At 69.0% G+C, this 57,671-nt stretch carries 47 protein-coding genes and 2 tRNA genes (2 of these 49 only partly in view); 9 read left to right on the plus strand and 40 right to left on the minus strand.

Annotated elements, in window-relative coordinates; translation table 11 throughout:
- The 3 genes from E4J16_RS06675 to E4J16_RS06685 form a co-directional block, all read right to left on the minus strand.
- Window positions 1-245, minus strand: partial view of a helix-turn-helix domain-containing protein gene (locus E4J16_RS06675; protein ID WP_204519966.1) — the start only. Its footprint begins 691 nt before the window's first position; 245 of the gene's 936 nt are visible here — the first part of the coding sequence; its start codon is at window positions 243-245; its stop codon lies off the left edge, out of view.
- A 78-nt stretch (window positions 246-323) separates the two neighbouring features.
- Window positions 324-1,358, minus strand: a complete 1,035-nt coding sequence (locus tag E4J16_RS06680; RefSeq protein WP_136313581.1) for an NAD(P)-dependent alcohol dehydrogenase — start codon at window positions 1,356-1,358, stop codon at window positions 324-326.
- An 81-nt stretch (window positions 1,359-1,439) separates the two neighbouring features.
- Window positions 1,440-2,723, minus strand: coding sequence for an MFS transporter (locus E4J16_RS06685; protein ID WP_136313582.1), 1,284 nt, complete (start codon window positions 2,721-2,723; stop codon window positions 1,440-1,442).
- Between the two features lie 187 nt (window positions 2,724-2,910).
- Between E4J16_RS06685 and E4J16_RS06690 the strand changes: the two genes are divergently transcribed.
- The 3 genes from E4J16_RS06690 to E4J16_RS06700 all read left to right on the plus strand — a co-directional run bounded on the left by E4J16_RS06690 (window position 2,911) and on the right by E4J16_RS06700 (window position 6,342).
- The gene (locus E4J16_RS06690) at window positions 2,911-3,975 is read left to right on the plus strand and encodes a DUF4232 domain-containing protein (RefSeq protein ID WP_168709471.1); all 1,065 of its coding nucleotides are present in this window, start codon (window positions 2,911-2,913) and stop codon (window positions 3,973-3,975) included.
- Between the two features lie 118 nt (window positions 3,976-4,093).
- Entirely contained in the window at window positions 4,094-4,798 is a 705-nt protein-coding gene (locus E4J16_RS06695) for an ABC transporter ATP-binding protein (protein ID WP_240038325.1), read from the plus strand.
- Window positions 4,795-6,342 carry a DUF6297 family protein gene (locus E4J16_RS06700; RefSeq protein ID WP_168709472.1) on the plus strand — a complete coding sequence of 516 codons (1,548 nt, stop codon included), beginning with the start codon at window positions 4,795-4,797 and terminating at the stop codon, window positions 6,340-6,342. Before E4J16_RS06695 ends, E4J16_RS06700 begins: the two co-directional genes overlap by 4 nt.
- 79 nt (window positions 6,343-6,421) lie before the next feature.
- Here E4J16_RS06700 and aspS read toward each other — a convergent pair whose 3' ends face one another.
- From aspS to E4J16_RS06720, 4 genes are all read right to left on the minus strand, one after another.
- Window positions 6,422-8,197, minus strand: coding sequence for an aspartate--tRNA ligase (gene aspS, locus E4J16_RS06705; protein WP_136313586.1), 1,776 nt, complete (start codon window positions 8,195-8,197; stop codon window positions 6,422-6,424).
- Between the two features lie 102 nt (window positions 8,198-8,299).
- On the minus strand, window positions 8,300-9,058 hold the full coding sequence (locus E4J16_RS06710; protein WP_136194367.1) for a hypothetical protein: 759 nt from the start codon (window positions 9,056-9,058) through the stop codon (window positions 8,300-8,302).
- Between the two features lie 64 nt (window positions 9,059-9,122).
- Window positions 9,123-10,814, minus strand: a complete 1,692-nt coding sequence (locus E4J16_RS15690; protein WP_240038327.1) for a hypothetical protein — start codon at window positions 10,812-10,814, stop codon at window positions 9,123-9,125.
- 187 nt (window positions 10,815-11,001) lie between these two features.
- A complete protein-coding gene (locus tag E4J16_RS06720) occupies window positions 11,002-11,250 on the minus strand; it encodes a hypothetical protein (RefSeq protein ID WP_136313587.1) in 249 nt (82 codons plus the stop codon).
- 830 nt (window positions 11,251-12,080) lie between these two features.
- Here E4J16_RS06720 and E4J16_RS06725 point away from each other — a divergent pair.
- The gene (locus E4J16_RS06725; RefSeq protein ID WP_136313588.1) at window positions 12,081-14,462 is read left to right on the plus strand and encodes a DEAD/DEAH box helicase; all 2,382 of its coding nucleotides are present in this window, start codon (window positions 12,081-12,083) and stop codon (window positions 14,460-14,462) included.
- 41 nt (window positions 14,463-14,503) lie between these two features.
- Window positions 14,504-16,099, plus strand: coding sequence for a cation:proton antiporter family protein (locus tag E4J16_RS06730; RefSeq protein ID WP_136313589.1), 1,596 nt, complete (start codon window positions 14,504-14,506; stop codon window positions 16,097-16,099).
- On the opposite strand, the gene E4J16_RS06735 is transcribed toward E4J16_RS06730, so the two are convergent.
- The 4 genes from E4J16_RS06735 to E4J16_RS06750 form a co-directional block, all read right to left on the minus strand.
- Complete coding sequence (locus tag E4J16_RS06735) at window positions 16,070-17,800, minus strand: GTPase (RefSeq protein ID WP_136313590.1); 1,731 nt, start codon at window positions 17,798-17,800, stop codon at window positions 16,070-16,072. The two genes, E4J16_RS06730 and E4J16_RS06735, sit on opposite strands and share 30 nt — an antisense overlap.
- Window positions 17,797-19,560, minus strand: a complete 1,764-nt coding sequence (locus tag E4J16_RS06740; RefSeq protein ID WP_136313591.1) for a dynamin family protein — start codon at window positions 19,558-19,560, stop codon at window positions 17,797-17,799. Before E4J16_RS06740 ends, E4J16_RS06735 begins: the two co-directional genes overlap by 4 nt.
- A gap of 3 nt (window positions 19,561-19,563) precedes the next feature.
- Window positions 19,564-20,985: a histidine--tRNA ligase gene (gene hisS, locus E4J16_RS06745; protein ID WP_136313592.1), complete on the minus strand. Its 1,422-nt coding sequence runs from the start codon at window positions 20,983-20,985 to the stop codon at window positions 19,564-19,566.
- Between the two features lie 156 nt (window positions 20,986-21,141).
- Window positions 21,142-21,966 (minus strand): MBL fold metallo-hydrolase, encoded by an 825-nt coding sequence (locus E4J16_RS06750; protein WP_136194361.1) that lies wholly within the window; start codon window positions 21,964-21,966, stop codon window positions 21,142-21,144.
- Between the two features lie 213 nt (window positions 21,967-22,179).
- Here E4J16_RS06750 and E4J16_RS06755 point away from each other — a divergent pair, with 213 nt between their 5' ends.
- Entirely contained in the window at window positions 22,180-23,712 is a 1,533-nt protein-coding gene (locus E4J16_RS06755) for a DUF349 domain-containing protein (protein ID WP_136313593.1), read from the plus strand.
- A gap of 109 nt (window positions 23,713-23,821) precedes the next feature.
- Here the strand turns inward: E4J16_RS06755 and E4J16_RS06760 are convergent, their stop codons facing one another.
- From E4J16_RS06760 to E4J16_RS06790, 7 genes are all read right to left on the minus strand, one after another.
- Window positions 23,822-24,679, minus strand: a complete 858-nt coding sequence (locus E4J16_RS06760; protein ID WP_240038416.1) for a TrmH family RNA methyltransferase — start codon at window positions 24,677-24,679, stop codon at window positions 23,822-23,824.
- A 93-nt stretch (window positions 24,680-24,772) separates the two neighbouring features.
- A complete protein-coding gene (locus E4J16_RS15695; RefSeq protein ID WP_240038329.1) occupies window positions 24,773-25,606 on the minus strand; it encodes a hypothetical protein in 834 nt (277 codons plus the stop codon).
- A gap of 234 nt (window positions 25,607-25,840) precedes the next feature.
- Window positions 25,841-26,548, minus strand: a complete 708-nt coding sequence (locus tag E4J16_RS06770) for a hypothetical protein (RefSeq protein WP_136313595.1) — start codon at window positions 26,546-26,548, stop codon at window positions 25,841-25,843.
- A gap of 65 nt (window positions 26,549-26,613) precedes the next feature.
- Window positions 26,614-27,075, minus strand: coding sequence for a hypothetical protein (locus tag E4J16_RS06775; RefSeq protein WP_136313596.1), 462 nt, complete (start codon window positions 27,073-27,075; stop codon window positions 26,614-26,616).
- Between the two features lie 176 nt (window positions 27,076-27,251).
- A complete protein-coding gene (locus tag E4J16_RS06780) occupies window positions 27,252-27,593 on the minus strand; it encodes a hypothetical protein (RefSeq protein WP_136313597.1) in 342 nt (113 codons plus the stop codon).
- A gap of 315 nt (window positions 27,594-27,908) precedes the next feature.
- Entirely contained in the window at window positions 27,909-29,390 is a 1,482-nt protein-coding gene (locus E4J16_RS06785) for a DUF6571 family protein (RefSeq protein WP_338028886.1), read from the minus strand.
- A 99-nt stretch (window positions 29,391-29,489) separates the two neighbouring features.
- On the minus strand, window positions 29,490-29,945 hold the full coding sequence (locus E4J16_RS06790) for a hypothetical protein (protein ID WP_136194432.1): 456 nt from the start codon (window positions 29,943-29,945) through the stop codon (window positions 29,490-29,492).
- A 315-nt stretch (window positions 29,946-30,260) separates the two neighbouring features.
- Here E4J16_RS06790 and E4J16_RS06795 point away from each other — a divergent pair, with 315 nt between their 5' ends.
- On the plus strand, window positions 30,261-30,875 hold the full coding sequence (locus E4J16_RS06795) for a hypothetical protein (RefSeq protein ID WP_136313599.1): 615 nt from the start codon (window positions 30,261-30,263) through the stop codon (window positions 30,873-30,875).
- Here the strand turns inward: E4J16_RS06795 and E4J16_RS06800 are convergent.
- The 21 genes from E4J16_RS06800 to E4J16_RS06900 all read right to left on the minus strand — a co-directional run bounded on the left by E4J16_RS06800 (window position 30,839) and on the right by E4J16_RS06900 (window position 51,907).
- Window positions 30,839-33,205 carry a RelA/SpoT family protein gene (locus E4J16_RS06800; protein ID WP_136313600.1) on the minus strand — a complete coding sequence of 789 codons (2,367 nt, stop codon included), beginning with the start codon at window positions 33,203-33,205 and terminating at the stop codon, window positions 30,839-30,841. The genes E4J16_RS06795 and E4J16_RS06800 overlap by 37 nt on opposite strands.
- A gap of 50 nt (window positions 33,206-33,255) precedes the next feature.
- Window positions 33,256-33,810, minus strand: a complete 555-nt coding sequence (locus tag E4J16_RS06805; RefSeq protein WP_136313601.1) for an adenine phosphoribosyltransferase — start codon at window positions 33,808-33,810, stop codon at window positions 33,256-33,258.
- On the minus strand, window positions 33,807-34,910 hold the full coding sequence (gene secF, locus E4J16_RS06810) for a protein translocase subunit SecF (RefSeq protein ID WP_136313602.1): 1,104 nt from the start codon (window positions 34,908-34,910) through the stop codon (window positions 33,807-33,809). Before secF ends, E4J16_RS06805 begins: the two co-directional genes overlap by 4 nt.
- Window positions 34,907-36,925, minus strand: a complete 2,019-nt coding sequence (gene secD / locus E4J16_RS06815; RefSeq protein ID WP_136313603.1) for a protein translocase subunit SecD — start codon at window positions 36,923-36,925, stop codon at window positions 34,907-34,909. Before secD ends, secF begins: the two co-directional genes overlap by 4 nt.
- A gap of 74 nt (window positions 36,926-36,999) precedes the next feature.
- Window positions 37,000-37,422: a preprotein translocase subunit YajC gene (locus E4J16_RS06820; protein ID WP_240038331.1), complete on the minus strand. Its 423-nt coding sequence runs from the start codon at window positions 37,420-37,422 to the stop codon at window positions 37,000-37,002.
- Window positions 37,423-37,563: 141 nt separating this feature from the next.
- Window positions 37,564-38,619 (minus strand): Holliday junction branch migration DNA helicase RuvB, encoded by a 1,056-nt coding sequence (gene ruvB, locus E4J16_RS06825; RefSeq protein ID WP_136313604.1) that lies wholly within the window; start codon window positions 38,617-38,619, stop codon window positions 37,564-37,566.
- Window positions 38,612-39,232, minus strand: coding sequence for a Holliday junction branch migration protein RuvA (ruvA, locus tag E4J16_RS06830; protein ID WP_136313605.1), 621 nt, complete (start codon window positions 39,230-39,232; stop codon window positions 38,612-38,614). Before ruvA ends, ruvB begins: the two co-directional genes overlap by 8 nt.
- Before the next feature lie 56 nt (window positions 39,233-39,288).
- On the minus strand, window positions 39,289-39,894 hold the full coding sequence (locus E4J16_RS06835; RefSeq protein WP_261799105.1) for a crossover junction endodeoxyribonuclease RuvC: 606 nt from the start codon (window positions 39,892-39,894) through the stop codon (window positions 39,289-39,291).
- 111 nt (window positions 39,895-40,005) lie between these two features.
- A complete protein-coding gene (locus E4J16_RS06840) occupies window positions 40,006-40,770 on the minus strand; it encodes a YebC/PmpR family DNA-binding transcriptional regulator (protein ID WP_136194423.1) in 765 nt (254 codons plus the stop codon).
- 271 nt (window positions 40,771-41,041) lie between these two features.
- A complete protein-coding gene (locus tag E4J16_RS06845) occupies window positions 41,042-41,677 on the minus strand; it encodes an NUDIX hydrolase (RefSeq protein WP_136194422.1) in 636 nt (211 codons plus the stop codon).
- Window positions 41,661-42,860 carry a PrsW family intramembrane metalloprotease gene (locus tag E4J16_RS06850; RefSeq protein ID WP_136313606.1) on the minus strand — a complete coding sequence of 400 codons (1,200 nt, stop codon included), beginning with the start codon at window positions 42,858-42,860 and terminating at the stop codon, window positions 41,661-41,663. The genes E4J16_RS06845 and E4J16_RS06850 overlap by 17 nt, the downstream gene beginning before the upstream one ends.
- Window positions 42,857-43,558, minus strand: a complete 702-nt coding sequence (locus E4J16_RS06855) for a hypothetical protein (protein ID WP_240038336.1) — start codon at window positions 43,556-43,558, stop codon at window positions 42,857-42,859. Before E4J16_RS06855 ends, E4J16_RS06850 begins: the two co-directional genes overlap by 4 nt.
- Window positions 43,559-43,569: 11 nt before the next feature.
- Window positions 43,570-44,751, minus strand: coding sequence for a glycosyltransferase family 4 protein (locus E4J16_RS06860; RefSeq protein WP_136313607.1), 1,182 nt, complete (start codon window positions 44,749-44,751; stop codon window positions 43,570-43,572).
- Window positions 44,748-45,752: a phosphatidylinositol mannoside acyltransferase gene (locus E4J16_RS06865; RefSeq protein ID WP_136313608.1), complete on the minus strand. Its 1,005-nt coding sequence runs from the start codon at window positions 45,750-45,752 to the stop codon at window positions 44,748-44,750. Before E4J16_RS06865 ends, E4J16_RS06860 begins: the two co-directional genes overlap by 4 nt.
- Window positions 45,749-46,387 carry a phosphatidylinositol phosphate synthase gene (gene pgsA / locus E4J16_RS06870; protein ID WP_136313609.1) on the minus strand — a complete coding sequence of 213 codons (639 nt, stop codon included), beginning with the start codon at window positions 46,385-46,387 and terminating at the stop codon, window positions 45,749-45,751. Before pgsA ends, E4J16_RS06865 begins: the two co-directional genes overlap by 4 nt.
- A gap of 10 nt (window positions 46,388-46,397) precedes the next feature.
- Complete coding sequence (locus tag E4J16_RS06875) at window positions 46,398-46,976, minus strand: HIT family protein (RefSeq protein WP_240038422.1); 579 nt, start codon at window positions 46,974-46,976, stop codon at window positions 46,398-46,400.
- A gap of 88 nt (window positions 46,977-47,064) precedes the next feature.
- Window positions 47,065-49,107, minus strand: a complete 2,043-nt coding sequence (gene thrS / locus E4J16_RS06880; protein WP_136313611.1) for a threonine--tRNA ligase — start codon at window positions 49,105-49,107, stop codon at window positions 47,065-47,067.
- 91 nt (window positions 49,108-49,198) lie between these two features.
- A complete protein-coding gene (locus E4J16_RS06885) occupies window positions 49,199-50,239 on the minus strand; it encodes a lipid II:glycine glycyltransferase FemX (protein WP_240038338.1) in 1,041 nt (346 codons plus the stop codon).
- Between the two features lie 193 nt (window positions 50,240-50,432).
- Complete coding sequence (locus tag E4J16_RS06890; RefSeq protein ID WP_136194415.1) at window positions 50,433-51,680, minus strand: carboxylate--amine ligase; 1,248 nt, start codon at window positions 51,678-51,680, stop codon at window positions 50,433-50,435.
- An 81-nt stretch (window positions 51,681-51,761) separates the two neighbouring features.
- A tRNA-Val gene (locus E4J16_RS06895) sits at window positions 51,762-51,833 on the minus strand.
- A gap of 1 nt (window position 51,834) precedes the next feature.
- Window positions 51,835-51,907, minus strand: a tRNA-Gly gene (locus E4J16_RS06900).
- A gap of 183 nt (window positions 51,908-52,090) precedes the next feature.
- Between E4J16_RS06900 and glgX the strand changes: the two genes are divergently transcribed.
- Together glgX and treY are read left to right on the plus strand one after the other, a co-directional pair.
- On the plus strand, window positions 52,091-54,628 hold the full coding sequence (gene glgX, locus E4J16_RS06905) for a glycogen debranching protein GlgX (protein ID WP_240038341.1): 2,538 nt from the start codon (window positions 52,091-52,093) through the stop codon (window positions 54,626-54,628).
- Window positions 54,625-57,159 carry a malto-oligosyltrehalose synthase gene (gene treY, locus E4J16_RS06910; protein WP_136313612.1) on the plus strand — a complete coding sequence of 845 codons (2,535 nt, stop codon included), beginning with the start codon at window positions 54,625-54,627 and terminating at the stop codon, window positions 57,157-57,159. The genes glgX and treY overlap by 4 nt, the downstream gene beginning before the upstream one ends.
- A 66-nt stretch (window positions 57,160-57,225) precedes the next feature.
- Here treY and E4J16_RS06915 read toward each other — a convergent pair whose 3' ends face one another.
- On the minus strand, window positions 57,226-57,671 hold the 3' portion of the coding sequence (locus tag E4J16_RS06915) for a lipid II:glycine glycyltransferase FemX (RefSeq protein WP_136194412.1). It continues 691 nt past the right edge of the window; only the last 446 of its 1,137 coding nucleotides appear in the window; its start codon lies off the right edge, out of view; the stop codon is at window positions 57,226-57,228.

Consider the following 57,671-nt stretch of genomic DNA (forward strand, 5'->3'; position numbering starts at 1 on the left):
ATGGTGCGGTCGCCCGCGAGCATCTGCCCGGAGCCGGAGCGGATCAGGTGGAACTCGATCTCGGGGTGGTGGTGCCAGCGGGCGAGCGGGTCGGGGTAACCGTGCGTCCACCAGCGCACCGAGGTGCCGACGTCGGGAACGATGACCTCCAGGTCGCCGACGTCAGCCTTCGCCACCGGCGCGGATTCGACGCCCGGGGTGAGGGGGCGTGGGGGCATGCCGGGGCGGACCGGTGGACAGGACACGCGCTCATTGTGCGTGCCCTGCCCACCGGCCCGTCGCCGGTTGCGGTGGCTGGCCCTTTGCACGGCTGCGGCCCCGGGTCAGCCGACCGTGATCTGGAGCTTGACGTCGCCGGGGCGGCCCTCGGCCACCCGGTCGAAGACCTCCTCGGCGCGGTCCATCGGGAAGGTGTCGGTGATGAAGGGCTTGAGGTTGATCTTGCCGGCGGACACCAGGTCGATGGCGCGCTGGTAGACGTTGGCGTAGCGGAAGACGGTCTCGATGCGGGTCTCGCGGGCCTGTACCTCGGTGACATCGACGGCGATCGGGTCCACGGGGATGCCCACCAGGACGGTGCGGTTGCCGGGGGCGCCCAGCTTCCACAGGTCCTCGTACGCGGACGGGTGGCCGGAGGCCTCGAAGACCACGTCGGCGCCCCAGCCGGCGGTGCGCTCGTTCACGACGTCGAGCAGGCGCTGCTCACGCAGGTCCACGGTGACCACGCCGGGGATCTGGGAGGCGATCTCCAGCTTGACCGGGGAGACGTCGGAGACGATGGCGGTGGAGGCGCCGCCGGCGAGCGCCGCGGCGGCGGTGAGCATGCCGACCGTGCCGCAGCCGGAGACGACGGCGACGGCGCCGGGGTGGATGGCGGCCTTGGTGGCCGCGTGCATGCCGACGGCCAGCGGCTCGAGCAGGGCGCCCTCCCCGTAGGTGACGTTGTCGGGCAGGTGGTAGGTGAAGGCGGCCGGGTGGATGACCTCCTCTACCAGGCAGCCGTCCACCGGCGGGGTGGCCCAGAAGGAGACGGCGGGGTCGACATTGTACATGCCCATGCGGGAGGCCCGCGAACTCATGTCCGGCACCCCCGGCTCCATGGCCACGCGATCGCCGACGGTGAAGTCGGTGGCGCCCTCGCCCACCTCCAGCACGGTTCCGGAGGCCTCGTGACCGAGGATCATCGGCGCCTCGACGACGTAGCGGCCGATGCGGCCGTGCGTGTAGTAGTGGACGTCCGAGCCGCAGATGCCGACGGTGTGCGGGGCGATGCGCAGCTGGCCGGGGCCGCAGACGAGGTCTCCGGGGACCTCACGGACGTTGATCTCATTGCGCTTCTCTAGAACTACAGCCTTCATGTCTTTTCTTCTCCTCGTGGGTTGGTTGCGGTGACTTGGTGGTGGTGAGCGGGTTTAAGGATGGTCGGCGATTCGGTGGGTTCAGGCGGCCACCTCCGCGACGGGTCGGTCGGCGGTCTCCGGCAGGCGCCGCCCATTGCGGTCGAAGCCGGGCTGGTCGGGGTGGATGAACACGGTGATGAGGGAGCCCAGCAGGTACAGGGCGGTGTAGGTCCAGCACACTCCGGCGACGCCGATGTGCGGCAGCAGCAGGGTGACCAGCCCGGGGCCGACGAAGGTGGTCAGGCCGGAGGCGAGGTTGTTGGCGGAGATCGCGGCCCCGCGGTGTTCGGGGGCCAGGGCGGGGAATACGGCGGCCATGGGGACGAAGGCGGTCACGCCCATGCCCAGGAGGACGGCGGCCGCACCGAGGGCGATCATGTTGCCGCCCAGGAACTGGGGCACGTAGTAGAAACCGAGGGTGGCGACGGCGCAGAACCAGCACCCGTACCAGCGCATCTGCCGCATCCATCCGTAGCGGTCGCCGATCCAGCCCCACAAGAGGTTGCCGAAGACGGTGACGGCGAACTGGATGCCCCAGATCGTCATCAACTGCGGCATGGTGAACCACTCCTCGCCGTAGCCGGCTGTGGTCAGGTACAGGGGCATGATCACCGGGAAGCCGTAGAGGCTGAGGTTGCAGATGACGCGGACGATCGCCGTCAGGGCCACCTCCCGGTTGGTGCCGAGGATGGTGACGCCCACCGACAGCTGACGCAGCGTGTCACCCAGGTCCCCGCGCTCGGGCTGAGGTTCTCCGCGGCCCACGAACAGCAGGCAGAGCAGGCCACCGGTGATGGTCCAGGCCAGGGAGAACCACAGCGTGCCCCGCTCGCCGATGAAGTTGATGGTCCGGGCAGGAATCCAGGAGCCGAGGCAGCCGACGCCGATGGAGTAGGCGGTCCAGAACCAGCCCATGGCGGAGGCGCGGGACGCCGGTGCCACCTTCTGGGTGATGTAAACGACGAAGGAGTATATGAACAGGGGGTAGGCCAGGCCGCGGCAGGCGTAGATCACCAGGATCAGTGGGTAGATGCCCGAGGGGATCGCCACGCCGACGAGCAGCAGGTGCAGGCCGACCCACAGCCCGGCGCCGATGAGCATGATCCGGCGTACCCCGAAGGTCTCCGCCAGGACGCCGGAGGCCCAGCCGGCCAGGGCGGCCATCAGGCCGTAGGCGGTGATGACCGTTGACGCCTGGGTCGCGGCGAAGCCCAGGGAGACGAGGTACTTGGACAGGAAGGTCAGCTCGAAGCCGTCGCCGGTCATGAAGATGGCGATGGCGATGAGCCCTGGGATCAGGATCCGTGGGGGTGCAAGGCGCATGGGTTCCACTCCGTCGTGTAGGTGCCGCGGCTCATTCCGCGGTTGCTGGCTAAAGCATCGCCCCGGGCGCGCACGGCGGTCTTCCGGCGTCGATGCCGGGCACCGGTACTTTTTTAGCCGGTGTTGCGGCGCGCGGGCCGACCTGCCCGGTAGCATCGGTCCAGGCTGCTTGAGGGGGGTGCTCGTCTTGTCCTGCACAGAACCCGCCGCGGGTGCGCCACACGCCGCTCCTACCGCCCGCAGGCCCTGGTGGTGGCGGGCGCTCACCTGGCCCTGGCGGAACTGGTTGCCCATCGTGGCGCACCTGGCCGGGATCGCGGCCACGCTGCTGACACCGGTAGCGCTGCTGTGGGCGGGCCTGAGCATGCCCACGACCGCCTTCGACCCCGAGGACGCCGATTACCGGTGCGCCTACGTGCTGGAGCACCCGGCCATTGCCGTCCGGGCCCACGAGGCGTGGTTCTTCTCCTCATGTGACATCGTCACTTCCGGCGGCGAGGTGTTGGCGCGGGTGCCCATGAGTCCGGGCTGGTGGCCCTGGGCGGCCGGGGGCCTCGTCCTGTTGAGTGCGAGTGCCGTGGTCTTGGCGCTGGCGGCTCTTCGTCTTCGGCGCGGCGCGCATCGAGCGTCCGCCCGCGTGCTGGCGCTGTTGGCACTGGTGATCGTGATGGCCACGCCGCATGGCCTGTCATGGTTGTATGAGCACGCCGAGTCCCCTGACCCCGCGGCTCTGGCCCGGGCCCAGGAGATGACCATCCCTGAGCTCACTGGAAACGGCGACGTCGTTCCCATCTCCTCCTCGGTTCAGGACTGCGACCCCGCTGAGCTGAGCTACTGGCGCATATCGGGCCATGCCGCGCTGGGCGGACACGTCACCGCCGTAATCGCCGTGCAGAACGACTCCAGGACCGCCTGCCTGGTATCCGGTTGGCCCGCCGTCGTCGTTCTTGACGAGCAGGACCGGGACGTCGAGGTCGCCGTGGTGCATGTGGATACCCGGGACTCGACCTCGCCGGGCGTTCAGGACCCGCGCGCGGTAGAGATCGGTCCGGGGGTACGGGCGGTTGCCACACTCCGGTGGGACAACGACCACACCCGCGCCGTCGGCACCCACCTGGAGGTGACGACGGCACTCGGCCGCCAGGCGGTCACGAAGGACCCCGACCCCAGGTACGAGGAGTGGGGCACCGCCCACGACCTGACGATCCCCGAGGGCAGTCTCGTCCTGATCTCTCCGTGGGAGCATGAATAGCCGCACCCCGAGGTCGTGTTCTGCGCCGGCGAGGTGGACGGCCCTCTTCTACGACACGGCGTAGGGCCGGTAGCATCGAGGACAACCGCTAGGGTCGAGGAGGACCAAGATGCCCGGGATGCGCGCACCCGCTGTGAGCGGCCAGGCGCTGGTTGTTGCCCGTGACCTGAGCGTCGGCTATGGCGAACACGCGGTGTGTGCTCCGGCGACCTTCACCCTTAGCCCCGGTGAGGTGCTGGCGCTGGCCGGTGTCAATGGCGCCGGCAAGTCCACCCTGCTGCGCACCTGCCTGGGACTGCTGCCACCCGTCGACGGTGAGGTCACACTGCTGGGACGTGTCCCCGATCCACGCTCGGCCGTGCAGCGCCGGGCCGTGGCCCGCGACCTGGGCGAGGAGTCCTTCTTTCCCACCCTGACCGTGGCCGAGCATCTCGCCCTGGTCTGTTACGGGCACTCCTCCCCCGCACCGGAGCGCACCGCCGCCGAGCTTCTGGATGAGTTCGACCTGGCGGAGCTGGCGGATGCTCTGCCCGATGAGCTGTCCTCGGGGCAGCGGCGCCGCTTGGCCCTGGCGGCGGTGTTGGCCCGGCCGCGCCGTCTGCTGGTACTGGATGAGCCGGAGCAGCGCCTGGACCACGTCACCCGCCGGGCCCTCGCCCGCCGCGTGGTGGCCGAGCGTGAAGCGGGAATCGGGGTGCTGCTCGCCTGCCACGACGCCGACTTCGTGCGCACTGCTGCAACCGCGGTGCTGCTGGTGGGTACAGGCACCCGCCTGCTTGGCGTTTCCGAAGGCGTGCGTGCCATCACCGAGGGCGCACTGTGAGCCCGGCCGATCACCACGCCCGCAAACTGCCTGCGGGGCGGGAACTGCGCCGCTGGGTGCGTGCGCATACCGCCCGCACGCGCAGCCCCTGGGCGCTGCTTGGCGACATCTATGACGCCGTCCTGGCGGCCGCAATCCTGGCCGCCCTGGCGGCGCCCTACCTTGGACGACTCGGAACCGGGACGACGCCGATACGCGGGACCATCGGCATGGATCCGACGTGGGCGGTGCTGGTGCTGTTGCTCCTGTTGGCGGGGATGCTCGTTGAGCCGCTGCGGCGACTGGGCCCGCTGTTTCTGCGAACCTACGAGGCCGCTTGGTGGCTGAACATGCCCGGAGACCGGCGCGGCCTGCTGGAACCGGTGGCGTGGGCGGAGGCGGCGGTGGCGGTCGCGGCCGGTGGTGGCGCCGGGCTCTTGCTGGCGGTGATGGCGGGCGCCGGCGCGATCACGGCGACCGGGATGGTCCTGCTCGCAGGCGCCTGCGGGGCACTGCTGCTCGTGGCCCTGGTGCGCGCCCAGGTGGTTGACGCCGGCCTTCCCGCGGTCAGGAGGACACTGCTGGGCGCGGCGGTGATCGCGCTGAGCGCCGGAGCGCTCGGGGCCCCCTCGCCCAGCCGGGTGCCCGGGGGCCTGTTCGTGTCACTCGGCCTCGGGACGGGTCTGGCGGCCGCAGTGTGGTGGTGGAGATTGCGCGTTCGCCTGGTCGAAATCCCGGATGCGCATCTGCTGGAGGTGGCCGCCCGCAATCTGGGGGTACAGGTATCCCTGCTGTCGCTGGACACACGCGCGCTGGGACGTCTGCTGTCCGCCCCGGTGCGCCGTCCGGCCGCATCCTCCCGTCTGCCGCTCGCCCGCCTCGCCCTCCGGCTGCCTCCGGGACTGCGCCCGCTGCTGGGGGTGGCTCAGGCGGACTGCCTCCTGTTGTGGCGTCAGCCGCGGCGGGCACTGCAGTTGCTGGCGGGCGGGATCGTCGCGGTGTTTCCCCTGTTTTCCAGCGGCGTGGGCGCGGTCGGCGCCGTCGTATTTCACCTGGTCGGCGGTTGGCTCGCAGTCCTGGCGCTCGCAGAGCCCGCGCGGCGCGCCTGGTTCGACGGCGGGGCGGACGCCTCCTGGCCGATGGGGCCGGTCCGGGTGCGGTGCGGGCACCTGCTGGTGCCGACCGCGATCATGATCGCCTGGACCGCCGCGGTGGTTGCCGCACAGCTGGTCGCCTCCGGGCGAGCTCCCGAGTCGGCCGGGCAGGCGTGGGCGGCCGTGGGCCTGGTGGTGGCGGCCGGCTGTGGTTGGGCGGGGGCGGCGCTGCGCTCCGGGTTCCGACCCACCCCGGACTTCTCACTGGGGCTGGTCGCCTCCCCGGTCGGCTCCCTGCCGCCGGGTGCGGTGGAGATGCTGGTCTCCGGTCCCGATGCCGCCGCCGTCGCCGGGCTGCCGACCGCGCTGCTGGCCCTGGGAGTGCCGGCGACGCCTCGGCTGCTGGGTGTGCAGCTGGTCGCCAGCGGCGCCGTGGTCACCTGGGGACTGCTGACCGGCCGACGGGCATAGTCCTAGCGGCCGACGGCGGGCGGGGCTCTCCTGTCCCCGCCCGCCGTCTCACTCGAATACCGGCCCGCGGCCGCTCCGGTCAGTCCTCCTGCTCGGGGACGGCGTCGACGCCGGCCTCCTTGCGCTGCTCGGGTGTGATCGGCGCGGGTGCGTCGGTGAGCGGATCGTAGCCGCCACCGGACTTCGGGAAGGCGATGACGTCGCGGATGGAGTCCGCGTGGGTCAGCAGGGACACGATACGGTCCCAGCCGAAGGCGATGCCGCCGTGCGGCGGGGCTCCGAACTTGAAGGCGTCCAGCAGGAAGCCGAACTTGTCCTGCGCCTCCTCCGGCCCGATCCCCATGACCTTGAAGACGCGCTCCTGCACGTCGCGGCGGTGGATACGGATGGAGCCGCCACCGATCTCATTGCCGTTGCACACGATGTCGTAGGCGTAGGCGAGCGCCGAACCGGGGTCGGTGTCGAAGGTGTCCAGGCACTCCGGCTTGGGTGAGGTGAAGGCGTGGTGGACGGCCGTCCAGGCGGACTTGCCCAGGGCCACATCACCTTCGGCCTTGGCCTCGGCCGACGGCTTGAACAGGGGCGCGTCCACCACCCACACGAAGGACCAGGCATCGTCGTCGATCAGGCCGCAGCGCTTGCCGATCTCCAGGCGCGCGGCGCCCAGCAGGGCCCGGGAGGCGTCCACGGTGCCGGCGGCGAAGAAGATGCAGTCACCCGGCTTGGCCCCGGCGGCCTGGGCGAGGCCGGCACGCTCGGCGTCGGTGATGTTCTTGGCGACCGGCCCGCCGAGGGTGCCGTCCTCTCCGACCGTGACGTAGGCCAGGCCGCGGGCTCCGCGCTGGCGGGCCCACTCCTGCCAGGCGTCGAAGGTGCGGCGGGACTGTGAGGCCCCACCAGGCATGACGACGGCACCCACATAGGGGTTCTGGAAGACGCGGAAGGTGGTGTCCTTGAAGAAGTCGGTCAGGTCCACCAGCTCGAGTCCGAAGCGCAGGTCGGGCTTGTCGGTGCCGTAGCGCTCCATGGCGTCGCGATAGGTAATGCGCGGAATCGGGGTGGGCAGCTCGTAGTCGATCAGGGACCACACCTCGCGCAGGATGTCCTCGGCGACGGCGATCACATCCTCCTGGTCCACGAAGCTCATCTCGACGTCCAGCTGGGTGAACTCCGGCTGGCGGTCGGCCCGGAAGTCCTCGTCGCGATAGCAGCGGGCGATCTGGTAGTAGCGCTCCATGCCGGCCACCATGAGCAGCTGCTTGAACAGCTGAGGACTCTGGGGCAGGGCGTACCAGGATCCCGGTGCCAGGCGGGCGGGGACCAGGAAGTCGCGGGCGCCCTCGGGCGTGGAGCGAGTCAGCGTGGGCGTCTCAATCTCCACGAAGTCGTGGGAGTCCAGGACACGCCGAGCCGCCTGGGAGACCTTGGAACGCAGCCGCATGGAGTGCTGCATGGGGCTGCGGCGCAGGTCGAGGTACCGGTACTTCAGGCGGGTCTCCTCCCCCACCTGGCCGGAGTCCTCGGCGTGGTCGGAGACCTGGAACGGCAGCGCCGCGGCCGGGTTCAGGATCTCGACGTCGGAGACGACGACCTCGATCTCCCCGGTGGGCAGGTTGGGGTTGGCGTTGCCCTCCGGGCGTGCCGATACCTCACCGGTCACCTTGAGCACGTACTCCGCGCGCAGGTCGTGGGCGACCTCCTCACGGATCACCACCTGGGCGATGCCCGAGGCGTCGCGCAGGTCGATGAAGGCGACGCCGCCGTGGTCGCGGCGGCGATCGACCCAACCGGCGAGGGTGACGACCTGTCCGATATCGGCGGCGCGCAGTGTGCCTGCATCGCGGGTTCGCATCACGGTGCTGTGTTCCTTCCGTTGGGGGCGCTGAGCCGGCGCCCGGCGGGGCGCACCGCGAGACGGGCGGGCGCCGCGGCGATACTACGCCGGTGGCGTCGCGCCTCAGCGCCTCGTGACGTACTCGAGCTCGCGCTCGTAGGCGGACAAGCGACGACGCTCGATCAGCACCACGACCGCGAGCACCAGCAGCACTGCTCCGAGCGCGAACAGGACAGTGGTTACTACCGGCAATGATGCCGCGGCCCAGCTTCCCTCCGATGATGATCCCGCCGACCCGCCGGCCGCTGCCGCCGCCGGCCCGCCGGCCGCTGCGGGCGCGGTGGCGGTCTGCGTCGCGGAGGCGCTGGCGGACGGGGAGGTGTCCTCGGTGAGCTGCGGCGTCGGCACGGAGGGCGACTCGCCACCGATAATGGTCACATCGGCGACCGTGAAGTACGGGCTCTTGTTGGTGTAGTCGAGAGTGCGGACGGCATTGGTCGGAATGTCCTCGCCCTCCGTCACCCGGAAGCGCAGCCAGTGCACGCCCTTGGTGACATAGCCGGGCAGCTCGACCGACCCGGAGTAGGCGCCGTCATCACCGACGGTGAGTTCACCGATCGCTGTCGGCTCACCTTCCGGCGCGCGGTCGCCGTCGTCGATGAGAATCTCGACCACGGCGCCACCCGGGAAGCCGGAGAGCGTGTATGTGAGCGTCCCCCCAACGGCGATCGTGGAAGGGCCTACGGTGGACGCGGTTCCGGTGGTCGAGCCGCCCATGACCGAGTCGGCGCGCGCGCCCGTTACCGGCAGCACCGCCAGCATCACGGTGAGCAGCGCCGCGGGCACGGCGACCCGGCCGCGCACCCTGAGAATGCGCGACATGACGATCCGCAGCCCTTGTAGCAAGCTCCCTCCTCCCGTTACGCGGCCGTAACCAGCATACACGTTATCGGCGAGTGATTCGCGTTCCGTTGCCGTGCAGACCGGGGAACGCGAGCATGATGAATGACGTGGCCCCCAGTACCAGCAGCAGGCCCGCGGAGACGAGCTTCCAACCGTCAGGGCCCAACCCGCCGTCGTCCGTCAGGTCCTCGCCCGTGATCAGGGTGACACCGGCCCCGTTGTCCGTCTGCACATCGGTAGTGCCCGCGATCTCGAGCTGCGCCCATCCGAGCAGCTCGGAGTCGCGGTCAGCCACGGCGATCTTGTAGCTGCCCGGATCAAGGGCGGAAATGTCTACCGAAACCGAGTTATCGGCGCCGACCTGCACCCAGCCCGCGGTTGTCGCGCCGGGGAAGACGAAGACGGCGACCCAGTCGCCCTCGTGCACCTTGGCTGAGGGGAAGATCAGTGTGATGGTCACTCCCTGCCGAGTCCCGGAAAGGGATCCGGCGTTGTCGGGTCCGAGCTCGTTGGCGTCCTGCACCGGCGACGCCGGTGCCATGCTGGGGCGGGCGCCGCTATCCGAGTCGGCCCCTTCAGCGGGCTGAGACGCCGGCTCCGCCGCGGGCTGATCCGCATGTGCGGCAGGCGTCGTCGGCGAAGTGCCCGACGGCGTGTTGGTCTCCTGCACGATGAGCGGATCGATCTCCACGCCCTCGTTGAGGACCTCGAAGCTCGTCGGCGCAGCCGTGGGCCGGGCGGCCGCGGTCGAGGAGCCGGTGGACGGGACCTGCCCGGTACCACCGCCGGTGGTGCCCGAGCCCGACGGGGTCTGCACGGCCGTCGGCTGCGCCGCGGGGGCCGCGGGCGCGGATGGAGCGGTAGTCGCCTCGCCGGTCGGGGCTGCGGTGTGCCCGGTATCCGTGGTCGCAGTCGCCTCCGACGTGGGTGCGGCGCTGGACTGCGAGGGCTCGCCGGCGGCAGTCGGATGGGGCTGCGCAGAGGGCTCGGCGGACTGCCCCGGCGTGGGTTCGGCCGTCGGGTCCAAGTCGTCGGGCTGTGTCGGCTGCTCAGTCGGCTGCGGTGTCTGGGAGCCCTCGCCGGACTCCCCGATATGCACCGAGATGACGTCACCGCCAGGAACGCCCTGAACGCTTGTGGGCCTGGCCGAGACGGTGTAGCCGACTGCCAGGCGCACTCCGACGGACTCGAGCGCCGCTGCGGAGACCACGAAGTGGTCGCCGAGGAATCTGGCGCGCACGTTCACCGTGCTGGTGTTTCCGGCGGCGTCGGTCACGTCGAGTGCGACCTTGAAGGTGCCGGCGATGTTCACGCTCCGGTCGAATGCCCAGCCGGTTCCGACCAGTGCGCCGTCGACGTAGCTCAAGGTCGCGCCAGCGGTGGCCTCGGGCAGTCGCACATCGATGGTCAAGGTATCGACCGTCTGCCACTCGGGAGCGGACGGCTGGCGCCACTGCATGTTGTAGCGGCCCACATGAGGGTCCATCGCCTGCGTGAACGGCCACAGCGGCAGCCCGTAATTTGAGCGTCCGTTGGTGAAGTACGGGTAGATCGTGGCCGACTGGGAGGAGCCCGACTCGCTGACCAGGCGAATCTGAACCGGGGTGGTCACGGATCCCTGCGATCCGAGCGGCCGCCCCGTCTCATCCTCCCAGCCGAAGAACATCAGCAGTGGCCTGTCGGTGCTGCTGGAGGAGACGTATACCGAGTCCGCATCCTGCACCTGAACGCGCATGCCCGCCGCGTCACCGTCCGGTTCTGCCGCGGCGGCGTCATCGGCTCCCGTGGCGGTCGGCGCCGACTCCTCAGGCGCCGCGGAAGTCGTCGCATCAGCCTCCGTTACGGCCTCTTCCAGGGCACCGGTTTGTGCGGGAACTCCCTGCGGGAGCGTTGCCTGCGTCGACTCGCTGCTCGCCGCGGAGTCATCTGAGACGTCCTCCGGGGGAGCCGGCAGCAGTCCGCGGCTCGGCGGTGGCGGTCGCGGAGGGGGTGGCGGTAGCCCGCTCGTCCGCCATTGCGGTCGGCAGCCAGTGGTCGGCGGAGGCCACGGCGCCCATCCCGACGGACGTCGCCAGGATCAGTCCAAGCACTGCGGGCACGACGGACACGGCTCGCAGCACAGGTCTGCGGGCGATGCGGGTCACCTTGGCGTGGCGCGGAAGTTGGGTCATGGATTCGGAGCTCGTCTGTTGGCCTTGGTCTGTTGGGGAACCGTTGCGGCACAGGCACGGTCACGGTGGCGCTGGACTTAACCCGCATGCGCTCTCAAGCAGCCTCGGGAGCCTCGAACACAGGGCTTTCGGGGAGCTCGGGAGTTATGCGTGTGGGTCGGGCCCAACGCACCTCGATGGTATCGCCCAATTTGCCTAAGCAACACTGAAATGCCGGGAGCGTGCGGGGTGTCACCCGCGCAGAGGACCCCGAATCCCCCGCCCGCACCGACCGAGCCACGCCGGTTTTCTTCCGGGATGGCAAGGAATACCCGGGCGAACAAGACAGGTCGGCGGGGTTTTCACCGCATAAGTCTCACTATCGCATCGAAGGTCTCGAGGATGTGAACCATTGCTGCAGCTGGGGACCGAGCCACACTTCACCGAGGATATGCGGGACCCAGGGGCCACATGCGGTTCCCATCCGGCCCCATCCGCGAACCGCACCACCACAAGCGGTCGGACGCAGCGGCACGAGACCTGATTCACGTGTGAACTGTTGCGCACAGGGGACTTGGCGTCGCATAACCGCGGCCGCATGCCCTAAACTGGTCGGCCGGAGTGATCCGTGCTGTGAGCCCCGTTCACGGCTCGTTCAGCCGCTGACTACCGCGGTGCCGAGCGTGATCCCGTGAGTAAGTGCGTGAAGCCCCTGGGCCCCCGATATTGATTCCAATCGGGGTGCCGGGCAAGTGTGGTGGGTGCGGCGCGGCAAGAGCGGAGACCATCCGGCCCTCCCCCACACTCCGCGACCGGTTCCCTACTACGGAACCAGATACGGGAAGAACACCATGACAGCCACCCCCAACGGGTCCTCTATGCCCTTCGACACCCCGCAGGACGGTCCTCTGGGCATTGATGATCTCTTCAGCGCCGAGATCGAGGGCACCGTCCCGCCTGCTGCTGCGTCCAGCAGTGACTTCAAGAACCAAGATGACCACGAGGACGTCGCCGCGCCTCATGGTCCGGACTTCGTCTCGCCGCCCTCCGCGGAGTCCTTCGACACCCCGGCGTCCTCCGACTCTCCCGAGGACCCCGAGGGCCTGGAGGATGAGGACGAGGCGGACGACGTCGACCTGAACCTGCCGGAGTCCGATCCCGAGGAAGCCGACGCGTACGAGGAGGACGCCGACGACCCCGAGGCAGACCTCTCCGAGGACGAGGTCGACGGGCACACGCCGTTCGTCGACTCCGAGGAGGACGACGTGGACGAGGCGGCTGCACGGGCCCCCGAGGACATCACCTTCGACGACCTGGGCCTGCCCGCCGACCTGCTCAAGGCAGTCAAGGACATGGGCTTCGAAAGTCCGACGCCGATTCAGCGTGAGGCCATTCCCGTGCTGCTGTCCGGCCGCGACGTCGTCGGTATCGCCCAGACCGGCACCGGCAAGACGGCCGCCTTCGGCCTGCCACTGCTGGACGCCGTCGACGCCCGGGACGGCGCGGTACAGGCCCTGGTACTGGCGCCCACGCGCGAGCTGGCGCTGCAAAGCGCCGAGGCCATCACCGACATGGCCTCCCGGTCTCGCGGCCTGGATGTGGTGGCCGTCTACGGCGGCGCCCCCTACGGTCCGCAGATCGGGGCGCTGCGAGACGGCGCCCAGGTTGTCGTCGGCACACCCGGGCGCGTCATCGACCTGATCGAGAAGGGCGCACTGTCCCTGGATGACGTGAAGTACTTCGTGCTCGACGAGGCCGACGAGATGCTGCGCATGGGATTCGCCGAGGACGTGGAGACAATCGCCGCGTCCCTGCCCGAGCAGCGCCGCACAGCACTTTTCTCCGCCACCATGCCGCCCGCCATCCAGGCGGTCGCCCGGCAGCACCTCGATGACCCGGTGCGCGTGGAGGTCTCCCGCCAGGCGTCCACCGTCGACACCGTGCACCAGACGTACGCCGTGGTGCCATTCCGCCACAAGATCGGCGCCGCAGCGCGCGTGCTGGCCGTGACCGACGCCGAGGCCGCCCTGGTCTTCGTGCGGACCAAGTCCACCGCCGAGGACGTGGCCATCGAGCTGGCCGGCCGCGGCATTCAGGCGGCCGCCATCTCCGGCGATGTGCCCCAGCGCGAGCGCGAGCGGCTGGTTGAGCGCCTGCGTGCGGGCACGCTCGACGTGCTGGTGGCCACGGACGTCGCCGCCCGCGGCCTGGACGTGGACCGCATCGGACTCGTCGTCAACTTCGACGTGCCCCGCGAGGCGGAGGCATACGTGCACCGGATCGGACGTACCGGCCGCGCGGGACGCCACGGTGAGGCCGTCACCTTCCTGACCCCCAAGGAGAAGCGCAAGCTCCGCCAGATCGAGAACCTGACCGGTACCCGCCTGGAGGAGGTCACGCTCCCCTCCCCCGCGGACGTGTCCGCGCACCGCGCCGGCAAGCTGCTTGACCGCGCTGCCGCGCGCTACGAGCGCGGCCGCCTGGACATGTACGCCGAACTCGTCGCCGCCAAGAGCGAGGAGCTGGGCGTTGAGTCCGAGGACCTGGCCGCCACGCTGCTCGCCCTCGCCGTCGGCGACGAGGGGCCGCGGCGCCGGGGCGATGGGGAACGTCCCCGTCGTGGTAACCGGGAGGAGCTACTGGACGAGGACGGCTCCTTCGTGTCCGCGTCCTTCGAGGGCGGCCGCGATGACCGCCGCGGACGCCGCGGAGACCGCTTCGACGGCAAGCCCGGTGCCGGACGCGGGGGGCGGCGCCGCCACGAGGAGGGCAGCGGCACCGTCTACCGCATCGAGGTCGGTCACCGGGACCGGGTCCTTCCCGGGGCGATCGTCGGCGCCCTGGCCAATGAGGGTTCCATCTCGGGATCCGACATCGGCAAGATCGACATTCTTCAGTCCTTCTCCCTGGTTGAGATTCACACGCCGTTGAGCGAGGAGCAGCTGGAGAGCATGCGCCGCGCCACCTTCGCCGGCAGGGAGCTGCGCATCCGCGAGGACGAGGGCCCCGGCCATGGCTGGGACGGTCAGCGCGGTGGCCGCTCCGGTGGCGGATTCCGAGGCGGGCGGAACAACGACCGCGGTTCCGGGCGTTACGACCGTGGCGGCTCCAAGCGGCGCTATGACCGTGACGACCGCCGCTATGACAGGAACGACCGGAGCGGTCGCTGGGGCAACCGCGGCTGGGACGGTGGCCGCAAGGGCGGTTTCCGCGGTAGCCGCGACGGGCGGTAACGCCGCGGCCGGGGAGCCTGCCGCACAGTAGAGGAGAGGGAATGATCCCAGCCGCGTACCTGCTTGCCGTGGTGGTGTTCGGCTTCGCCGCCACCCTGCTGCGCCTACCGCCGCTCGTGGGGTTCCTGGCGGCAGGCTTCGTGCTCGGGTCCTCGCCGCTGCCGAACCTCGGCGTCGTGGAGGTTCTGGGCGACCTCGGCGTCGCAGTGCTGCTGTTCACGATCGGGCTGAAGCTCGATCTGCGCGTGCTGCGACGCAAGGAGGTGCTGGGAACCGCGGTGATCGTGATGGCGGTGCTGACCCTCCTGGGCACGGCCGTCGTGGCGGCGCTGCTGGCGGTGGGCCTGAACCTCGGTGCCTCCACGCCCGGTGGCGTCGCCGCAGTCGGCTTCGCGCTGTCCTTCTCCTCAACGGTGGTGGTCGTCAAGCTACTGGAGGAGCGCGACGACTCCGGGTCCCTGTACGGGCGTATCGCCATTGGCGTGCTGGTGCTTCAGGACATCGCCGCGGTCGCCTATATGACCGTCTCCTCAGGGCGGCTGCCCAGCCCCTGGGCAGCCGCCCTGGTGCTGCTGTGGCCGGCATCCCGACTGTTCGGCAAGGTGCTTGACCGCATCGATCACCGGGAGATGCGGGCACTGTTCGGCATGTCCATGGCACTGCTACCCGGTTACCTGCTGTTCGACCTGCTCGGGGTCGACGGCGATCTGGGAGCCCTGATCATGGGGGCGCTGCTGGCGTCCCACCCCGCGGCCAAGGAGCTGGCGAGCGCTCTGTTCACCATAAAGGAGCTCCTGCTGGTCGGGTTCTTCCTCACCATCGGCCTCGACGGCGTTCCCGGCACCGCCGCCTTCGCCCTGGCCGGTGCCCTGCTGCTCCTGCTGCCGGTGCGCTCACTCGTCTACACCATGGTGGTGCGCGCTCTGGGGATGCGCCGACGCACCTCGGTGCTCACTGGCCTGGCCCTGACCGCTTACAGCGAGTTCGCGCTCATTGTTGTGGGCACGGCCACCGACCACGGGCTGCTGGGCGGTGAGTGGCCGGCCGCCGTCTCCTTGGCGCTGGCGCTGTCCTTCGTCGTGTCCGCCATGGTCAACCACAAGCCGGCCGCCCTGGTGCAGTGGATGTCCGCGCTGCTCCCCCACCGGCCAGTCAGCACCCTGCACCCCGATGAGCGGCCAGTCAGCCTCGAGGGCGTGTGCACCGTCGTGTTCGGCATGGGCCGGGCCGGGCGCTCCACGTACATGAGGCTCTACGCCGACGGTGAGACGGGCGTGCTCGGCATCGACAATGACGCCACCAAGGTGGAGGAGCTGACGCGGCAGGGATTCAACGTGATGGAGGCGGACGCGACCGACCAGCAGTTCTGGGAGCGGCTGGAGGCGGTGCACGTATCCACGGTGGTCCTGGCCATGTCAGAGCCGGGGGCGAACGTGCACGTGCTGGAGTGGCTGGACCGTTCGCACTTCGACGGCCGGGTGCTCGCAATCGCCCGCTATGACGACGAGGCCGCCACCATGCGGGCGGCGGGTGTTGACGTCGTGATCAACCTCTACGAGGGCGCCGGCGAGGCGCTGGCGCGCGCGGCTGAGGGGCTCGGGCCCACCTCACCTGGAGCCGACGCCGGCGTCGCCTGAGCCGGGAGCGCTCCGCCCCGACTCGCACAGGGAGTCCAGCAGCGCCTGTACCTCCTCTAAACGAGCCAGCTCCTGCTCCAGGGGCGTGCCCAGCAGTTCATTCAGCGCCTCGGTCACCGCATGTCGTAGGCGCTCGCGTACGCGCCTGGTGCGCCGCACCGCACCGACGCGTGCCATGACCGTGCCCGCCGCCGCCAGCAGCAGGCCCAGCAAGAGGCCGCCCAGCAGCAGGACCGTCGGCCACGGCACGTGCCCCCAACGTGGAGGATTCACCGGCAGCAGCAAGTAGCGGTCCAAGACATGGAGCATCAGGAGCCAGCCGGCACCGATCAGCGCGGTCAGAGCCAGGAGCACCTGCATGGCATTCGCAGCCCCCCACCAGCGGGGGCGACGGCAGGTCTGTTCCAGGTCGGTGCGGGCGACGGCGGCGTCGAGGCTGTCGTAGATCCGCTCGGTCCCGGCTCCCAGACGCCCTGTGACCCGCTCCTGAACCACTGCCGGAAGGCGCCCGATCCGAGCGGTCGTGTACATGTGGACGGCAGCCCGCAGTGCGGCGTCGTCGGCCGCGCTCGGAGCTGGCAGGGACGTGCGCGGCGCCGCGGCGGATGGCACCGCCCCGCGGTCGTTGGAGTCCGGACGCAGGTGCAGTGCCCGCAGCGGGTCCCGGCGCAGGTAGGACAGCCAGCGCAGGGGCAGCCAGCCGACGCGATGCCCGGCTTCCAGCCGCATGGAGGTGCCGACGGCGTCGGCTACAAGGTCTACTCCCACCGCTCGGCAGGCGGCGTCCTCAAGGGCCGCAGGTGTGGTGGCATCGGCGGCGTGGGCCGGCTCGGGCTGCTTTCCGATGCGCTCGCGCGCGAGTGCCGCCAGGGCCCTCGCATCGGCGGCCAGGCGCGCCTCGATCACGTCCTCAGCGGCGGCGACTGCGCGGATGCGGGCGCGCAGCTCCTGCACGCCCTGCCCGGTACGGGCGCTGACGGGGATGACGTCCACGTCGTGCAGGCCCTCGGCGGCGAGCAGCCGCCTCAGGTCCGCGACGGCGGCGGCCCGCTCGTCCTCGTGCAGGCGATCCACCTGGTTGAAGGCGACGACGGATACGGAGGCATGCTCGGCCATGGGCGCGATGAACTCGTTGTGGATCACTGCGTCGGCGTACTTCTCCGGATCCAGGACCCACACCAGCACGTCGACCAGGCCGGCCAGGCGCTCGGCGACGGCCCGGTGGCTGCGGACGTCGGAGTCGATGTCCGGCAGGTCCAGGAGTACTGCGCCGTCCCCCAGGCCGACAGCCGCCGGACCCCACGAGGGGGACTGCGGCAGCCGGACCCGCTCGCGCACCTCCAACCAGTCCAGGAGCCGTCCAGCGGCGCCGTCGGCCTCGGGTGACGGAGAGGCCGGCAGCGCGGCCAAAGGCTGGGTGGTGGTCGGCCGGGTCACCGCCACCTGCGCGAGGTCGGCCCCGCACAGGGCGTTGAACAGGCTCGACTTGCCTGAGCCGGTAGCGCCCAGGAGCGCAACCACCTGGACGCCGGGGGCAACGAGTCGACGTTGCCCGGCACGGTCCAGCAGGGTGTGCGCCGACTCGAGAAGATCTGCGGGCAGCAGGCCCGCACCGGTCTGCGTCAAGCGGGCGAGTACGGCGAGGGGTTCTGCGGCGGCGTCGCGGCGCCTGCCGGGCGGGGTGCGCCGAATAGTTCTCATTGCGCGCCATCCCCCGTCAGCCGCCCGACCGTGACGGTGAGCTCCCGCAGATGCTCCACCAGGTGATCGGATGGTGGGGACGGATCCGGCAGCGCCCGGGTGAAGACGGCCCGCTGCTCGTCGAGGTAGGCGGCGACCCGCTCATCGAGGGCGATGCGGGAGCGCCTGGCCAGCTCACGCATCGCCTGATCGCCGAAGAGCGCCTCGAGCAGCCGCTGCGCCACGACGGCGGTGCCGCCGGCGATCCCCACCTCCACGCCGGTCAGACCGCCGGTGTGGGCGAACACGACGACCATCAGCGCAACCCCAGCACCGTTCACCCCCAGTGACAGCAGCCTTGCCGTCATGCGCTTGTCCGCGCCCTCGGCGCGCACCAGGTTCAGCACGTCGCCCTGCCAGTCCCGCACGATCCGCTCCGCGTGCCGCACGCGCTCGGCCTGCGTCGGCTGAGATGACAGCGCCGCCGCCAACGGGTCCGCGACGGTGCCGGCACGTCTCCAGGTCTGCTCCGTCTCCAGGGCCGCACGCTGCGCCTCGCTCACAAGGAGGCGGGCCAGTGAGGACTCGATCGCCTCCTCGACGCGCTGGGCCGGGGCGGGACGCCCCAGCACCGCCGCCGTCACGCGGTCACGCAGGCGCGAGACCTGCACCTGCAGTCCCCGCAGGAACTCGCCCGTGCCGATCAGCTCCTGCCAGCGGGCGAGTACCTCGCCGCGCAGCAGTGAGCCGTCCTGCGTTGCGGCCGTGATCCTGTCCCGGGCCTCGGCGTGGACCGCATTGGTCACTACGGCTAGTCGCCGGCGCTCCTCCTCCTGTGCACGCACCGAGCTCAGGAGCCCGTCCATGTCCTCAAGGGCGGAGACGAGTGCACCGGACAGCGTGCGGCGGGCTACTCCACGCCGTGCCGCGGCATCGGCCGCCAGTGTGCCGAGCCAGTGGCGCAGCGGTGCGACGTGCTCCTCAGGCAGGAATCCCTCGGGGTCGAATGTGGTCTCAGGTATGACGAACACGGGCGCAGACCGCAGCCCGGCGGCGTCGAGGCGCCGCCGCAGGTCCCGGCCGACGGCCGCGTCGGCCCCGGCAGGCACCCGGTCCAGGACGACGGCGGTGACCACGTCCCGCGCGGCGGCGGACCTCAGGTGCTCCCAGGCGACGGCGTCGGCGTACCGGGAAGCGGTAGTGACGAAGACCCACAGGTCGGCGGCGGCCAGCAGGGTGGCGGCGAGCTCGCGGTTGTCGTCGACGACGGAGTCCACGTCCGGCGCGTCCAGGATCGCGAGCCCCTCCGGGAGGGCGGAGCAGGTCCGGATCTCGAGCTCACGGGGCGTGCGCGTTCCCGCGGCCGTCGGCTCCGAGCCTTCAGCGACGCGCACATGCGCGAGGGAGCCGAGCACGCGCTCGCCGTCGAACCAGGGGCCGTCGCCGGTGGCGTGCAGCAGCAGGGGGCGGCGCGTGGTCGGACGAATCGCGGACGACACCGCCACATGGCGACGCACCAGCGAGGATACGAGCGCGGACTTACCGGCCCCGGTGGAGCCGCCCACGACCGCCAGTAGCGGCGCGTCCATCGCGGTCAGGCGGGGCAGGACGTAGTCACCGAGCTGGTCATGCACGAGCCTGGCCTTGCGCGCGGCCGCGTCTGCGCCCGGCAGCGTGTACGGCAGGGCGAATGCGGTCAGGTCCGCCTGCAGGCGGCTCAGGGCGGCCTGCGCGGTCCCGGCGCCCCCGGGCGTCGGCTCCGCTCCCGCGGGCAGGCTCATAGCTCAGCCCTGCTCGCCCGGGCGGCCAGCCGCGTCGCCGACCGTGTGCAGACGGGGCGCGAGATCCGCCTCGTCACCCGGCATCCAGGTGGCTGCCTCGGCGCTGACCTGCTCACCGGAGCGAATGTCCTTGACCGAATCGGGTTCGCCGTCGACACCGGGGAACCAGACGAAGGGGATGGAGCGCTTGTCCGCGAAGCGGATCTGCTTGCCGTACTTGGCCGCCGTCGGCGACACGTCAGCGGCTATGCCACGGGAGCGCAGCACGTCCGCGACGGCGTCGGAGGCTCCGCGGTGCGCCTCATCGGCTACCGCGACCAGCACCACGGTGGGTACGGCGCGCGTCACCTCCAGCATCCCGCCGCCGATCACCCTGGCGAGCAGCCGTGACAGTCCGATGGAGATTCCCACACCCGGGAAGGTCCGCTTGCCGTCGGAGGCGAGGGAGTCATAGCGGCCGCCGGAGCACACCGAGCCGAGGTCCTCGTGCCCGGCCATGAAGGACTCGTAGACGGTGCCCGTGTAGTAGTCCAGGCCGCGGGCGATCTTCAGGTCCGCGATGATGGCGCCGGGGCGGCGGCGCGCGGCGGAACGCAGCAGCTCCGCCAGCTCATCCAGGCCCTGATCCAGCAGCTCACTGGGGTCGGCGCCGTCCAGGGCGGCCAGGACGCCTTGCCGCACCTGCTCGGCGTCGGCACCCGTGACCTGGGCCAGCCGCAGGGCCGCGTCGGCCTGCTCCGGGGTGATGCCCACGACGTCGACCAGCTCGGTGGCGACCCGGCCGGCGCCGATCTTGTCGAGCTTGTCCACCACGCGCAGCACCTCGGCGAGCAGGTCCTCGGCAATGCCGATGGACTGGTAGAAGCCCTGGGCGACCTTGCGGTTGGACACGTGGATGGTGACGGCGGGGATCGGTAGCGCGCTCAGCGCTTCGTGCATGATCAGCGGCATCTCGACGTCGTGGTACAGCGGCAGGGCGCCATCCCCGACGACGTCGATGTCCGCCTGGATGAACTCGCGGAAGCGGCCCTCCTGCGGGCGCTCGCCGCGCCAGACCTTCTGGATCTGGTAGCGCTTGAACGGGAAGTGCAGCGTGCCGGCGTTGTCCAGCACGTAGCGGGCGAAGGGCACCGTCAGGTCGAAGTGGAGCCCGAGCTGCTTGGCCGGGTCGGTGGTCTCCTCGCCTGGATCCGCCTGCAGTCGGGACAGCAGGTAGACCTCCTTGCTGGTCTCGCCCTTGCGGGTCAGCTCCGACAACGGCTCGACGGCGCGAGTCTCAATCCCGCTGAATCCGTGCAGTTCGAACGTGCGGCGCAGGGTGTCGATGAACTGCTGCTCGACGATGCGGGCTGCGGGAAGCCACTCGGGGAAGCCGGAGAGGGAGGATTGCGCCTGTCGGACCTGTGCTGGAGCCATGGGCCGCATTGTGTCATGCCGCCCAGGGCCGGGAGCACCTGCGCCGTGCCCGCCCCGACCGGCGCTCACGCACCGGTCACCCTGGGTCCTGCGCCGTGCCCGCCCCGACCGGCGCTCACGCACCGGTCACCCTGGGTCCTGCGCCGTGCCCGCCCCGACCGGCGCTCACGCACCGCTCTCGCCGCCGCGGACCTTGGCCTCAGCCAGATAGGGGTTGGCATGGTGCTCATGCGCCATGGTCGTGGCCGCGCCGTGGCCGGGCAGCAGGACCGTGGCCGGATCAACCGCACTGGCCAGCAGCCGCAGCGTCGCCCACATCTGGTACTGGTCTCCCCCGGGCAGATCGGTGCGTCCCACGCTGCCCTTGAAAATGACGTCCCCGTCCAGCGCCACCAGGTAGTCGCGCTCCGGAACATCGCTCGGATCGTCAAGCACCTCCGCCTCGAAGAGGAGCTGGTTGTCACCCAGGCGCGCATTGAGGAAGAACAGCGTGGATCCCTCCGAGTGTCCGGGTGCGGGCACCGCCTGCAGGGCCACGCCGGGCACCAGCTCGACGGCACGTCCGAACCCCTCCTGCGGGAAGGGGCGCACATCCACCGGACGCAACCAGGAACTACCCGCAAGGTCTGCGAATGACCTGCCGTCGACGGTGATCCCGGTTGTGGCCGCGGGGTCGTCGAGCCGATACAGGTCCGGCTGGGGAATGTAGACCGGCACACTCGTGGAATCCGCCATACCCGCCGCACCCATGTGGATACGGCCCTCCGTGACCGCTGCGTCGATCAGGCGCTGGGCGTCCCACACATGATCGGCGTGGCCGTGGGTAAGCAGAATCGCGCCGAGAGTGAGATTGTGGGAGCGCAGGAGCGCCATGGCGCCGCGGGGCGCGCCGACACCCGGGTCGACCACCAGGGCGGGGCCGCCCGCCTCCGCAGCCAGAACGTAGCAGTTGGACCCGAAGACGGCAGCAAGTGTGCGCTCGATGAGCATGACGGCATGCTATCGGACCGTTCCCGCGCCCCTCGCTACGCTGCTGGGTGATTCGCCTGCCGGTACGGCGGTTCCGCCTCACCCTGCCGACGGGTAGGCTCACCCTCAACTGCCGCCCTCCGGCGGCGTGTCGTCGTCCGGCCCGGTGCCGGACGTGAACGGAACGGGGCGGAATCACCTGCCCCAACCCCGTCAGATCCGTGAAGGAGCGCAATGACTGAGCAGACGCAGCCCCAGGCCGAGCCCACCACGCCCGTCGTGGAGCCCCCGGCCGCCACCGGGCAGGCTGCTACCGAGACCATCTCGACGGCGTCGCCCGCCGACGAGCAGTCCGCCACCGAAGCCCCGCAGGCCGCCGCTGCTGAACCGCTGGCGTCGCCCACCAGCGCCGACGCGCCGGACGGTTCCGGCGAGGGCAAGCCGACCGAGGCCGATGAGACCGACGTGCAGGCGACCGACTCCCCCGCGCCGGCAGCGCAGGAACCGGAGATCGACCCTGAGGCCGCCATGGACGCGGCCAAGTGGGGCCGGGTCGACGGCGAGGGCCGGGTGTTCGTGCAGGACGGTGGCTCCGAGCGAGAGGTGGGACAGTTCCCCGGCGTCCCCATCGCCGAGGCCATGGCCTATTACGTGCGCCGATTCCTGGACCTCAGCTCCAGCATTGACCTGTTCGCCGCCCGCCTGCCGCACCTGTCGGTTAGGGAGATCGACTCCACCATCAAGAACCTTGACGAATCCCTCAAGGAGCCGGCCGCCGTCGGCGACCTGGAGGCGCTGCGTGCCCGGTTCGCCGCGCTGAAGTCCGTGGCGCTGGAGCGCCGCCAGGCGGTCGCCGCCGAGCGTGCCGCCGCCAAGGAGCAGGCGCTCAAGGACCGCACCGCGATCGTCGAGCGTGCCGAGGCCGTGGCCGCGCAGGACCCGGCCCGCACCCAGTGGAAGTCCTCTGGTGCGGAACTGCGCACCCTGCTGGAGCAGTGGAAGGAGGCGCAGCGGCGCGGCCCGCGTCTGGACCGCCCCTCCGAGGACGCCCTGTGGAAGCGTTTCAGCCACGCCCGCACCACGTTCGACCGTCACCGGCGCCAGTACTTCAGCGAGCTCGACGCCAAGCAGGCCAAGGTCAAGGCCGCTAAGGAGGCGCTGATCAAGCGCGCGGAGGAGCTGTCCAAGTCCACGGACTGGGCGGCAACCTCTGCCCGCTACCGGGAGCTGATGGCCGAGTGGAAGAAGGCCGGGCGCGCCTCCCGTAAGGAGGACGACGCCCTTTGGGAGCGGTTCCACGCCGCCCAGCAGGTCTTCTACGACGCCCGCCGGGCCAAGGATGAGGCCACCGATGCCGAATACGCCGGCAACCTGAAGGTCAAGGAGGAGCTCGCCGCCAAGGCCGAGGCGCTGCTGCCGATCAAGGACCCCAAGGCGGCCCGCAAGGCGCTGCGCCCCATCCAGGAGGCTTGGGACGAGGCCGGTCGGGTTCCTCGCAACGCGGTACGGCGGCTGGAGGCACGCATGCGCGCCGTCGAGGATGCGCTGCGCCGCGCCGAGCAGGCCGAGTGGCGCCGCACCGACCCGGAGACCCAGGCCCGCGCCCAGGGCCTGGCCAGCCAGCTGGAGGACTCCATCGCCGAGCTGGAAGCTGACCTGGCCGCCGCCAAGGACTCCGGCGACGCCAAGGCGCAGGCGCAGGCAGAGGCTGCGCTCACCGCACGCAGGGCCTGGCTGGACCAGGTGCGCCGCACCACGCGCGCCTGATCCGCACGGAACCTTCGGCCACGACGTCGGCGGGCCCCACCCTCACGCAAGGGTGGGGCCCGCCGTCGCGCTGTGGGCCGCGCATCGCAGGACTGCGGCTCGGTGCCGGCTACTGGGCAGCCGGGGCCAGGTTGCGCCAGGCGCGGCGGTGCAGCAGCACGCCGGCGGCGACGGATACGTTCAGCGACTCCACCGCCGGGTTCATCGGAATGCTCACAGTCGCCTGCGCCAGTGCCCGCGCCTGCGGCGTCAGCCCGGTGGTCTCGGCCCCCAGGATCAGGGCCAGTCGTCCCTCCCAGGCCGACAGCCGGTCCAGGGAGCCCGTCGCCCCGGCGTCGAGCGCGGCCAGGTGCCCGCCGGCGCGGGTGAAGTCCACCGCCAGGGAACGGGCCTCGTCCCAATCCATCAGCGCCACCGGCAGGGAGAAGACATAGCCGCGGCTGGCACGGATCAGTCGGCGGTCCGCAATGGAGGCCAGCCCGGAGTCCACCAACACGATCCCGGCGGCCCCGAAGGCGTAGGCGCTGCGGGCGATCGCGCCGATGTTCCCGACGATCCGCACCCCGTCGAGGATCAGCAGGTCGCCGGAGGCCTGCAGTAAGTCCTCGGGCTGCACCGGTGCGGGTACGCGGGCCACGCCGAATATCTCTGGGCGCTTGTCGGAGCGGAACAGGTCCGTGGCCAGGGCGGCGGCAATGACGGTGACGGGGACGCGTCGGCGCGAGCACTCGTCCAGTAGCTCACGGGGCGGGCGGGAAGAGTCGAGCACGTACACGTCGGAGAAGCGCAGCCCGGCCCGCAGGGCGTTCAGCAGGGGCTCCGAGTCCTCAACGAGTAGGGATTTGCTGGGGCTAGAGGCCGCCTTGGCCAGGTCGGCGATCCGCTGCGCGGCCGGTGCGGCCCTGTCGGACAGCACCTCTCCCCCGAAGGCATCCCCGTGTCCGCACTCGGCCGCCTTCCCGGTCATCTTCACGTCCTCTCCTTGGAGCCAACTCGGTGCGCGGCGAGTCTAGTCGGTCGGTCCTTCATGTACTTGATTACGTAGGGGACGCCACGGGACTCATGGTTCGTCGGTGGGTTGGACGATTATCGTCTGGATCTCTGCCACCGGGATGGTGGTGGTTGTGGAGGTGGTGTGGGTGTCCATGGTTCCGGTGGCGCCGTCGGTGGCGGTGAACTCGATCGCGTAGCTCACCTTCACATCCACCGGGGTCACACTGTCCCTGAAGTGCGCGCTGGACCGGTTGAAGATGATCTTGCAGTTGGTGCCCTTGGCATCATTCTCCTCAGTCCAGGGGATGCCGAAGCCGGTGCACTTGACGGTGCCGTCCTTGGGCTGGAGCGTCAACCACTTCGCGGTGGCGGTGACTGTGGCAGTGGTGGCCCCCGCCGTGGCCGTCACGGTCACTTCCTTCGGGGTGTCGCCGGTGGCCCACACCCAGGTATCCATACCCACAATCGTCGCCCCCACATCCCCAACCATCGGGTTGTAGCCGATCGTGGCGGTAGGGATCGTCACCGCATCCCACGCCGCCTGAGCCAGCGTGGCGCCGTCGATCACCGGCTCCGGAGCCGCCTGGCCCGCAGGCACATACACGGGGGCGTTGTCGGCGTAGTAGTCCGCCATGACCTCCCCGAAATCGCGTTCGTCACCGTCAGCCATGTACCGCGGGTCGCACCACGGGACGTACCAGCGCCCCTCCGTGTCATCCGCATACGACTCATAATCCGGGAACCGGGCCTTGTACTCATCCAAGGTCTGCTGGGAGTGCGTGGTACTTAGGTAACTGGCGGCTTTCCCCGAGTCGATCCACTCCGCCCGCTGCGCCCCGGTGACACTACGCAGATACCAGCACACCGGATGCACGGCCGCGGTCACCGACTGTGACGACACCGCACCACCAGAGCTGCCGCCCGTGCCGTCCGTCGCGGCCGAGGTGAACTGCGCAGACACCGCGATCTGCACCGAACCATCCCCACCCTGTGACACCGAACCAGAAGACGAACCACCTACGATGTTATCGTCCTGCCATGCTGCCCAGGCCGCGGTTGGGGTTACGAGTGGAGTTACCAGCAAAAGTGCCGCGGTCGCCACTGCTATTAGTTGTCGAGTCATCCGCGCCATGGCTCACACCGTGCACTCGTTGGTCGAAAGGGACTCCTCAGAGGCTTCCTTCCAGGTGCCGCCCTCATAGACCATGGTGACCCTGATCTCGCGGCGCACCTGCAGAGTCTCGGGGTTGCTGACGTCATTGCCGTCAGCGTCGTACTTAACTAGGTCTGTCTGGTCGGCGCAGACCTCGACCATCGCTCTTGGCGGCACAGCATCCGGCGCCGTCAAGTGCACCGAGGTCACCGCGACCCTCACCGTACCGTCGGTTCGGCCGGCAGCATTCTTTTCAAAGTAGTCCGTAAAGGCCTGGTACTCGTCTGCGGTCATGAGGGGCTGGGCGTCCTCGATGCCGGTGCGGGTGAACCAGACGTTCCAGGTGACCTGGTCGTAGTGGACGAAGTCCTTCAGCACCTCGGTCTGCAGCTCGTCCAGATCCTCGGGGATAGAGGTAACCACGTACCGGTCGGTGGACAGCGACTCCACGGTCACCACACCAGCCGCTTCCGCCGAGGCCGAAGCAGATGCGGACGCCTCAGCCGCGGCGGCCGACTCCGCGGCCTTGGCCGAGGCCATCGCCTCCGGATCAAAAGTGCCGATACCCAGGGGGTTGTCGTCGGAGCCAGAGGAGCACGCCACCAGCGGCGCACACGCCAGCAGCAGCACGAGCAGGCCCGTCAACGGACGACGCAGACGATCCAAGAATGTGCCGACTAGATATCTCATATGCATGATCTCCTAAACAGTAGACAGGACAGTGGAAGTCAGCGCGACCACGACACCCGGCCGCCTCAAGGCGTCCAGTGCGGATCCGGCGTCGGCGAAGGCGTAGACACGAACCCGATCTCATCCAGAAGCTGCGCACCACGCCTTATCGCAATCCCCTCAAGAAACGAGACCTGAGCCGCCGCGCCAACCTCATCACTCACCGATCTGGCCGAGAAGATCACCGCCGACTTACCCTCGAACCAGGCGGCATAGGCATCCCGACGCCCAACCCACGACACCACAGTCGCATCACCAACAGCCCGAACACGCGCCCCAGGCCTAGCAGACACCGTATCCAACACCGACACGCCTATCGCCTTATAGTTAACAAGGATATCGTCAGCATCCGGTGCGGCTTCAATTTCGATCCGCTGCTTATCGCCGCCACTGACCCGGCAAGTCCAATACTCGCCGCTTGTGCTGTAGTCGCCCTCAAACACTTTAGAAACTTCGCTTACGATCGGCGCAATATCCTCGTCGTTCAACACCAAGCAATATGGTTCGTCAGGACGAGGAGGAGGGAGCTGCTGATACCCCCACCATGCCAGACGACCCGCAAACACCAGCACCACAATCGTCAACGACACCACAAACGGCGCCCCCAAACGATTAACCAAGCCCCACCGGCGATTAGAATCCGCAGACAAGACAGCAATCCACCTCAATCATCATCGTTTCCAAAACCAGCGCGAACACCATCGCTGAACTGGATCTCCAGGTCTGCCGCAGGCACATCGGGGCTCTCCATCCAGTGGTTGAACTGCTTCCTGTAAGTGGAATCGGACAACAACATTGTTAGGTCGATCTGATGGTCCTCGTCCATCCAGTCGTAGAGATCGCCGAGATCCTTCTGGTTATAGTCGATGTAGGCGGCATCAGGCAGCCGCCCCGCGTTCGATATCTGCGCCATTGCCGCCTGGAATGCCTCCTGCTGTGCAGCATCAGACAGGTCCTCGGCATCCTCTACCTGTGTCAGGTCGAACTGGCTTATCTGCTCGGTCAAGCCCGGGGTTTGCAGCGGTAACCACAACCGACGCGGCCTGGGCAGCCGGATGCGGCACAACCGACAATCCTGCACCAAAGGCACCAAGCACCGTAGAAGCAGTAAGCTCATTGGCACGCGCTTCATCATAACCGTGGGCGGCTAGCGCGTTGACAGCGGAGCGCTCAATGAACCCTAGAAGCGCGCCATCATTCCTGCTAGCAGTCTTGAACGCCTCATCCATCCCCGATCCATCACCCAAGGTGGCATCAGGATACTCGTCGAGGATGGCCTGGTTACGCGCTGTCGAGTATCTCCCGACCGCGTTGGACAAGATCAACAACGAGCTCTCTTCCATACCGACCACGCGAGCCAGCGCGCGGATGTCGCGGACTCGTGATTCCCGGGCAGCACCGCAGGACGCGTCACATCCCCTACAAACACCGCCCCCGAGGAGTCCGCATCGCCGCCAATGACGTCCTCGATGTCGGCCATAGAGTTTCCCAGTATGATGGCGACATTGTTCCGGCCCGTCTGGGAGAAGGCCTCTTCATCAATGCTACTGAGGTAAGACATGGCCTTCCCGGTCGCCCATGCGGCACGCTCGTCAGTGTCACCGTCGGAGGCACACGTCGCCGATGCGCCGGCCATTGCGGTCGTCAGCGCGTCATCACCCTGGTCGGGATCCCAGGTGCGATTGGTGAGCAGCTTCCAACGGTCCACGGAAGCCTGACCCGGAACCCAGTTACCGGCATCGCCGACCGAGCCATCTTCCTCCGGCGCCAGATACTCCAGCGCCGCCTCGGTGTTGGTCCCCATCGCCGTCAGCACGCCTTGCAGCGGGTCGAGGCTGTTACGGGTGAACACCGGACCATACTCGTCCACCTTATTGGCGGGCATCGGGAACGTCGGACGTGTCCCGTCATACGGCAACTCCTCCATCCGATCCGCCAAATCAACCAGGAAACCCGCGTCGAAATACAGACCTTCCACCGACAACAACGCATTCATCGCAGCGGTCCGCCCCTTGTGCCCATCCTCGGTCACCGCCGTCTCCAACGCTTCCGCAAGTCGAGGACCCGTGACATCATGGTGGGAAGCCGCCGCCAGGACATGCCCCATCGTATTCACAACCGAGTCGGTCGCCGCCTCATCCTCGGCCTTCGGATGAGCATACTGAGAGGTGCCGCTACTCGCAGTAGAGTAAGTGTTATCCGCCTGCACCTGCTGGACCATGTCCAGGAAAGTATCTACTCCCACGGTATTTACGAAGGCAGCACCGTAGATGTCAATATCCTGCTTCTTCGCCATGGCCTCGGCGATTTCCTCGACGGTGCGGCCGTCTTCCGCGGTCCCGTCCTTACTGGCCAGTGCCTGCTTCAGTGACGTGGCATCAGCCTTAGCGTCTGCAACCGACTGGCTGTTGTAGGCGGTGACATTCTCCGGGGTGTCCTCTACCCCATCAGGCAAGTAGTAGCATACAACACCCTCCTCGGCGGAGAAGGTGATGCCGGAGTCGTTCATGGCGATCGCCTCATCCAGACGGGTCTGCAGATCATCGATGGTTTGCTGGAGACCGGCCAGCAACCCCGACATACTCACTGACGTGCCACCCAGGGTAGCCAGGCCAAGGGTCATGGGGGTGGCCGTGTACGCCGCCGCGTAAGGAACGCTGCCAGAGAGCATGTCCTCGACACCCGCCACCGGCTCCTCGTCCCAGCTATTACTGAGGTTGTACAACCCAGAACGCTCAACCTCGGCATCATCCACCCAGGACTGCAGAGCATCAATGAAACCCTGCACCCCCTCAGCGTCCATACTCACATACGCCACGCTCACTCACCCCTCATGCATCTGACGCGAACCGCACCCGCAGCACCGCGGTGCGAGCAAACCTTACCGACACGACCCAACAGGTCACCTCCACTTTGATTTGGCCTCATCACTACCCTTCGGAACCCGATCCTCCTCACCCCACCAGGCGTTATTGGCCTTGGCATAGATGTCATCCACAACATCACGCACCGCGGTAACGGTCGAATCGATATCAGTACCGAAGTCATCTGCCAGAGGCGAGGACCACACCTCCGACAACCCACCGCTGAACGCACTCAAACCACCCGCAGGCGACACCGAGCAAGATGACGACGACACTCCGCCATCCGCACGCATCGCCCCGGCCAACGGCGACGTAGACGGGTTCACAGCCAGCACACTCTGCGCCGACTCCGCTCGGGCCCGGAGCTTCTCGATCGCCTGCTTCTTCAAGTTATCCACCATGCCCGAGCCGTCGGGCACGTTGACATCCCATGACGAATAATCACTCAACGACCCAAAACCCGAGAACGAATCATCATCAAAGTCAACCGGCAAAGACACAACCAAGCAGTCCCTTCCCACGGGCCAGGGCCCGGATAGTACGGCAAATCCGCCCCGGGCCCCGCCTACCAACGGGAAGGCAACGCGCAGGGATACGTTCAACACCGTAACGTTACCACACCTAGATAGATGGGCGCCGAGGTTCGTAGAACGCTGCGGTCCGCATCGGCGGAGGCAGTGCTTGCGCACCGGCACCACTGCCAGGAGCCTGCCCCCGTGAAACACCTGCGAGTCCAGCGCCGGAAGAGTTTTCCACAGGCCCGGTTCAGGTACTGGCACCCACGCAAGGAGGCCCGCGAGGATGACTTCATGATCGACCAGCCCGCCCCGCCCCCGCCGCCCGGTTCCTTGACTCGTACTGTTCCCGCCCGAGTTGTGCTCGCCCACCTGCTGCCCGGGGCGGTCGAACCGGCGCTCGGCCCACTCACGCAGCAGGAGTGCGCCATACTGCGGTGCGGATACTTGGACGAACAGTTGCTGGTGGACGTCTACGGCCAGATGGTTCCTGCAGACACGCTCAAATGCGCCTCCGGGAGGGCACGCGCACTGCAGGACCTGCTTCCGCACGGAGTAGTCGTAGCCGGGCTGTCCGCCATGTGGGTGCACACCGGTGGACGGGCGCCCGGCCGTTTGGAGAAGTTGCGCAACGCCGACCCGGACGCCGTCGTCACCCTCGGCGGCGTGGGCTGCCTGCGCCTGGAACGCGCCGTAGTCGACCTCGCGCGTACCGCGCCCCCCGGGGTGGCCGTCGCGGCCGTGCTGCGGGCGCGTCGCGCCGGACTGACCCGCAGTGAACTCGAGACGGCACTACTGTCCTGCCGTGGCGGCGGCATGCGGGGGCTGCGGCGGGCACGGCGCCTCATTGACGATCTATACGCGCCCGGATTTCAGGCCTCGCCGGTCCCCCCGGCGGAATCTTGCTGACGCCGCGTGGCCGACGAGGTCAAGCGCCTGGCCTCGAACACGCCGTCGATGCGTCTCAGGGAGGCCAGCGTGTGGTCCAAGTGGCTGGCGGCGGCGAGCTCGACGACGAACCTGCCGACCACGACACGGTCCCGCGAGGTTCCGACGTTCGCACTAATCAGATTCACGTGGTTGTCCGCCAGGACGCGAGTGATGTCCGCCAGCAACCCCCCACGATCAAGGGCCTCCACCTCCAGCTGCACCAGGTAGGCGCTCTGCGCGTGGTCAGCCCAGCGGACCTTCAGAATGCGTTCGGGCTGCTGCTTGAGCTGCTCGACATTCTGGCAGTCCGCGCGGTGCACGGACAGGCCGGAGCCGCGGGTTACGAAGCCGACGATCTCGTCCCCCGGCATGGGGGTGCAGCAGCGTGCCAGCTTCACATACACGTCGCCCTCGGACATGCCGTCGACGATGATGCCGGGGTCGCCTGCGGCCCGGGAGCGCTGCTGGGTGAGCGCCGCCCGGGTCGGCAGGACGCCCTCCGCGAGGGTCTCCTCCGCACCGGCCTCGCCACCCACCGAGGCCACCAGCGTGTCCACAACGTGCTGGGCGGAGACGTGCCCCTCCCCCACGGCCGCGTACAAGCCGTCGATGTCCTGCTTGTTCAAGGTCTCGGCAACGTTCATGAGCGAGTCATGGCTCATGAGGCGCTGGATGGGCAGGTCCTTCTTGCGCATGGCACGGGCGATGGCGCCCTTGCCGGCCTCAATCGCCTCCTCACGCCGCTCCTTGGAGAACCACGCCTTGATCTTGTTACGGGCACGCGTGGAGCCGACAAAGTTCAGCCAGTCACGGCTGGGGCCGGCACCCTGCGCCTTGGACGTGAACACCTCCACCGTGTCGCCGTTCTCGAGCCTGGTGTCCAGCGGCACGAGCCTGCCGTTCACCCGAGCGCCGACGGTACGATGCCCTACCTCCGTGTGCACGGCGTAGGCGAAGTCGACCGGCGTGGACTCACTCGGCAGGGCGAGCACATCACCCTTCGGGGTAAAGACGTATACCTGCCCACCGGACATCTCATAACGCAGGGAGTCGAGGAACTCCGCAGGATCCTGCGTCTCCTTCTGCCAGTCGACCAGCTGCCGCAGCCAGCCGAGCTCCCCGGCGTCCAAGTCACCTGGGGCACCGCCCAGTGGGCTTGGCCCAGTGGCGTTGGGGTCCTCCTTGTACTTCCAGTGCGCAGCCACCCCGTACTCCGCCATGCGGTGCATCTCATGGGTGCGGATCTGAATCTCCACGGGCTTACCGCCCGGGCCGATCACCGTGGTGTGCAGGGACTGGTAGAGGTTGAACTTCGGTACGGCGATATAGTCCTTGAACCGCCCTGACATGGGAGTCCAGCGCGAGTGCAGCGCGCCGAGAACCGCATAGCAGTCCTGGACCGTGTCCACAATCACCCGGACCGCAACCAGGTCGTAGATGTCATCGAAGTCCTTACCCCGCACGATCATCTTCTGGTAGATCGAGTAGTAGTGCTTCGGGCGGCCGGTGACGATCCCCTTGATCTTGTTGACCCGCAAGTCCTCCTCAATCTGCAGGCGCACCTGGCGCAGGTACTCCTCCCTGGCGGGGGCGCGCTCGGCAACCAGGTGCTCGATCTCGTCGTACACACCCGGGTAGAGGGCTTTGAAGGAACGATCCTCCAACTCCCACTTGATGGTGTTCATACCCAGCCGGTGCGCCAGAGGGGCGTAGATCTCGAGGGTCTCCTTCGCCTTGCGAGCGGCCGCCTCCTCAGGGACGTACTTCCACGTGCGCGCATTGTGCAGCCGGTCGCCGAGCTTGATGACCAGGACCCGGATGTCCTTGGACATGGCCACAATCATCTTGCGGACCGTCTCCGCCTGGGCAGCGTCACCGTACTGGACCTTGTCCAGCTTGGTGACGCCGTCGACCAGCAGGGCGATCTCATCACCGAAGTCGGCGCGCAGCCGCTCCAGCGTGTAGTCGGTGTCCTCGACCGTGTCATGCAGGAGCGCCGCGGCGAGGGTCTGCGGCGTCATACCCAGTTCAGCGAGAATCGTCGCCACCGCAACCGGGTGGGTTATATACGGTTCCCCGGACTTGCGCTTCTGCCCTGCGTGCGCCTTCTCAGCCACCCGGTATGCGCGCACGATCAGGCTCGTATCGGCCTTCGGATGGTTGGCGCGAAGCGCGCGCATAAGCGGCTCAATGGCGGGCGGGGTGGAATGGCCGCGCGCACCGAACCAGGCCAGCCGGCTGCGCACGCGGGAGCCGGGCACCACCGTCTCATCAGCCGTCTCGGCTCCGCTGCGCGTGTCCGTCGTCATACCCGGATCATAACCGGGATGAGCCGTCCGGGCGGCCGCACCGAGCTGGATCAGGCGGACTCGAAGACGACGACGGAGTCGATGTTCCGGCCGACGAGCTTCTGACGGCCTCCCAGCCCCGCGAGCTCAAGAAGCATGCATACCGACTCCACTCGGGCGCCGGCCTGTTCCAACAGGCTGATGGAGGCTGCCGCAGTGCCGCCCGTGGCGAGTACGTCGTCGATCACGAGCACTCGCGAGTCCTTCACAACCGTTTCGGGACGCAACTCCATACGCGCAGTGCCGTATTCGAGGGCGTAGTCGACGCCGAGCACCGGGCCCGGCAGCTTGCCCGCCTTGCGCACGGTGAGCATGCCGATGCCGAGGTGCACGGCGAGCGGCGCCGCCAGGATGAAGCCGCGGGACTCCAGCCCGGCGACGGCGTCGATATGCCCGCGGTAATGGGCGGCCAGGCCGTCGATCAGGTTGGCGAAGGCCTCCCCGTTGGACAGCAGGGGGGTGATGTCGCGGAACAGGACACCGGGCTCCGGGAAGTCCGGAATCTCCCGGAGGTTGTCCAGGACGAGCTGAGTCAGCTCGCGGGGCAGGGCCGATGAGATGGTCATGACCGCTTCTTCTTCCTCTTGGGCTGGGCGGAGACACCGAGATGGTGCCCGGGGATGACGGGTGCGGCCACGGGAGCGGCAGCAATGGCGGCAAGGGCCTCCGGGTCGTCGCCGGCGGCGGCGATGCGCTCGCCGCGTTCCTTGGCGACCCGCGCGGCCTGGTCCTTGATGACCTTCTCGCGGCCGCGCAGGTCCACGAGGATCGGTGTGGCCAGGAACAGTGATGAGAGCGTACCGGCGATCATGCCGATGAACAGGGTCAGTGCGATGTCGCGCAGGGTGCCGGCCCCCAGGATGAAGGCGCCCACCACGAGCAGGGAGGCAACCGGGAGTACACCGACGATCGAGGTGTTGATCGAACGGATCAGCGACTGGTTCACCGCCAGGTTGGCCAGCTCGCCGTAGGTGGATCGGGTCTGCGTCTCGAAGCCCTCGGTGTTCTCCCGGACCTTGTCGAACACGACCACCGTGTCATACAGGGAGTAGCCAAGGATCGTGAGCACGCCGATGATCGTGGCGGGGGTGACCTCGAAGCCGCTGGCGGCATAGACACCCACTGTGATCAGAATGTCGTGGACGAGCGCCAGCAGCGCCGCCGCCGCCATCTTCCAGGTGCGGAAGTAGGCCCAGATCAGGGCACCTACCAGAACAAAGAAGATGATCAGGCCCCGAATACCCTTGTTCGTGACGTCCGAGGACCAGGTAGGACCGATGGTGGTGGCGGATACATCCGCGTCAGTAACTCCGTAGGCCTGCGCCAGCGCGGCCGACAGGTCCTTCAGCTGCTCGTTGCTCAGTTCGTTGGTCTGCACCCGTACGGATGAGGATCCCAGGGTACTCACCGAGGATCCCGAGGACAGTCCCTCCTGCGCGAGTACGTCGTTGGCCGGCCCCACGTCGGGCTGCGCCAGCGCGGTTACGGTCACCTCCGAGCCTCCCCGGAAGTCAATGCCGGGGGTCAGCCCCACGGTGGTGATCAGCACAATCGAGGCCAGGACGACGGCACCTGCGATTGCGTACCAGAGGCGGCGCCGACCGACGAAGGGAAACGACGTGGTCCCGGAGTAGAGCTCGTTGCCAAGTTGGGCGAGGGACTTCATGCCTGCTCGTTCTCCTTTTCGCTCTTGTCCTCGGCGTCTTCAACGCCGTCGACGGCGACGGTCCGATTCTGGTCCTCTCCCTGCGGGGCGTCGGCGTCGGCACGCTCTTGAGCGCGGCGCTCCTGCGCACGCCGACGGGCGAGGGAACCGCCCGAGGCGGCAGCGGTTGCCAGCAGCCCGCCCCTGTAGGCCGAGCGTGAGCGCGCACCCAGGTGCTCGGGGTCGAGCCCGGAGAGCCTATGGCCCTCACCGAAGAACCGGAAGCGCAGGATCCACACCATCATCGGGTGCGTGAACAGGATGATCACTGCGAGGTCGACCACCGTGGTGACCCCCAGGGTGAAGGCGAAGCCCTGCACCCCGCCGACGGCCAGGAAGTACAGCACGACGGCGGCCAAGAGGTTCACCGAGTCCGAGACGATGATCGTCCTTCGAGCGTGCTGCCAGCCCTCGTCCACGGCGGCGACAAGGGTGCGGCCGTTACGTACTTCGTCACGCACGCGCTCGAAGTACACGATGAACGAGTCCATGGTGATACCGATCGCGATTATCAGGCCGGCGACGCCCGCCAGCGATAGGCGGTAGCCCATCGACCAGCTCAATAGTGCGATCACCAGGTAGGTGCCGGCGGCGGCCACCAGCAGTGACGCCACGGCGACCACTCCCAGCCCCCGGTACTGCCAGGCCAGGTACACCACGATCAGGAAGAAGCCGATCAGTCCGGCGATCAGGCCGTTGCGCAGCTGCTCGGTGCCCAGCGTCGCGGAGATCCGCTGCTCGGACTGGACCGTGAAGGACAGGGGCAGCGATCCGAAGGACAGCTGATTGGCAAGCGTGTTCGCCTGCGCCTGGGTGAAGCTGCCTGAGATCTGCACCCGGCCGTCGGTGATGGCGGTGGTGACGTCCGGGTTGAACCCGGAGGACATGATCGTCAGCCCATCGAGCACAATGGCGAACTGCGCCTTCTGTGAGTCCGCGGAGCCGGCATCGGACGTGCCGGTCGCCGCAGCCGCCGAGGCGGCGTCACGGTAGGCGATCAGCCGCTCGGAGACGTCGGCGAAGGCCTTCGTGCCGGCCTCGTTGAACTCGAGTGAGACCACCCAGTTGTTGGTGGTGGTTCCCTGACTGGTCGTCTCCAGTCCGGATGAGGCGGAGGCGATGTCGGTGCCGGCGATATCGGCCGGCCCCAGGATGTAGATCGTGCCGCTGCCGTCGCGAGCGCAGGAGATCACGGCCGACTCGGGATCCTGCGCCTCGCCCGTGAGAGAGTCGGCCGCGGTGCAGTCAGTCATGTACGCGTCGTAGATGAGCTGCTCGGAGAGCCAGGCGTCGGAGGAATGGTCATCGCTCGTGGACTCCAGCGGGTCGGGGCTGATGGTGCCATCCCCATTCACATCGGCCAAGGTGGTGGCCATCTCCTCGGCAGTGACCGTCTCAGTCGGAAGCGCGGTGGCCGCGTCTGTTGCCGGGTCGGTGGCCGCCTCTGTCGCCGCGTCGGTGGCCGCCTCAGTCTCCGCGTCGGTGGCCGCCTCTGTCTCCGCGTCGGTGGCCGCGTCCGTCGCGGCCGCGCTGGCCAAGCTGGACACGTAGTTGTTCTGCGCCTCCGCGTAAGTCGCGGCACCGGCCTGCAGGATGCGCAGGACCGGGCGGAAGTACAGCACCGCCGAGGTACGCACCAGGTCCAGGGTCTCCTCGCTGGGAGTTCCCGGCAGGGAGACCATGATGTTGTTCCCGCCCTGCCGGGAGATCTGTGCCTCGGACACGCCGGTGGCGTCCACGCGCTGCCGGATGATCTCAATCGCCTGGTCCAGGTCCTCGTCCGTGATCTCCGAACCGTCCGAGGTGGTTGGCGTGAGGATGATCTGGGTTCCGCCCTCCAGGTCGAGGGCGAGCCCCGGCGTCATCTGGGTGCGACCGGTGGCGGTACCGACCGCCAGTGCGACGTAACCGAGCACGATGACCAGGAGCAGCGCCAGCAGGCGCCGACCCGGATGCTTGAGCTTATTGCTGGACACGCGGTCCTCTCTTCGGGGGCAGTGCGCGCCGCCGCCACGCGGGCCGACGGCGTTGTTGTGGGAACTGGTATGGCTCAGGAGTGCGGCTGTCGCTCCGCGGGCTCCTCCGGCGAGCCGTCCATGTCGGTGTCGGCGGCACCGGGATCCGAGGCGGCCGAGCCATCGCCGTCGCCAGTACCGTCAGCCGATGCATCGACGTCCGCGTCAGTGGAGTGCTCATCGGGCGCGAATGGGGGCTCCTCGGCGCCGACGATCGCGTTCTTGGCCCACAGCGACTCGTCCCCCAGCGGCGTGGCCAGGGTGACCACGTCACCGTCCACCTCGACGACGGTGCCGTAGAAACCCGCCCGGGTGCGCACCCAGGTGCCGGGCACCAGCGCATCCTCGGTGCGACGCCTCTGCTCATCCATCATCCGCTGCTGCTGCTTGCGGGCGAACCTGGACATGAGCCAGAAGGCCAGCAGCATGATGATCAGCATGAGGAGCATGGGGTCCATGGTAGTGACTCCGTTCGTGAAGAAAACCTGCGTCGCCTGGCGACGGCGTCTGCGAGTCTAGGCCAATCCGGGGTGCATCCGCCCAGCCGCTCCGGCCACGGTCATGTGACACGCGCCCCTTACGCGCGGTTGAGGCAACGATTATGCAAACAGCGCGCCGTCTTCCGGAGTACGCAGACCCAGGTGGGCGTAGGCGGCGGGCGTGGCCATACGGCCGCGCGGCGTGCGCACTATCAGCCCCTCCCGGAACAGGTAGGGCTCGGCCACCGTCTCGATGGTCTCGGGCTCCTCCCCCACACTGACCGCCAGCGTGCTCAGTCCCACTGGAACCCCGGCGAAGCGAGTGCACAGGGTCTGCAGCACGGAGCGGTCCAGCCGGTCCAAGCCCAACTCGTCGACCTCGAAGACCTCTAGCGCCCCCCGGGTGGCGGCCACGTCCAGCTGTCCGGGCGTGCCGTGCACCTGCGCCCAGTCCTGGACGCGCCGCAGCAGCCGGTTCGCGATACGCGGAGTTCCCCGGGAGCGGCGGGCGAGCTCACCGGCCGCGTCGGGGTCAATGCTTACTCCCAGCAGGCCGGCTGAGCGGGTGACGATACGGGTCAGATCGCTGGGCCCGTAGTAGTCGAGATGCCCGGTGAATCCGAAGCGGTCGCGCAGCGGGGCCGGCAGCAGCCCGGCACGGGTGGTGGCGCCGACGACGGTGAACGGCGGCAGGGTCAGCGGGATGGAGGTGGCGCCCGGGCCCTTGCCGACTACGACGTCGACCCGGTAGTCCTCCATCGCCAGGTAGAGCATCTCCTCGGCGGTACGGGCGAGGCGGTGAATCTCATCGATGAACAGCACATCGCCCTCCTCCAGGGAGGACAGGATCGCCGCCAGGTCGCCGGCGTGCTGGACCGCAGGCCCCGAGGTGATGCGCAGCACGCCGTCAACCTCATTCGCGATGATCATGGCCAGGGTGGTCTTCCCCAGCCCCGGAGGTCCGGAAAGCAGCACGTGGTCGGGGACGACGCCGCGGGCCAGCGCGGCGCGCAGCACCACGGACAGCTGCCCGCGCACCACTTGCTGCCCGACGAAGTCCTCCAGCCGCTTGGGGCGCAGCGCGGCCTCCGCGGCGCGCTCGGCGTCGTCGGCGCCGCCGCCGACGAGCCGTCCGCCGCCCTCGGGAACGCCGTGCTCCGCAGGATAGTCAGCCACGTGCTCCACCTCCCAGGTGACGCAGTGAGGCGCGCAGCAGCTCCGGCACCGCAAGCGGCGCCGCCCCGGCTTCCGCGTGCGCGGCCTCGACGGAGGCGACCGCCCGGGCCGCCGTCGCCTCGTTCCAGCCCAGTTGGACGAGTGCGGCAACCACGTCCGGATGCGGCTCCCCGCCGACTGCCGCCGGCGCCGGGGCGGGCTCCTGTCCGGTGACGGGTCCCAGCTTGTCGGCGACGTCGATGATGACCCGCTGGGCACCCTTCGGCCCTAGTCCCGGAACACGCTTGAGCGCCGCGACATCGTTGCCGGAGACCGCTCGTCGCAGTGCATCCGGGGTGTGTACCGCCAGTATCGCCAGAGCGAGCTTCGCCCCCACTCCCTTGGCACCGAGCAGCACCCGGAAGCAGCGGCGCTCGTCGGCATCGGCGAAGCCGTACAGGGACAGGGCGTCCTCCCGCACGATCAGCTCGGTGTGAACGAAGCCCTCCTCACCGACGTGCAGCCCGGCCAGTGTGGTGGGCGTGGCCTGGAAGGTCATGCCGACGCCGCCGACCTCGATGGTTGCAGCTGAGAGGGACACCTCGAGGACGGTTCCGCGCAGTGAGGCGATCATGCGTTGGTGGCTCCTTCGATTGCGGACGTCGAACACCTGTTCGGCATGTGCTGACTCTAGCGTGTCCGACGGCGCGGGTCGACGGCACCGGTACGGCGTGCGCGCGCCTGCGCCGCCGCCCAGGCCTGCTGTGCGGGAGTGCGGGCCGATGCGCGAATGGACCCGCCCGCGGAGACCATGTCGGTACTGCCGTCCACACCGGTGCCGCCACCCCGCCAGCCGTGGCAGATGGCCTGTGCCAGGGCGTCTGCGGCGTCGGCGGGGCGCGGCGGGGCATCCAGGCCCAGGATGCGCTGCACCATGGCCTGTACCTGCGCCTTGCCGGCAGTGCCGGATCCGGTAACCGCGGCCTTGGCCTCACTGGGGGTGTGCTGGGCCACTTCCAGGCCGGCGCGGGCTCCTGCCACCATCACCACGCCGATCACCTGCGCCACGGAGATCACCGAGCGCAGGTTGTCGTGCGCGAAGACCCGCTCGACGGACAGGCTCGTCGGCGCCAGCCTGGCGATCCAGTCGTCCAGCGCCTCGGCAACGGCCAGCAGCCGCAGCTCCGGGCTGTCGGAGGACGGCGTGCGCACGACCGCGACCTCAACCAGGCGCACCCGGCGGCCCGGGTCGACATCCACGCAGCCTAGCCCGCAGCGGGTCATGCCCGGGTCAATTCCCAGGACACGCTGCTCGGCGACGACTCGGCGCGGTCTGCGGCCCCGCACCGAGTTGCGCTCGATGGCGAGCGGGGATGGGTCACTCATGGCCTGCGCGCACGTGCGGGATCACTCGTCGTCGGTGTCCAGCTCGGCGGCGACCTCGGGGGTGATGTCCACGGAGGTGAAGACGTTCTGAACGTCGTCCAGATCCTCGAGGGCGTCAACCAGCCGCATGACCTTGCGGGCGCCTTCGACGTCGACCGTCACCGTCGTGCCCGCCACGAACTGGGACTCGGCGGACTCGTAGTCCATGCCGGCCTCGGTCACCGCCGTGCGCACGGCTACCAGGTCGCCCGGCTCGGAGATGATCTCGAAGGACTCAGCGCCCTCGACGACCTCCTCGGCACCGGCGTCGAGCACCGCCATGAGGATGGTGTCCTCATCAATGCCCTCACCCTTGGCGACCTCCACTACGCCCTTGCGGGTGAAGTTGTAGGCGACCGAGCCCGGGTCCGCCAGGGAGCCACCGGTGCGGGTGAAGGCGACGCGCACATCCGAGGCGGCGCGGTTGCGGTTGTCGGTGAGGCATTCGACCAGGAAGGCAACGCCCTCGGGCCCGTAGCCCTCGTACATGATGGTCTGCCAGTCGGCGCCGCCTGCCTCCTCGCCGCTTCCGCGCTTGACGGCGCGGGTGATGTTGTCCGCCGGCACGGAGTTCTTCTTGGCCTTCTGGATGGCGTCGAAGAGCGTCGGGTTGCCGCTGGGGTCACCGCCGCCGGTGCGCGCGGCGACCTCGATGTTCTTGATGAGGCGGGCGAACAGCTTGCCGCGCTTGGCGTCGATGGCGGCCTTCTTGTGCTTGGTGGTGGCCCACTTGGAGTGACCCGACATGTGCTCTCCTTGTAGTCTTCCGTTGCTCCCGCCGCTAAGAGGGCGGGAGGGCGCTCGCGAACATACCTACGCCAAGTTTAGGGGATCGGTCAAAACGCGCCGCGCCTCAGCCCACCGTACCGCCAAGCCCCGTACCGAGGTCGGTAGATCTTACGTACCGAGGTCGGTAGATCTTACGTACCGAGGTCGGTAGATCTTACGTACCGAGGTCGGTAGATCTTACGTACCGAGGTCGGTCGTTATGGCGGTGGTCACCGGCAGCGACGCCCCGTCAGTGCTCGACGACGTGACGCACGCGGCCGTCCCAGCCGTCCATCAGCTCACGGGCGAGGGCAGGCAGGATGCGGGGATAGACGGTCATGCCGGAGGCGACGGCGGCGTCCAGTTCGTCCAAGTCCCACCAGCGTAAAGAGTCCAGCACCGCTTGCTCCGTGTCCGTCCATCCGGAGCGATCCACACCTACGCCCGCCCCCAGATGCGTCACGAAGAACAGCTCATCCTGGCGACAGGTGACCCGGTTGAAGACGAACAGGGCCTCACGCTCCACCACCGGGCCGACCAGGGCCGACGCCGGCAGTCCGATACCGGTCTCCTCCGCCAGCTCGCGGCGAGCCCCGGCGATGGCCGTCTCCCCCGGCAGCAGGCCACCACCCGGAGTGAAGCCCCACGAGTGGGTCGTGTCACCGAAGTCGTGGCCGATCACCAGCAGTATGCCGGGACGCGGCACCTGCCGCAGGGCGATCACGCGCGCTGCCCGGCGGGACGGCAGGCCGACGTCGTTCAGGTGCCACTCGGAGGCGTCCAGGAGCTGCTTCCAGTCGGCCGGTACGCGCGATGGGTCACGTCCGTCGGCTGCGAGGGTGGCAGAGGGCGAGGGCAGTCCATTGGCGTCATCGGGTGAAGGCATAACGCTGCTCAACTATAGCCGCCAGCAGGGCGGACTCCTGTGCCGAGAAATCCGCGTCGGCATGCCCGTCGACCGCCTGCTGGCGCAACTGCGCCAGCGCAGACGCGCAGGCCAGGAAGTTGCGCATCGCATGAGCCGCTACCGGGCCCCGGCTCTTTGCCCAGCGACGGGCGGCCGCACGACCGGCGCCGGTGGTGATCATGGTGACCTCTGCGGGTGAGAACCATCCGGCGCGTTGATAGTCGGCCAGTCGCTGCCGCATGGTCATGCGTTCGCTCCAACGCAGCCACACGACCAGGCCGATGGCGGCGAAGAAGAAGGGCATCGCCACGTAGAAGTACAGGGACGGCTCCGTGATCAGCATGCCGTTCCAGAAGGAGTGCAGCATGATTGCGCAGGCCAGGCCCAGTGGCGCTGTCCACAGCCAGGCCAGGTTCGAGCGCATTCGCGCACTCGCCCCGATCGCCAGCCCCGTGCAGGAGGTGAAGGTCACGTGGGCGAATGGGGAGGCGATACCGCGCATCAGGAAGGTGATCAGCAGCGCATCGGAGTACTGCACGAAGTACAGGATGTTCTCGGCGAAGGCGAATCCGCCCGCAACGACGGCGGCATAGACGATGCCGTCGACGGCACCGTTGAAGTTACGCCGCCAGAGCAGGAAGACGATCAGCACCCCCAGTCCCTTGGTCGTCTCCTCAACGATGGGCGCGGTAACCGCGGCGGAGAAGAACTGGGCGCCGGTCACCGATCCGGTGGCGGCCGAGACCAGCAGCGATGCGGAGGTGTTCACGAGCAACGAGATGACCGTGGCCACACCGGCGCCCCAGAGGAATGCGGCCAGCAGCAGCCCGGGCGGTTCGGGCTCCCACCGGTCGATCCAGCGCACGGTGACCATGACGATGCCGAATGGCACCAGCGCCAGCAGTATGGGGACGAGCAGTTCGGACGCCTCACCGGCAGTGGCGGAGATGATCCACAGCATCAGCAGCAGGCCGACGGCGCCGATGCACGCGAGCACCGTGCTGGCCACCGTTCCGCGACGGCGGTGCACCATCGCCTGGGGCGCCCACTGAGGAGCGGGCGCGGGCTGGGCGGCCCCGGCAGGAGGGTATCCGCTACGTCGGTAGCCGGGGCGCGGCGCCCAGGCGCCTCCGGGACTGGGACTGGGTCCGGGCACGCTCATGCCGTTGTCTCCGCCCGCCCGTCGTCAGTCTCCACGACCGCGGCGTCGTCGATGTCGAAAGTCTGCGGCAGCGGCGCGTGGCCGGCCAGGTGCAGCGCCCGCACGTCCAGCGCGCCACGCAGCCGCCGGGCCTCGGCGACGTGCGTGTTGTGGAAGCGGCGCGCCAGCACGAGCCGGTAGGAGGCCCGGTCGAGGCGCGCCAGCGACTCATGCCCCCGCGGATCGCCGTCGAGGGCGGCACGCACCTGTGGGTCCACGACCGTGCGAATCACGCGGGACAGGTCGGACTCGATGCGTGCGCGGCTGCGTGTCTGCTCGCCCGCGGGAGCATCGCGGCGGGGGGTCTCGGTGTCGAGTCCGTCCTCAACGAGTGGCCCCTCGGCGTCCAGGGCGTCGTACGCGGCGCGCGACAGGATCAGTGCCGAGGCCGGGTCCAGCAGCCCCGTTCCGGCGAGGTCGGCGGCGGCCTGGGCCCGGTGCACCAGCTGCGCCTCCAAGGTGGCCCGCGAGCCCAGCACCTGCCGGTGAAGTCGGTCCACACGCAGCGCCTTGGCGTACAGCGACCAGGCGACGGCCACCACCACGAGGGCGACCAGCAGGACGACGACTGCGGGCAGCAGCCAGCCCGGCAGCCCTCCGGGATGAGGCCCGACGGGGGCGGAGTCGGGCGGAATTGCGATCGCAATGGGCAGGGTCATCTTGGAGTCCGTCAGTCGTCGAGAGCGTCACGCAGCCGCCCCACCATGGTGCGGAAGCCGGGTGCGACAGTGACGCGGGTGTGAGCGGTGGACAGTGCCATGTCGTACACGTCGAGGATGGCGTCGGTGACCGCGGACCAGTCGTAGCGGCCGACGACGGCTGTCGCGGCAGCCCTGCGGGCATCCGCTGCGGCGGTGTCGGTCAGCGTGTCGATAATGGCGCGGGCGAGGTCCTCGCCGTCGCCGTTGCGGAACAGGGCTCCGTAGGCGCCGGCGCCGAGCACGTCGGAGAAGGCGGTCAGGTCCGAGGCGACCACATTGGTGCCCGCCGCCATTGCCTCCACCAGCACGATGCCGAATGACTCGCCGCCGGTCTGCGGCGCCACATAGCACGAGCAGGAGGCGAGCATGGCGGCCTTGTCCGCGTCGGAGACACCGCCCAGGAAGACCACTCGGTCTCCGTAATGAGACAGGGCGGCCCGCTGCTCCTCCGCCTCGCCGCGTCCGGCGATGAGGAAACGGGCCGTGGGGATGCTCTCCAGCACCGTCGGGATGGCCCGGGCCAGAATCTGGAGGCCCTTACGGGGCTCGTCCAGGCGTCCGAGGAAGGAGACGGTTGGCGCCGCCGCCGTGCCGACGAAGCGGGAGTCGTCCTTGGGCGCCTGGGCGAAGGGGGCGACCTCCACCCCATTGGGGATCACCACGGCGTCGCCACCGTGGTACTGGATCAGCGTGCGCCGGGCCTCCTCGGAGACGGCGATACGCGCCGTGAGCTTCTCCATCAGCGGCACCGCCACCGGGGACAGCAGTTCACGAGTGAGCGAACGGTCCATCGCCGCATGGAACGTGCCGACGACCGGTCCTGCCGACGCCTGCAGCGCCAGCATTCCGACGCTGGGCGTGATGGGCTCATGGATGTGCAGCAGGTCGAAGTCCCCGGCGGCCAGCCAACGGTGGGCGCGCCTGGCGACCGCGGTGCCGAAGTTGAGCCGGGCGATCGAGCCGTTGTAGGGGATGGCTATGGAATCCCCGGCGCTGGTGACCCAGTCGGGCACCTCCAGCTCCTGTGAGGCCGGGGCGAGCACCTGGACCTCATGGCCGCGGCGCATCAGCTCCCGGGCGAGGTCCATGACGTGTACCTGTACCCCGCCGTGCGCATCCAGTGAGTATGGGCACACGATTCCGATTCTCATGCCTGTGGCTCCTGCTCTGCCGACCCGCTCCCGCGCCCGGCGGCCTCGGCGGCGTGACGGCGCGCGAGCCGCTCGGGGTCGAGGTCGGCGTCGAAAACCGGCTGAAGCATGTGCCAGTCGACGGCGTGCTCGGCCAGGCGGGGGGCGAGTTCCTCCACCCAGGAATTCGTCCATGCGGTGACCCGCTCGCGTCCCTCCAGGCCAGTCGGCGCCGCCACGTGGCGAATGGTCAGCACGATGCCCCAGGGCGATCCCGCCCGCCGCCGCCGCTGACCCTCCAGGCGCTCATAGTGCAGGGAGGCGTTGTACAGGGGCACGCCGAGCCTGACCGCCAGGGCGGCAGGGCCCGCGGCCACGCGAGCCGGGTATCCCCCGAGCTCCGTCAGCACACCCGAGCTGGACAGGTCGCGGTCAGCGAGCAGAGCGACCACGTAGTGCCCCTCCTGGGCGGTCTGGACGAGCCGGTCGAACACCTTCTCCCCCCGGCCCTGGCCGATTACCCTCATGCCCAGTCCCTCGCGGAAGCTGACGAACTGCTCGAAGAGGTCGGCGGGCTCGAGCCGCTCCGCGACCGTGAGCACCTGGGCGAGTTCCTGGCTGGCCCAGGCTCCGGCGAGGTCCCAGTTGCCCATGTGCGGCAGCGCAATGACGATGGAGCCGCGGGAGATGTCGGCGTAGGCGCGCGGGTCAATGACCGGGCGCACGCACGCCTGAATCTGCTCCAGGCTCATTCCCGGCAGGGCGAAGGCCTCATAGAAGTAGCGCATGTAGGAGCGCATGCCCGCGCGCGACAGGCGGCGCACCTGCCGGGCCGTGGCACCGGGCAGCACCCGCGCCAGGTTCTTCTCCAGCTGGCCCACGCCCTTGTCCCCGCCGCGCAACCGCTGCCCCATCCAGGCGACGTCGGCCCCGAGTGCGGACAGCCCGTAGCCGACGGAGGGGGGTAGCTTGCGCACGTGCCGCCAGGCGAAGCGGTACAGGTCCTCGATGCCGACGCTCACGGGCGCTCCCCCGGCTCGGTGTGCAGCAGCTGCGCGCGCGCCGCCATGATCCTCTGCACCACGGTGATGAAGGAGGCGAGTGCGATCACTCCGAGTGCTGCGGTCAGGACCCACTGCGGCGCTCCCGGTCCCACGGCGAGCACGCCGACGGCGGCGAGCACCAGGCGGTCGGTGCGCTCGGCGATGCCCACCGCGGCGGTGGCGCCCACGGACTCGGCACGTGCACGCGCATAGGGAACCGCGGCGGCCAGCACCACCACGCACACGGCGACGGCGACCGTCCAGGTCCGCAAGGTGCCCGGCTCCATGTGCAGCGCCGCCCACACGGCCAGGGACCCGAAGACGGCGCCGTCGGCCAGGCGGTCCATGGTGGAGTCGAGGAAGGCGCCGAAGGCGGAGCTGGTCCCCGTCAGGCGGGCCAGGATGCCATCGAATGAGTCACCGATCAGGACAAGCGCCAACAGCACCGGGCCGAGGATGAAGTGCCCCTGCGGCAGGGTGAGCACCGCGACGGCGATCGTCGCCACCGTGCCGGCGACCGTGAGCATGTTAGGGGTGACGCCCGCCCTGGCGAGCAGCCGGGCGGGGACGGTGAACAGGGCGCGGGTCAGCCCGCGTCCGTGTTGTCCGAGCATGAGCGGGTCCTCAGTGGTTCGAGTTGGCAGGACGCTGCGGGTCCAGGCCGGTGGGTGCCGTGTCCCAAGCGGCGGCCAGTTGATCACGCTGATCGCCCAGGAGCTGGGGCACCGGCTTGGTCTTTCCGATGATCGGCATGAAGTTGGCGTCCCCGGTCCAGCGCGGCACCACATGCTGATGCAGGTGGGCGGCAATGCCGGCGCCGGCCACCTCGCCCTGGTTCATGCCGAGGTTGAAGCCGTGCGGGCGGGAGACCGCACGCACGACTTCCATGGCTCGAGCGGTTAGCCGCCCGATCTCCGCGCGCTCGGCGTCGCTCGCCTCCGTCCAGTCCGAGATGTGCCGGTAGGGACAGATCAGCAGATGGCCCGTGTTGTAGGGGTACAGGTTCATCAGCACATACGCGGTCTGGCCGCGATGGACGATGAGGGCATCCGTGTCCGACCGCCCGGGAGCGGCGCAGAAGGGGCACTGGGCGGCGGAGTCGTCGGTGGGCTTGTCCTGCCCGCCGATGTACACCATGCGGTGAGGCGTCCACAGCCTCCCGAAGGGGTCCGGCGTGTCGGGCGCCTGGAAGGGGGCCTCGATACGGACGCCGTCGACGACGGTGCCCGCGAGGTCATCGAGCTCCCCGCCCCGGTGCCCCGAGCCGGATGTCACGAGCGGATCCGTCTGCTCAGTCACGGTTGAGCCTCTCCCCCGCCGGCTCGTTGACGCGCTCGGCGATGACGCGGGTGATGTGCTCAACGGCCTCGTCAACGGGCACGCCGTTGGTCTGCGAGCCGTCGCGGAACCGGAAGGACACGGCTCCCGCCTCGGCGTCCTCCCCGCCGGCGATCAGCGTGAAGGGGACCTTCTCCTTGGAGGCGTTGCGGATCTTCTTGCCGAAGCGGTCGTCGGAGTGATCCACCTCCACGCGCACGCCCCGGGCGCGCAGCCTGGCGGCGACGCCGTCCACATAGGCGTCGAAGGCCTCGGCCACCGGCACCAGCCGCACCTGCACGGGTGCGAGCCAGGCGGGGAAGGCGCCGGCGTAGTGCTCGGTGAGCACGCCGATGAAGCGCTCCACGCTGCCGAGCTTGGCGGCGTGGATCATGATCGGGCGGCGGCGGGTGCCGTCGGCGGCGGTGTACTCCAGGTCGAAGCGCTCGGGCTGGTTGAAGTCGTACTGGATGGTGGACATCTGCCAGGTACGGCCGATGGCGTCCTTGACCTGCACGGAGACCTTGGGGCCGTAGAAGGCGGCGCCGCCCGGGTCGGGAACCAGCTCGAGCCCGGTGGAGTCGCACACCTCCTGCAAGGTGCGGGTGGCTGCCTCCCAGTCGGCGTCGGAGCCGATGAACTTGTCCTTCTTGGCGCCGTCCTCGTCACGCGTGGACAGCTCCAGGTAGAAGTCGTCCAGGCCGAAAGCCTTGAGAATGGACAGGAAGAACTCGATCTGCCGCCGGATCTCCTCGCCCGCCTGCTCCGGGGTGCAGTAGGTGTGGGAGTCGTCCTGCGTGAAGCCGCGCATGCGGGTGAGACCATGCACCACGCCGCTCTTCTCGTACCGGTAGTCGCGCCCCATCTCGAAGAACTTCAGTGGAAGCTCCCGGTAGGAGCGTCCACGGGAGCGGAAGATCAGGTTGTGCATGGGGCAGTTCATGGCCTTGAGGTAGTACTCCTGCCCGGCCCTGGTGACGTTGCCCTCGGCGTCGCGCTCCTCGTCGGCGAGCATGGGCGGGAACATGGTGTCCGCGTAGTAGGGCAGGTGCCCGGAGGTGTGGAACAGTCCACCCTTGGAGATCTCCGGGGTGTGCACCAGGTCGTAGCCCGCCTCGATGTGCCGGTCGATGACGTACTGCTCGATCTCGTGGCGCAGGATGCCGCCCTTGGGGTGGAAGACCACTAGCCCGGGGCCGATCTCCTCCGGGAAGGAGAACAGGTCCAATTCGGCACCGAGACGCCGGTGGTCGCGGCGGGCGGCCTCGGCCATGCGGGTCTGGTAGGCCTTCAGGTCCTCCTTGCTGGCCCAGGCCGTGCCGTAGATGCGCTGCAGGGAGTCACCGTTCTGGTCGCCCTTCCAGTAGGCGGCCGAGGAGCGGGTCAGGGCGAATCCGTTGCCGATGAGCTTGGTGGAGGGCAGGTGCGGACCGCGGCACAGGTCCTTCCAGGCCACGGTGCCGTCGCGGCGCACGTTGTCATACATGGTCAGGCCGCCCGCCCCGACCTCCACGGAGGCGGACTCGGCGCCGGCCCCCTTGGTCGTGATCAGCTCCAGCTTGTAGGGCTGGTCGGCCAGTTCCGCGCGCCCCTCGGCCTCGGTGATGTCGCGCCGCCGGAAGGCCTGATTCTCCTTGACGATGCGCTTCATGCGCTTCTCGATCTCACGCAGCAGCTCGGGGGTGACGGAGTCGATGCCGCCGAAGTCGTAGTAGAAGCCGTCGGTGATGAAGGGGCCGATGCCGAGGTTGACATCGGGGAAGAGCTCCTGGACGGCCTGCGCCATCACGTGCGTGGCGGAGTGCCGCAGGATGTTCAGCCCGTCCTCGCTGCCGAGGGTGATGGGTTCGACGACGGCTTCCGCCGGAATGACGCGGTCCAGGTCCCACGGCTCGCCGTCGACCCTCATGGCGACCGCTTCACGGTCCGCCGCGAACAGCGTCGCCCCCGTTGTGCCCGCATCGATTGTGCGCTCGGCGCCGTCGACAGTAATGGTGAGTGTGGGCTGGGGTGACACGGATGCTCCTTTTGATCAGCTGATCAGCTCGGCGCGAGCTGTACTGGTGCTCGCGCGTACGCACGGGATCATACCGAGTGCCGCCCGCAACTCAGCGGCCGAGCCGACGGCGCGCTGCGTGACGCGCGCGACGCGCCTTGACCAGGGCACGGTACAGCACCGGGCGCACGGGCACGTCCCATGCGCCGTCAACCTCGGTGGGGTGCTGGGCGAAGCGCCGCTTGTAGCGTCCAACGCTGTACAGCTCCGGCACCCGCGTGGACTCGGCCCCCATCAGGTCCAGTCCCCACATGCCCTCCGCGGCGAGTCGGCAGGCCACGGCCCAGTCCAGCGCCTCGGCGCCGCGGAAGCCACGCGACTCATTGGAGGAGGCTCCGTAGTAGGCGGCCGCATCCTTGCCGGAGACGGTCACCAGGTCCCAGCAGTGCGGCACGCCGTCACGCCGCAGCACGAACAGCCGGGCGTGCTCCGGCCCCAGGCTGGTGAGCATGTCCCAGTAGACCTGGGAGGGGTGGGGCCGGAAGCCGTCTCGCTGTGCGGTGGCCACCAGCACCTGGTAGACCTTCTCGAATTCCTCTCGGTCGAGTCCGGTCTCCTCGCTGATCGTGCATCCGGCCTCGCGGGCCACCCGCTCGGCCCGGCGCACACCGCGGCGCCCGTCCTTGGGCATCGCGGCCCGGATGGCCTCGGGCGTGCCCGGACGCAGGTCGATCACATAGGTGCGGTCGTAGGTGATGGAGCTGAGCAGCGGCAGCGTGTCGCGGGCCTGAAAGCGGGCGTGCATGCGGATGAAGGCGATGCGCCGGTCACGCCGACGCGCCTCGGCCACGAGCAGGCGCCGCAGCTCCGCCTCGCGCGCCGGGGTCTGCTCGCTGAGCCACACCGGCCCGTGCTTGGCCCACAGGAACGACCACTTGGCCACGGTGTAGCGGTAAAGCGCGATCACCGCCACGGTCTTGGAGTCCGCCTCATAGGCGTACCGGCCGAACAGCGCTCGGCCCTGACTGCGCTCGAAGGCCTCCCAGGGCCCGGTCTGCTCCAGGGGCGCCGGCGTGCCCCCGATGGCGAGGCGCATCCCGCGGGCGTCGAGGGGAACGAGGCGGCCGAGGACAGACTGTTGCGCTGTGGACATAGGTTGGCACTCCTGTGCAGAAACTGTGTTTCGCACAGGATAGAGAATCCCGTCCCAGAGCGTGCCTCATCCGTAGGGATGATCCCGAGCCCAGAGTCCTCCTCAGGGAGAACCCCAACACCTCCTCCGGGGGCGGGACCGGCAGGTGCGTGAATACCGCCAGGCCGCCCCAGCTGTCTCGGGTAGGAACCTTTCAGCGCCGGCGCAGCAGCGGCTTGGGATGGTAGCGGTGGAACTTGCGGTCGTGGTTCAGCTTCTGGGCAGCCACCAGCAGGCGCCGGCGCAGGGAGCGCTCGGCGGGGTCGAGGAGCGGGTCTACGGCGCGCGGAGCCAGCCGCAGAACACGCCTACGCAGGGCGGGATCGTCGAGCTGATGGAGGACGAGGTGATGCGGAAGCAGGCTGTAGAGCACTTCTCTGCGGGCCTCGCGGCGGGGGCCGGGACGGCCGTCGACCAGGTCCGAGATCATGGGCACCATCGGGTTCACCCCGGCGGCACTCATGTAGAACGAGTTCCTGCCGATGCGGGGGTTGACCTCGAAGAAGATCGCCCGGCCGTCGCGCGGATCAATCTTGATGTCGAAGTTGGCGAATCCCCGGTAGCCGACCGAGGCGAGCAGTCGCTCGGCCCCGTCCCACAGCTCGGGGTAGGGCTGGGTGATCATGGCGACCGGGTTGCCGATGAGCGTGGGGGCGTGATCCTCGAGGAGCACCCGTGCCGAGCCGATCAGCGTCGTCTCCCCCGTGGAGGCGACATATGCGGTCACCGAGCGCATGGCGTCGTCGTCACCGGGGATGCGCTCCTGAATCAGGAAGGTGGAGCCGAAGCCGGCCCGCCGCAGGTCCTCCCACAGCGCGTGCAGCTGCTCCGGCGTGTCGAGGAAGTAGATCTTCCGCTTGCCCTCGAACTCCAGGTCGTCCCAGTCGGAGCCGATGGCGGCCTTGCCCACCAGGGGGAAGGGGATGCCGATCTGCGGATCGCCGTCGGCCAGGTCCGCGCCCGTGACCTCCACCTGCCGGGGCGTGTGCAGCCCCAGGGCGGCGCAGGCCTGCACGAAGCCGACCTTGTTGCTCAGCTCGTCCATGGCCTGAACCGAGGGGAAGGGAACGACGTATCGCGGCTCGAGCTCGTCGCGATGCGCAGCCAGATCGCGCGCGACCGAGTCCCGGTTGGCCATCACGACGGCACTTCGCTCCCCACGCCCCTCCACCAACTCGTGCAGGCGGGCGAGCATGGCTGCGGTGTCCGTGGACGCCTGCGGCACCACGTCGATGTACGCGGACAGGCTGATCGCCTCGATCGGCCGGGCCGACAGGAGCTTGACCCGCTGCCCAGTGGCGTCGTGCAGCTGACGCGCCAGGGCGTAGGCGCCGATGTCACCGCCGATCACGACGGGTAGTAGATCCGGTCGGGAGGGGGTTTGGCGCTGCGAGCGGGGCAAGTGGAACCTCCTGCTGGTGTACCCGGGATGGGCCGTATTAGAAACGAAGACCCCGGACCGTCCGGTCCGAGGCCTTACCAGTGGGCGATACTGGGATCGAACCAGTGACCTCTTCCGTGTCAGGGAAGCGCGCTCCCGCTGCGCCAATCGCCCGAGCGGATGACGGGACTCGAACCCGCGACCCTCACCTTGGCAAGGTGATGCTCTACCAACTGAGCCACATCCGCATGCGTCGCCCCCTTGCGGGAGCCACTCGAGAAAACTAGCAGAGTGCTCCCGAGGCTGACAAATCGACCCGGCGCCATGTGGCGAAGCTCGCCCGGACCGAGTGCCCGGCGAGCGGCCATCCGAGGCGAAGTTGTTTGCACGGTTCCCGTACGGGGGCGTCAATCCGTGGCACAGTTGAGCCCATGCACAGTCGCCCGACCCCCTCCGCGGACTCACCGGAACAAGCAGCAATACAGCCTGACGCCGTCCCCTCGGAGGCGCAGCCCGCGCAAGCGGCGCAGCCCGCGCAAGCGGCGCAGCCCGCGCAAGCGGCACAGCCCGCGCAGGAGGCACAGCCCGCGGAGGAACCTGAGGACCCGGAGCGGTCCATCTGGCCGGGGCGGCCCTACCCGCTGGGAGCCAACTACGACGGCTCCGGCACGAACTTCGCGCTTTACTCCTCGGCGGCGCAGGCCGTAGACCTGTGCCTGTTCGACGACGCCGGCCGGGAGACCCGCATCCCACTGACGGAGGAGGACGCCGACGTTTGGCACGCCTACCTGCCGTCCGTGCAGCCAGGCCAGCACTACGGCTATCGAGTGCACGGCCCCTACGACCCGGCGGCCGGCCACCGGTGCGACTCCTCCAAGCTTCTCCTGGATCCCTACGCGAAGGCGATCTCCGGCCAGGTGACCGGGTCCCGCGCGCTCTACTCCTACGACGTCGACGATCCGTCGGTCCGCAACCAGGAGGATTCCGCGTCGGCCACCATGCGCTCGGTGGTGGTCTCCCCGTACTTCGACTGGGGCCATGACCGTCCGCCCGGCCACGAGTACCACAACACGATCATCTACGAGGCGCACGTCAAGGGCATGACCCAGCTCAACGAGCGCATCCCGGAGCACCTGCGCGGCACCTATGCGGGCCTGGCGGAGCCGGCCGTGATCGAGCACCTCAAGGACCTGGGCATCACCGCCATCGAGCTGATGCCGGTGCACCAGTTCGTCAATGACACCTTCCTGCAGGACAAGGGGCTGTCGAACTACTGGGGATACAACACCATCGGCTACTTCGCCCCGCACAACGCCTACGCCGCCCACGGCGCCGACGGCCAGCAGGTCCAGGAGTTCAAGACCATGGTCAAGGCCTTCCATGAGGCCGATATCGAGGTACTCCTGGACGTGGTCTACAACCACACGGCGGAGGGCAATCACCTGGGGCCGACCCTGTCCTTCCGCGGCATCGACAACGCCGCCTACTACCGGCTGGTGGACGGCGACCAGGCCCACTACTTCGACACCACCGGCACCGGGAACTCCCTGCTGATGCGCTCCCCCGCGGTCCTCCAGCTGATCATGGACTCCCTGCGCTACTGGGTGACGGAGATGCACGTGGACGGATTCCGCTTCGACCTGGCCTCCACCCTGGCCCGGCAGTTCCACGAGGTCGACAAGCTGTCCGCGTTCTTCGACATCATCCACCAGGACCCGATCCTGTCCCGGGTCAAGCTCATCGCTGAACCGTGGGACGTCGGCGAGGGCGGCTACAACGTGGGCGAGTTCCCCGCCCTGTGGAGCGAGTGGAACGGCAAGTACCGGGACACGGTGCGCGACTTCTGGCGAGGAGAGCCGTCCACCCTGGGCGAGTTCGCCGCCCGGATCACCGGCTCCTCCGATCTGTATCAGCGCTCCGGCCGCACCCCCGTGTCCAGCATCAACTTCGTCACCGCCCATGACGGCTTCACCCTGCACGACCTGGTCTCTTACAACCACAAGCACAATGAGGCCAACGGTGAGGGCGGCGCCGACGGCGCCTCCGACAACCGCTCATGGAACTGCGGCGCCGAGGGCCCCACGGATGACCCCGAGGTGCTGGCGCTGCGGGGCAGGCAGGTACGCAACTTCATCGCCACGATGATGTTCAGCCAGGGCGTGCCCATGCTCTGCCACGGCGACGAGATGGGCCGCACCCAGGGGGGCAACAACAACGGCTACTGCCAGGACAATGAGATCACCTGGCTCAACTGGGACCTGACTGAGGAGCAGGAGGATCTGCTCGCCTTCACCCGCAACATGATTCGCCTGCGTCGGGACCATCCGGTGCTGCGCCGACGGCGCTTCTTCACCGGTGAGGCCGGCCACGGCGGCGAGTCCGAGCTCGGCGAGATCGAGTGGCTCAGCCCCTCCGGTGCCCGCATGACCGATGAGGACTGGGACACGTGGTACGCCCGTGCGATCACGGTCTTCCTTAACGGCGATGCGATTCACGAGCCGGACGAGCGCGGGCAGCGCATCACGGATGACTCCTTCCTGGCCTTGTTCAACGCCTCCAGTGAGGACATTGTGTTCACCCTGCCCGGCCCGGATCACTCGCCGCGGTGGCGCACGGTACTCGACACGGCACCGACGGCCGCGCCGCGCCCGGAGCAGGTCTCGACCGGCTCAGGTGAGGAGTCCGCAGCCGGTCAGCAGGTGACCGTGGAGGCGCACTCCATGCTGTTCCTCATCTCCGTCCCTGCGCCTGAGCCGGTGGAGGTGCCGCAGCCTCGCGAGATACCGAGGACCGTCGTCGCGCAGGCGCCTGTCAGCGCCGCCACCGAGCCGACGAGCGACAACTCCGAGCCGACCGCCGCCGAGCCTGCCGCCTCGACGGAGCGGATGACCACGTCACCGGAGCCGGCACCGGAATCGGAATCAGCACCGGAATCTGAATCGACGCCGGCAGCAGGAGGATCCGAATGACCGCCCCCGCCTCGAACCACCACCTGCCCTCACCTGACCGCCGCACCCCGGTGACCACCTACCGACTGCAGCTGGGTGAGGCCCTGACCTTCGACGACGTGCGGGAACTACTTCCCTACCTGCGCGAGCTCGGCGTAACCGACCTGTACCTCTCCCCCATCCTCGCCGCCAGCCCTGGCTCCACCCACGGCTACGACGTCGTCGACCACACCCATATCAGTGCAGTGATGGGCGGTCGGGAGGGCCTGGAGCGCCTGGCCCGGGACGCTCACGCAGCCGGACTGGGCATAGTGGTGGACATCGTTCCCAACCACATGTCGGTACCGACGCCGATCTGGCACAACCCGCCCCTGTGGTCGGTGCTGCGCGACGGCCCGGCATCGCCGTACGCCGCCTGGTTCGATGCTCCCCGCGGCGAGAAGCTGCTGCTGCCGGTGCTCGGGCAGCGCATCGGCAAGGTGCTTTCCGACGGTGAGCTCACCGTGGAGCGCATTAGCATTCCCACCGAGCCCGAGCGCGACGAGCAGTGGGTGCTGCGCTACTACGACCAGGTGTTCCCACTCGCCGTCGGCACGCACGACCTGCCGCTTCCGGAGCTTCTGCGCCGTCAGCACTATCGGCTCGCCTACTGGCGAGTCGGCGATGAGGAGCTCAACTACCGGCGCTTCTTCGACATCGCCACGCTGGCGGCCGTGCGCGTGGAGGACCCGGAGGTGTTCGCCGGCTCCCACGCGCTCATCCTCGAGCTGCTTGAGGCAGGCACGATTGACGCGTTGCGCGTGGACCACCCCGATGGCCTGGCCGACCCGGAGGGATACTTGAACCGGTTGTCACAGGCGACCGGCGGCGCCTGGATCGCGGCCGAGAAGATCCTCGCCCCCGACGAACTGCTGCCACCGAGCTGGCGCGCAGCCGGGACGACCGGATATGACGCCGCCTGGCGCATCGACCAGTTGCAGGTCGACCCCGCCGGAGCCCGCAACCTGGGGGCGCTGATGCGGGAGCTGACCGGGAACGTACCGATCGACTACACCCGTGTATCCAGTGACGCCAAGCGGGAGATCATCTCCGGCTCACTGGCCTCGGAGGTCAACCGCCTGGTGGAGCTGCTGCACACGATCACCTCCCGGGACCTGTATCTGTCCGACCACACCTTCCGGGACTTGCGGGCCTGCGTCGTGGAGCTGCTGGTGGCGGCCGACCGCTACCGCGCCTACGTGGTTCCTGGAAGGCAGGCCGAGGAGGAGCAGGCCCGTGTCCTGCGGGAGACCGCCGACCGTGCCCGCACCCGCCTGTCCCCGGACCAGTTCCCGACGCTCGACTTGGTGGTGGCAATACTGCTGGGCGAGCAGGTCGGTGCAGGCGAGCCCTCCGACACGCCCGAGCGGGCCGAGATCATCACCCGATTCCAGCAGGTGTGCGGCGCCGTCACCGCCAAGGGTGTGGAGGACACCACCTTCTACCGGTGGACGCACCTGACCAGCCTGACCGAGGTCGGCGGGGACCCCGCGGGCTTCGCCCTGCCCGCGGATGAGGCGCACGCCTGGGCACAGCGCGTGCAGCACGCCTGGCCCGCCACCATGGTCACCTCCACCACACACGACACGAAGCGGAGCGAGGACGTACGCGCACGCATCGACGTGCTCGCCTCATACAGTGCCGAGTGGGCGGAGGTCGTCCACCGGCTGCGCGACCTGACTGCGGATGCGCGACCCGCCGACCTGGACGGGTGCACGGAGAACCTGTTGTGGCAGACGCTGTGGGGAACCTGGGCTCCCACCTCGGGTGACCCGATCGACGGCGAACGGCTGGGGGCGTACCTGATCAAGGCCGCCCGCGAGCAGAAGTCTTGGACAACGTGGACGGCGCCGGACGCCGAGCGCGAGGGCCAGCTGGCCGAGTACGCGAGCGCCCTGCTGAACCGGGCGGACGTGGCCGAGGAGATGAACGACTTCGCCGCACTGACCTCCAGGGCCGTGCGTGACACGATTCTAGCGAACAAGGCGATGACCCTGACCTGGCTCGGGGTCGCCGACGTCTACCAGGGCAGCGAGGTGACCCGCACCAGCCTCGTGGACCCGGACAACCGACGCCCGGTGCGCTACTCGGGGGAAACCGGACTGGGTGCCGCCCTGAAGCGGGACTCGCAGGCGCCTGCCGGTGCCGAGCTGACGGTGGACGAGGCCAAGCTGCGGCTCACCGCCCGGCTGTGCCGACTGCGCGCGGACAGGCCGGAGACCTTCGTCGGTGCGCGCTCGGGCTACTTGCCGCTGCCGACAACCACCGCCTGCGCCTTCGCCTACGCCCGCCTGCTTGATGACGAGGCCGACGTCGTTGTGGTGGTGCGACGCCTGGGCCGCCGCCTCGAGCGGCTTGGCGGCTGGGGCAGTCACACGATCGTGCTGCCACGGGGGACCTGGACCGATGTGCTCACCGGGGACGACGTCGTCGGCGGCACCAGGCTGCTTGCCGACGTCGTCGGGGACGAGGCCGTGACCATTCTCGCCCGTCCACGCGCCGCCCGGTCCTGAGCGCCGGGCGGGCGCGGCGCGGCCCGGGCGTGCCGACGCCAAGCCCTGCCCGGCCGGGTCCTGCGGCTACTCGTTACCGTCGGCAGTCGCTTCGTCGGCGCCGTCACGGCCGCCGCGCAGGGAGCCAAGGCGCTCACGCAGCCGGGCGGTGCCCGAATGCACCCGGTGCTTGAACGTCAGGGCACTCACCAGGGAGCCGTACACCCGCGGCCGCACCGGCACATCCCAGGGGCCGGGAATGGCCACGGTCCCGTCGGGCGTGAACTTGCCCTTGAAGGAGCCGACGCCGTTCAGCTCGGGTGTCCGCTCGGAGCCGGCACCCATCAGGTCCCAGGTTCGCACGCCGCGCTCACGCAGCCAGCAGCCCTCCTTGTACAGCAGTGCATCGGCGGCACGTCCCCGCCGCCCCTCCGCGGTCGAGGCGGCGTAGTAGCGTCCGGCGCCGTCGCCCCACACCGTGTCAATGCTCCAGGCCAGCGCTTCGCCGCCACCACGGCGCGCCACGTACAGCC

Origin of the sequence: Actinomyces procaprae (genome assembly GCF_004798665.1) — a bacterium.
Taxonomy (GTDB): domain Bacteria; phylum Actinomycetota; class Actinomycetes; order Actinomycetales; family Actinomycetaceae; genus Actinomyces; species Actinomyces procaprae.

What these genes read in the sequence shown, in the direction of transcription:
- E4J16_RS06680 (WP_136313581.1), bottom strand. Translation starts at nt 1,358, where the DNA reads ATGAAGGCTGTAGTTCTAGAGAAGCGCAATGAGATCAACGTCCGTGAG.
- E4J16_RS06685 (WP_136313582.1), bottom strand. Translation starts at nt 2,723, where the DNA reads ATGCGCCTTGCACCCCCACGGATCCTGATCCCAGGGCTCATCGCCATC.
- E4J16_RS06695 (WP_240038325.1), top strand. Translation starts at nt 4,094, where the DNA reads ATGCGCGCACCCGCTGTGAGCGGCCAGGCGCTGGTTGTTGCCCGTGAC.
- E4J16_RS06710 (WP_136194367.1), bottom strand. Translation starts at nt 9,058, where the DNA reads ATGTCGCGCATTCTCAGGGTGCGCGGCCGGGTCGCCGTGCCCGCGGCG.
- E4J16_RS15690 (WP_240038327.1), bottom strand. Translation starts at nt 10,814, where the DNA reads ATGCGCGTTCAGGTGCAGGATGCGGACTCGGTATACGTCTCCTCCAGC.
- E4J16_RS06720 (WP_136313587.1), bottom strand. Translation starts at nt 11,250, where the DNA reads ATGACCCAACTTCCGCGCCACGCCAAGGTGACCCGCATCGCCCGCAGA.
- E4J16_RS06725 (WP_136313588.1), top strand. Translation starts at nt 12,081, where the DNA reads ATGACAGCCACCCCCAACGGGTCCTCTATGCCCTTCGACACCCCGCAG.
- E4J16_RS06730 (WP_136313589.1), top strand. Translation starts at nt 14,504, where the DNA reads ATGATCCCAGCCGCGTACCTGCTTGCCGTGGTGGTGTTCGGCTTCGCC.
- E4J16_RS06735 (WP_136313590.1), bottom strand. Translation starts at nt 17,800, where the DNA reads ATGAGAACTATTCGGCGCACCCCGCCCGGCAGGCGCCGCGACGCCGCC.
- E4J16_RS06740 (WP_136313591.1), bottom strand. Translation starts at nt 19,560, where the DNA reads ATGAGCCTGCCCGCGGGAGCGGAGCCGACGCCCGGGGGCGCCGGGACC.
- hisS (WP_136313592.1), bottom strand. Translation starts at nt 20,985, where the DNA reads ATGCGGCCCATGGCTCCAGCACAGGTCCGACAGGCGCAATCCTCCCTC.
- E4J16_RS06750 (WP_136194361.1), bottom strand. Translation starts at nt 21,966, where the DNA reads ATGCTCATCGAGCGCACACTTGCTGCCGTCTTCGGGTCCAACTGCTAC.
- E4J16_RS06755 (WP_136313593.1), top strand. Translation starts at nt 22,180, where the DNA reads ATGACTGAGCAGACGCAGCCCCAGGCCGAGCCCACCACGCCCGTCGTG.
- E4J16_RS06760 (WP_240038416.1), bottom strand. Translation starts at nt 24,679, where the DNA reads ATGACCGGGAAGGCGGCCGAGTGCGGACACGGGGATGCCTTCGGGGGA.
- E4J16_RS06770 (WP_136313595.1), bottom strand. Translation starts at nt 26,548, where the DNA reads ATGAGATATCTAGTCGGCACATTCTTGGATCGTCTGCGTCGTCCGTTG.
- E4J16_RS06785 (WP_338028886.1), bottom strand. Translation starts at nt 29,390, where the DNA reads ATGGACGCTGAGGGGGTGCAGGGTTTCATTGATGCTCTGCAGTCCTGG.
- E4J16_RS06795 (WP_136313599.1), top strand. Translation starts at nt 30,261, where the DNA reads ATGATCGACCAGCCCGCCCCGCCCCCGCCGCCCGGTTCCTTGACTCGT.
- E4J16_RS06800 (WP_136313600.1), bottom strand. Translation starts at nt 33,205, where the DNA reads ATGACGACGGACACGCGCAGCGGAGCCGAGACGGCTGATGAGACGGTG.
- E4J16_RS06805 (WP_136313601.1), bottom strand. Translation starts at nt 33,810, where the DNA reads ATGACCATCTCATCGGCCCTGCCCCGCGAGCTGACTCAGCTCGTCCTG.
- secF (WP_136313602.1), bottom strand. Translation starts at nt 34,910, where the DNA reads ATGAAGTCCCTCGCCCAACTTGGCAACGAGCTCTACTCCGGGACCACG.
- E4J16_RS06820 (WP_240038331.1), bottom strand. Translation starts at nt 37,422, where the DNA reads ATGGACCCCATGCTCCTCATGCTGATCATCATGCTGCTGGCCTTCTGG.
- ruvA (WP_136313605.1), bottom strand. Translation starts at nt 39,232, where the DNA reads ATGATCGCCTCACTGCGCGGAACCGTCCTCGAGGTGTCCCTCTCAGCT.
- E4J16_RS06840 (WP_136194423.1), bottom strand. Translation starts at nt 40,770, where the DNA reads ATGTCGGGTCACTCCAAGTGGGCCACCACCAAGCACAAGAAGGCCGCC.
- E4J16_RS06845 (WP_136194422.1), bottom strand. Translation starts at nt 41,677, where the DNA reads ATGCCTTCACCCGATGACGCCAATGGACTGCCCTCGCCCTCTGCCACC.
- E4J16_RS06850 (WP_136313606.1), bottom strand. Translation starts at nt 42,860, where the DNA reads ATGAGCGTGCCCGGACCCAGTCCCAGTCCCGGAGGCGCCTGGGCGCCG.
- E4J16_RS06855 (WP_240038336.1), bottom strand. Translation starts at nt 43,558, where the DNA reads ATGACCCTGCCCATTGCGATCGCAATTCCGCCCGACTCCGCCCCCGTC.
- E4J16_RS06860 (WP_136313607.1), bottom strand. Translation starts at nt 44,751, where the DNA reads ATGAGAATCGGAATCGTGTGCCCATACTCACTGGATGCGCACGGCGGG.
- pgsA (WP_136313609.1), bottom strand. Translation starts at nt 46,387, where the DNA reads ATGCTCGGACAACACGGACGCGGGCTGACCCGCGCCCTGTTCACCGTC.
- E4J16_RS06885 (WP_240038338.1), bottom strand. Translation starts at nt 50,239, where the DNA reads ATGTCCACAGCGCAACAGTCTGTCCTCGGCCGCCTCGTTCCCCTCGAC.
- glgX (WP_240038341.1), top strand. Translation starts at nt 52,091, where the DNA reads ATGCACAGTCGCCCGACCCCCTCCGCGGACTCACCGGAACAAGCAGCA.
- treY (WP_136313612.1), top strand. Translation starts at nt 54,625, where the DNA reads ATGACCGCCCCCGCCTCGAACCACCACCTGCCCTCACCTGACCGCCGC.